The organism is Cytobacillus sp. FSL R5-0569 (assembly GCF_038007265.1).
Classification (GTDB): Bacteria; Bacillota; Bacilli; order Bacillales; family Cytobacillaceae; genus Cytobacillus; species Cytobacillus kochii.
Genome location: NZ_JBBOWW010000001.1, coordinates 2,595,215 through 2,652,885, shown reverse-complemented (window position 1 = coordinate 2,652,885; position 57,671 = coordinate 2,595,215). Strand labels below are relative to the sequence as shown.

Annotated in this window: 54 protein-coding genes and 1 pseudogene (2 of these 55 running past the window's edge); 38 read left to right on the top strand and 17 right to left on the bottom strand. The window is 36.1% G+C overall.

The window, feature by feature from the left end:
• From MKX78_RS13535 to MKX78_RS13495, 9 genes and pseudogenes are all read left to right on the top strand, one after another.
• Positions 1–6,404, top strand: partial view of an amino acid adenylation domain-containing protein gene (locus MKX78_RS13535; RefSeq protein ID WP_341051352.1) — the 3' portion only. The gene continues 703 nt to the left of window position 1, outside the view; only the last 6,404 of its 7,107 coding nucleotides appear in the window; its start codon lies beyond the left edge, outside the window; the stop codon is at positions 6,402–6,404.
• Positions 6,401–6,613, top strand: coding sequence for an MbtH family protein (locus MKX78_RS13530; protein ID WP_095373063.1), 213 nt, complete (start codon positions 6,401–6,403; stop codon positions 6,611–6,613). The genes MKX78_RS13535 and MKX78_RS13530 overlap by 4 nt, the downstream gene beginning before the upstream one ends.
• A complete protein-coding gene (locus tag MKX78_RS13525) occupies positions 6,613–8,001 on the top strand; it encodes a DHA2 family efflux MFS transporter permease subunit (RefSeq protein WP_307313529.1) in 1,389 nt (462 codons plus the stop codon). The genes MKX78_RS13530 and MKX78_RS13525 overlap by 1 nt, the downstream gene beginning before the upstream one ends.
• Positions 8,002–8,021: 20 nt before the next feature.
• Complete coding sequence (locus MKX78_RS13520; RefSeq protein ID WP_341051350.1) at positions 8,022–8,705, top strand: 4'-phosphopantetheinyl transferase family protein; 684 nt, start codon at positions 8,022–8,024, stop codon at positions 8,703–8,705.
• 251 nt (positions 8,706–8,956) lie between these two features.
• On the top strand, positions 8,957–10,540 hold the full coding sequence (locus tag MKX78_RS13515; RefSeq protein ID WP_341051348.1) for a PucR family transcriptional regulator: 1,584 nt from the start codon (positions 8,957–8,959) through the stop codon (positions 10,538–10,540).
• A gap of 210 nt (positions 10,541–10,750) precedes the next feature.
• Positions 10,751–12,217, top strand: coding sequence for a CoA-acylating methylmalonate-semialdehyde dehydrogenase (locus MKX78_RS13510; RefSeq protein ID WP_341051345.1), 1,467 nt, complete (start codon positions 10,751–10,753; stop codon positions 12,215–12,217).
• Positions 12,218–12,233: 16 nt separating this feature from the next.
• Positions 12,234–13,586 (top strand): aspartate aminotransferase family protein, encoded by a 1,353-nt coding sequence (locus tag MKX78_RS13505; protein ID WP_095373068.1) that lies wholly within the window; start codon positions 12,234–12,236, stop codon positions 13,584–13,586.
• A 230-nt stretch (positions 13,587–13,816) separates the two neighbouring features.
• The gene (locus tag MKX78_RS13500; RefSeq protein WP_095373069.1) at positions 13,817–14,104 is read left to right on the top strand and encodes a DUF3219 family protein; all 288 of its coding nucleotides are present in this window, start codon (positions 13,817–13,819) and stop codon (positions 14,102–14,104) included.
• A gap of 119 nt (positions 14,105–14,223) precedes the next feature.
• A pseudogene (locus MKX78_RS13495) lies at positions 14,224–15,199 on the top strand (bile acid:sodium symporter family protein).
• A gap of 158 nt (positions 15,200–15,357) precedes the next feature.
• Here the strand turns inward: MKX78_RS13495 and MKX78_RS13490 are convergent.
• Complete coding sequence (locus MKX78_RS13490) at positions 15,358–16,536, bottom strand: MFS transporter (RefSeq protein WP_233435236.1); 1,179 nt, start codon at positions 16,534–16,536, stop codon at positions 15,358–15,360.
• 253 nt (positions 16,537–16,789) lie between these two features.
• Here MKX78_RS13490 and MKX78_RS13485 point away from each other — a divergent pair, with 253 nt between their 5' ends.
• A complete protein-coding gene (locus MKX78_RS13485; protein ID WP_224938368.1) occupies positions 16,790–16,990 on the top strand; it encodes an IDEAL domain-containing protein in 201 nt (66 codons plus the stop codon).
• A 49-nt stretch (positions 16,991–17,039) separates the two neighbouring features.
• Positions 17,040–18,098 (top strand): DmpA family aminopeptidase, encoded by a 1,059-nt coding sequence (locus MKX78_RS13480; RefSeq protein WP_341052761.1) that lies wholly within the window; start codon positions 17,040–17,042, stop codon positions 18,096–18,098.
• Positions 18,099–18,380: 282 nt separating this feature from the next.
• Here the strand turns inward: MKX78_RS13480 and MKX78_RS13475 are convergent, their stop codons facing one another.
• Together MKX78_RS13475 and MKX78_RS13470 are read right to left on the bottom strand one after the other, a co-directional pair.
• Positions 18,381–19,403, bottom strand: coding sequence for a DUF1646 family protein (locus MKX78_RS13475; protein WP_341051343.1), 1,023 nt, complete (start codon positions 19,401–19,403; stop codon positions 18,381–18,383).
• A 117-nt stretch (positions 19,404–19,520) separates the two neighbouring features.
• Positions 19,521–20,048, bottom strand: a complete 528-nt coding sequence (locus tag MKX78_RS13470; RefSeq protein WP_224938366.1) for a GbsR/MarR family transcriptional regulator — start codon at positions 20,046–20,048, stop codon at positions 19,521–19,523.
• A 307-nt stretch (positions 20,049–20,355) separates the two neighbouring features.
• Between MKX78_RS13470 and MKX78_RS13465 the strand changes: the two genes are divergently transcribed.
• Genes MKX78_RS13465 through MKX78_RS13450 form a run of 4 tightly spaced genes read left to right on the top strand, consistent with a single transcriptional unit; the run spans position 20,356 to position 23,797 of the window.
• Positions 20,356–21,495 carry a betaine/proline/choline family ABC transporter ATP-binding protein gene (locus MKX78_RS13465; protein WP_281202574.1) on the top strand — a complete coding sequence of 380 codons (1,140 nt, stop codon included), beginning with the start codon at positions 20,356–20,358 and terminating at the stop codon, positions 21,493–21,495.
• Positions 21,496–21,510: 15 nt separating this feature from the next.
• Positions 21,511–22,164 carry an ABC transporter permease gene (locus tag MKX78_RS13460; protein WP_341051340.1) on the top strand — a complete coding sequence of 218 codons (654 nt, stop codon included), beginning with the start codon at positions 21,511–21,513 and terminating at the stop codon, positions 22,162–22,164.
• Between the two features lie 16 nt (positions 22,165–22,180).
• The gene (locus tag MKX78_RS13455; protein ID WP_445662673.1) at positions 22,181–23,101 is read left to right on the top strand and encodes an osmoprotectant ABC transporter substrate-binding protein; all 921 of its coding nucleotides are present in this window, start codon (positions 22,181–22,183) and stop codon (positions 23,099–23,101) included.
• Between the two features lie 12 nt (positions 23,102–23,113).
• Complete coding sequence (locus MKX78_RS13450) at positions 23,114–23,797, top strand: ABC transporter permease (RefSeq protein WP_224938363.1); 684 nt, start codon at positions 23,114–23,116, stop codon at positions 23,795–23,797.
• Between the two features lie 50 nt (positions 23,798–23,847).
• Here the strand turns inward: MKX78_RS13450 and MKX78_RS13445 are convergent, their stop codons facing one another.
• Both MKX78_RS13445 and MKX78_RS13440 read right to left on the bottom strand, forming a co-directional pair.
• Entirely contained in the window at positions 23,848–23,997 is a 150-nt protein-coding gene (locus MKX78_RS13445) for a hypothetical protein (protein ID WP_251161736.1), read from the bottom strand.
• Between the two features lie 140 nt (positions 23,998–24,137).
• Positions 24,138–24,803 (bottom strand): lysoplasmalogenase, encoded by a 666-nt coding sequence (locus MKX78_RS13440; protein WP_341051334.1) that lies wholly within the window; start codon positions 24,801–24,803, stop codon positions 24,138–24,140.
• 24 nt (positions 24,804–24,827) lie between these two features.
• On the opposite strand from MKX78_RS13440, the gene MKX78_RS13435 reads away from it, so the two are divergent.
• Positions 24,828–26,258 (top strand): aldehyde dehydrogenase, encoded by a 1,431-nt coding sequence (locus tag MKX78_RS13435; protein WP_289435175.1) that lies wholly within the window; start codon positions 24,828–24,830, stop codon positions 26,256–26,258.
• Between the two features lie 96 nt (positions 26,259–26,354).
• Here the strand turns inward: MKX78_RS13435 and trhA are convergent, their stop codons facing one another.
• The gene (gene trhA / locus MKX78_RS13430; protein WP_095373078.1) at positions 26,355–27,002 is read right to left on the bottom strand and encodes a PAQR family membrane homeostasis protein TrhA; all 648 of its coding nucleotides are present in this window, start codon (positions 27,000–27,002) and stop codon (positions 26,355–26,357) included.
• A gap of 130 nt (positions 27,003–27,132) precedes the next feature.
• Between trhA and MKX78_RS13425 the strand changes: the two genes are divergently transcribed.
• On the top strand, positions 27,133–27,705 hold the full coding sequence (locus tag MKX78_RS13425) for a DUF1836 domain-containing protein (RefSeq protein WP_281202575.1): 573 nt from the start codon (positions 27,133–27,135) through the stop codon (positions 27,703–27,705).
• A gap of 219 nt (positions 27,706–27,924) precedes the next feature.
• Here the strand turns inward: MKX78_RS13425 and MKX78_RS13420 are convergent, their stop codons facing one another.
• The 5 genes from MKX78_RS13420 to MKX78_RS13400 all read right to left on the bottom strand — a co-directional run bounded on the left by MKX78_RS13420 (position 27,925) and on the right by MKX78_RS13400 (position 33,363).
• Positions 27,925–28,932: an LLM class flavin-dependent oxidoreductase gene (locus tag MKX78_RS13420; protein ID WP_224938358.1), complete on the bottom strand. Its 1,008-nt coding sequence runs from the start codon at positions 28,930–28,932 to the stop codon at positions 27,925–27,927.
• Positions 28,933–29,150: 218 nt separating this feature from the next.
• A complete protein-coding gene (locus MKX78_RS13415) occupies positions 29,151–30,281 on the bottom strand; it encodes a CAP domain-containing protein (RefSeq protein ID WP_251161732.1) in 1,131 nt (376 codons plus the stop codon).
• A gap of 568 nt (positions 30,282–30,849) precedes the next feature.
• The gene (locus MKX78_RS13410) at positions 30,850–31,014 is read right to left on the bottom strand and encodes a hypothetical protein (protein ID WP_224938356.1); all 165 of its coding nucleotides are present in this window, start codon (positions 31,012–31,014) and stop codon (positions 30,850–30,852) included.
• A gap of 46 nt (positions 31,015–31,060) precedes the next feature.
• Entirely contained in the window at positions 31,061–32,008 is a 948-nt protein-coding gene (locus MKX78_RS13405) for a MerR family transcriptional regulator (RefSeq protein WP_224938355.1), read from the bottom strand.
• 290 nt (positions 32,009–32,298) lie between these two features.
• A complete protein-coding gene (locus tag MKX78_RS13400; RefSeq protein ID WP_341051330.1) occupies positions 32,299–33,363 on the bottom strand; it encodes an AbrB family transcriptional regulator in 1,065 nt (354 codons plus the stop codon).
• A 199-nt stretch (positions 33,364–33,562) separates the two neighbouring features.
• Here MKX78_RS13400 and MKX78_RS13395 point away from each other — a divergent pair, with 199 nt between their 5' ends.
• Positions 33,563–34,213: an AAA family ATPase gene (locus tag MKX78_RS13395; RefSeq protein WP_224938500.1), complete on the top strand. Its 651-nt coding sequence runs from the start codon at positions 33,563–33,565 to the stop codon at positions 34,211–34,213.
• A gap of 289 nt (positions 34,214–34,502) precedes the next feature.
• On the opposite strand, the gene MKX78_RS13390 is transcribed toward MKX78_RS13395, so the two are convergent.
• Entirely contained in the window at positions 34,503–35,123 is a 621-nt protein-coding gene (locus MKX78_RS13390) for a class I SAM-dependent methyltransferase (protein ID WP_341051328.1), read from the bottom strand.
• Between the two features lie 354 nt (positions 35,124–35,477).
• On the opposite strand from MKX78_RS13390, the gene MKX78_RS13385 reads away from it, so the two are divergent.
• The 8 genes from MKX78_RS13385 (at position 35,478) to MKX78_RS13350 (ending at position 43,072) form a co-directional block, all read left to right on the top strand.
• Complete coding sequence (locus tag MKX78_RS13385; RefSeq protein WP_224938352.1) at positions 35,478–35,858, top strand: XdhC family protein; 381 nt, start codon at positions 35,478–35,480, stop codon at positions 35,856–35,858.
• A complete protein-coding gene (locus tag MKX78_RS13380) occupies positions 35,833–36,630 on the top strand; it encodes an XdhC family protein (protein ID WP_341051326.1) in 798 nt (265 codons plus the stop codon). Before MKX78_RS13385 ends, MKX78_RS13380 begins: the two co-directional genes overlap by 26 nt.
• Positions 36,602–37,225: a nucleotidyltransferase family protein gene (locus MKX78_RS13375; RefSeq protein WP_341051324.1), complete on the top strand. Its 624-nt coding sequence runs from the start codon at positions 36,602–36,604 to the stop codon at positions 37,223–37,225. Before MKX78_RS13380 ends, MKX78_RS13375 begins: the two co-directional genes overlap by 29 nt.
• A gap of 196 nt (positions 37,226–37,421) precedes the next feature.
• Positions 37,422–37,871: an SRPBCC family protein gene (locus tag MKX78_RS13370; protein ID WP_224938349.1), complete on the top strand. Its 450-nt coding sequence runs from the start codon at positions 37,422–37,424 to the stop codon at positions 37,869–37,871.
• An 18-nt stretch (positions 37,872–37,889) separates the two neighbouring features.
• On the top strand, positions 37,890–38,783 hold the full coding sequence (locus MKX78_RS13365; protein WP_341051322.1) for an FAD binding domain-containing protein: 894 nt from the start codon (positions 37,890–37,892) through the stop codon (positions 38,781–38,783).
• A gap of 1 nt (position 38,784) precedes the next feature.
• Entirely contained in the window at positions 38,785–39,249 is a 465-nt protein-coding gene (locus tag MKX78_RS13360; protein ID WP_308937070.1) for a (2Fe-2S)-binding protein, read from the top strand.
• Between the two features lie 14 nt (positions 39,250–39,263).
• Positions 39,264–41,636 (top strand): xanthine dehydrogenase family protein molybdopterin-binding subunit, encoded by a 2,373-nt coding sequence (locus MKX78_RS13355; protein ID WP_341051321.1) that lies wholly within the window; start codon positions 39,264–39,266, stop codon positions 41,634–41,636.
• 161 nt (positions 41,637–41,797) lie between these two features.
• Entirely contained in the window at positions 41,798–43,072 is a 1,275-nt protein-coding gene (locus MKX78_RS13350; protein WP_224938346.1) for an MFS transporter, read from the top strand.
• Positions 43,073–43,146: 74 nt separating this feature from the next.
• On the opposite strand, the gene MKX78_RS13345 is transcribed toward MKX78_RS13350, so the two are convergent.
• Complete coding sequence (locus MKX78_RS13345; protein ID WP_341051317.1) at positions 43,147–43,575, bottom strand: terpene synthase; 429 nt, start codon at positions 43,573–43,575, stop codon at positions 43,147–43,149.
• 36 nt (positions 43,576–43,611) lie between these two features.
• Positions 43,612–44,526 carry a DMT family transporter gene (locus MKX78_RS13340; RefSeq protein ID WP_341051316.1) on the bottom strand — a complete coding sequence of 305 codons (915 nt, stop codon included), beginning with the start codon at positions 44,524–44,526 and terminating at the stop codon, positions 43,612–43,614.
• A gap of 116 nt (positions 44,527–44,642) precedes the next feature.
• Between MKX78_RS13340 and MKX78_RS13335 the strand changes: the two genes are divergently transcribed.
• The gene (locus MKX78_RS13335) at positions 44,643–45,512 is read left to right on the top strand and encodes a LysR family transcriptional regulator (protein ID WP_341051314.1); all 870 of its coding nucleotides are present in this window, start codon (positions 44,643–44,645) and stop codon (positions 45,510–45,512) included.
• 54 nt (positions 45,513–45,566) lie between these two features.
• On the opposite strand, the gene MKX78_RS13330 is transcribed toward MKX78_RS13335, so the two are convergent.
• Positions 45,567–46,007, bottom strand: a complete 441-nt coding sequence (locus MKX78_RS13330; RefSeq protein WP_251161722.1) for an OsmC family protein — start codon at positions 46,005–46,007, stop codon at positions 45,567–45,569.
• Positions 46,008–46,124: 117 nt separating this feature from the next.
• Here MKX78_RS13330 and MKX78_RS13325 point away from each other — a divergent pair, with 117 nt between their 5' ends.
• The 6 genes from MKX78_RS13325 (at position 46,125) to trhO (ending at position 50,854) form a co-directional block, all read left to right on the top strand.
• On the top strand, positions 46,125–46,880 hold the full coding sequence (locus tag MKX78_RS13325; protein ID WP_289433904.1) for an exodeoxyribonuclease III: 756 nt from the start codon (positions 46,125–46,127) through the stop codon (positions 46,878–46,880).
• 441 nt (positions 46,881–47,321) lie between these two features.
• Positions 47,322–48,050, top strand: a complete 729-nt coding sequence (locus MKX78_RS13320; RefSeq protein WP_095373096.1) for a DUF421 domain-containing protein — start codon at positions 47,322–47,324, stop codon at positions 48,048–48,050.
• On the top strand, positions 48,051–48,419 hold the full coding sequence (locus MKX78_RS13315) for a DUF4363 family protein (RefSeq protein ID WP_341051309.1): 369 nt from the start codon (positions 48,051–48,053) through the stop codon (positions 48,417–48,419).
• 47 nt (positions 48,420–48,466) lie between these two features.
• Positions 48,467–49,522 (top strand): undecaprenyldiphospho-muramoylpentapeptide beta-N-acetylglucosaminyltransferase, encoded by a 1,056-nt coding sequence (locus MKX78_RS13310; protein WP_289435173.1) that lies wholly within the window; start codon positions 48,467–48,469, stop codon positions 49,520–49,522.
• 92 nt (positions 49,523–49,614) lie between these two features.
• Entirely contained in the window at positions 49,615–49,878 is a 264-nt protein-coding gene (locus tag MKX78_RS13305) for a DUF1450 domain-containing protein (protein WP_191814296.1), read from the top strand.
• 13 nt (positions 49,879–49,891) lie between these two features.
• Positions 49,892–50,854, top strand: coding sequence for an oxygen-dependent tRNA uridine(34) hydroxylase TrhO (gene trhO, locus MKX78_RS13300; RefSeq protein ID WP_341051305.1), 963 nt, complete (start codon positions 49,892–49,894; stop codon positions 50,852–50,854).
• A 45-nt stretch (positions 50,855–50,899) separates the two neighbouring features.
• Here trhO and MKX78_RS13295 read toward each other — a convergent pair whose 3' ends face one another.
• A complete protein-coding gene (locus MKX78_RS13295; RefSeq protein WP_224938337.1) occupies positions 50,900–51,517 on the bottom strand; it encodes an NUDIX hydrolase in 618 nt (205 codons plus the stop codon).
• A 418-nt stretch (positions 51,518–51,935) separates the two neighbouring features.
• On the opposite strand from MKX78_RS13295, the gene MKX78_RS13290 reads away from it, so the two are divergent.
• Positions 51,936–52,547 carry a superoxide dismutase gene (locus tag MKX78_RS13290; RefSeq protein ID WP_095373101.1) on the top strand — a complete coding sequence of 204 codons (612 nt, stop codon included), beginning with the start codon at positions 51,936–51,938 and terminating at the stop codon, positions 52,545–52,547.
• Positions 52,548–52,977: 430 nt separating this feature from the next.
• Here MKX78_RS13290 and MKX78_RS13285 read toward each other — a convergent pair whose 3' ends face one another.
• Complete coding sequence (locus MKX78_RS13285; RefSeq protein WP_341051301.1) at positions 52,978–53,607, bottom strand: helix-turn-helix transcriptional regulator; 630 nt, start codon at positions 53,605–53,607, stop codon at positions 52,978–52,980.
• A 187-nt stretch (positions 53,608–53,794) separates the two neighbouring features.
• On the opposite strand from MKX78_RS13285, the gene MKX78_RS13280 reads away from it, so the two are divergent.
• From MKX78_RS13280 to MKX78_RS13265, 4 genes are all read left to right on the top strand, one after another.
• Entirely contained in the window at positions 53,795–54,754 is a 960-nt protein-coding gene (locus MKX78_RS13280; RefSeq protein WP_281202586.1) for an MBL fold metallo-hydrolase, read from the top strand.
• A 463-nt stretch (positions 54,755–55,217) separates the two neighbouring features.
• Entirely contained in the window at positions 55,218–55,808 is a 591-nt protein-coding gene (locus MKX78_RS13275) for a CalY family protein (protein WP_224938334.1), read from the top strand.
• A gap of 36 nt (positions 55,809–55,844) precedes the next feature.
• Positions 55,845–57,428 (top strand): M4 family metallopeptidase, encoded by a 1,584-nt coding sequence (locus tag MKX78_RS13270; protein WP_341051296.1) that lies wholly within the window; start codon positions 55,845–55,847, stop codon positions 57,426–57,428.
• Positions 57,429–57,489: 61 nt separating this feature from the next.
• Positions 57,490–57,671, top strand: the 5' portion of a protein-coding gene (locus tag MKX78_RS13265) for a hypothetical protein (protein WP_341051294.1). The gene runs 247 nt beyond the window's last position; 182 of the gene's 429 nt are visible here — the first part of the coding sequence; its start codon is at positions 57,490–57,492; the stop codon falls past the right edge of the window.

The window sequence follows — 57,671 nt, the reverse complement described above, 5'->3', positions numbered from 1 at the left end:
AGTTTCAAAAGATAAAAAACAAGGCAAAAGAATGGAAAATCGCGTGGCCACATCTCGTGATCGCAGCTATGGGGGTTTATCAATATAAGATAACGGGGGATCGCAAGAGTTTATTAACATTACCAATGATGAATCGTTCAACAGTTGCGATGAATATTCCAGCAACAACAATGAATATTCTACCCTTACTGCTATCATTTTCTATTGATTCAACTTTTATGAGTCTGGTGAAAGATGTTGTAAATGAAACGAGAGAAAATAGTAAACATCAACATTATCGTCAAGAACAATTACAAAGAGATTTAGGAACCATTGGCCAGAGTAGTTTTTTGAACTCTTTTCAAGTAAATATTATGCCGTTTACGTATCAACCGATTTTTGGCGATGTCGCTGCCACTACTTATAAATTAGCCACCGGTCCAATTGATTTAATGAATATGAATATGTTTGAGCAAGATAGAGATGGCAGTCTAAGAGTAGATATTGAAGCAAATGGTACGAAGTTTCAGCAATTGGAAGTAGAGCAACATGCAAGTAGAATTATCCATTGGCTAAAGAGGTTACCAAGTATTGATGGCGGGCAACCTATTTGGAAGATTAATTTATTATTAGATGAAGAAAACGCATTGATGCGAAAAGATTTAGGGTATGAGACAGCTGAAAGCGTTCATCCGCTTATTCAATTCAAGGAAATGGTAAAGAAATATCCTCAGCATCCAGCATTAGAATATAGTGGAGAAATATGGACATATGAAAAGCTAGATAAGATGACTTCAGCATTAGCAAGAGAAATGATTAGCACGGGGTACAATTCCCCCTTTATTGCGGGGATAGCTGTAAGCCGTTCTGCCAATATTTTGGTTGCCATATTGTCTGTTTGGAAAGCTGGCGGTGCCTATGTGCCAATGGATATCGATTATCCTGAGAGTAGACTCAACTATATGTTAAAAGATAGTCAAACACAACTGATTCTTACTGATACAGAAGGGAAGCAGAAACTACCAAAAAGCTTCCAACCGTATCTTATGAACATCGATGTTATAAAGGCTGAAAGTGAGACTTTGCTACCGCTCGTAAATAGTGGAGATCCTGCGTATATGATTTATACATCAGGTTCAACTGGTAATCCAAAAGGTGTTCTCGTATCTGCAAAGTCACTTTCTTATTTCTTATCGGCTATGAATAAGCATTTACAATTAAACCATATGGATCGCTTTTATGCTTTAACGACGATTTCGTTTGATATTTCAATTTTAGAATTGATTTTACCCATCACGGTTGGGGGCACATGTGTAATCGCTAAGAATGCGGTCATTTCTGATCCGCCAAGTATTGTCAAAGAATTGAAAGAAAAGCAGATTAGTGCGGTTCAAGCAACACCGACACATTGGCAAATGATCCTACCATTTGTAACTGAAGAATTAAAGAAAGTCAAAGTATTAGTTGGGGGAGAGAAACTTCCTTCACATACAGCAAAGCAAATGCAAACGTTATGTCGAGAAGTGCATCATGTTTACGGGCCAACTGAAACGACAATTTGGTCTACACATTATGAATTAACGTCAGTTGATGGTTTTACTTCACCCCCACTTGGAGACGCCCTTTCAGGCACAGAAATTTACATTTTGGATGAAAACCTGCAACTAGTTGCTCCGGGAAGACCAGGTGAAATCTATATTGCGGGAGAGGCTGTTACATACGGTTACTATCGTAAGCCAGCGCTCACCTCTTCAAGGTTTGTGGCTAATCCATTTACTGAAAACGGTCAAAGAATGTATCGGACAGGTGATATTGGCATAAGAGATCTTTCAGGGAAAATTCATTATGTGAAACGTAGTGATGATCAAGTAAAGGTCCGTGGTCATCGGATGGAATTAGGCGAGATCGAGCATCACTTGTTAGCACACCCTAATGTGAAAAGTTGTAAAGTGATTGTGAGGGAAGATCAACCGGGAGATCAACGTATTACTGCTTATATAATAGCGGCTGAGAGCGTGAAGAAAACAAGTGAAGATTTCAATTCATACTTAAGTGGTTTTTTGCCAGATTATATGATTCCTAGTTTCTTCATGTATTTGGACGCATTCCCATTGACGCTTAATGGAAAGTTAAATTTGCGTGAATTACCTAATCCGCTGGAAAGTAACGCAAGCTATACAGGTGACGAATGTTGGACTCCTTTGCAGAAGGATGTTTATAATATTTTCCAACAAATATTAATGTTGAATGAAATACGCGAAACCGATTCGTTCTTTGCCCTTGGTGGTCATTCATTACTTGCTTCCCAATTACTTGGTAAACTCCGTGAGGAATTCGGTCTAAGTTTATCATTCTCAGCATTTTATCAAAACCCAACGATCCAATTTATTGTTGAACAAGTGAAAGAACAAGCAGACAACAAGTTTGAAGGTAGAAAGTTAAAGCCATATAAGAGAGATCAGTATGCTCCAATGAGTCATGAACAAAAAAGATTATGGTTTATCGAACAAACTGAAAATGTGGCTTCTACTTATTATATTCCTGTGGTAGTCAAGTTGAAAGGTACACTCCGAACGGAAGCTTTATACGAATCTTTAGTTGAGGTAATGAAAAAGCATGAAGCGTTGAGAACTGTCATAGAAACAAAAGATGGTGAAGTATATCAAAGGGTATTATCAGCAGATGAAGCAACATTGAAATACTATGAAAAAACGATTAATCGAAATGAGCTCAATCATGAGATAGATGAAGCGATCAAAATGCCAATCGATTGGGAAAATGAATTAGGTTGGCATAGCTATCTATTTAGAATAAATAAAGAAGAGAATATATTATGTATTGTTTATCACCATCTATTCGCTGATGGGTGGTCGATTGCACCATTTATGGAAGATGTATCAACTGCTTATGAGACCCTTGTTAAGGGCGATCAGCCAGTTTTATCTTCATTACCTATTCAGTATGGTGATTATGCCTTCTGGCAACAGGAAATGTTAGTGCATGATATGGAGGAAAAGCTTGCCTTTTGGAAAAAACAATTAGCCCACATACCTGAGGCCATCCCATTACCATATGGGGTTGAAAGACCAGAGAAAAGAATGGTTGAAGGTGGACGATTGACTTTTGAGCTGGACAAAAACCTTTATCGACAACTCAATCAGTTAGCAAAAGGTGAAGATGTTACGTTGTTTATGGTTCTACAATCAGCATTAGCAACACTGTATCATCGTTTAGGCGCTGGTGATGATATCCCATTTGGTACACCAGTAGCTGGGAGGAATGAGCCGTCATTACAAGCAATCGTTGGCTTCTTTGTTAATACAATTGTTCTACGTACAGATGTTTCAGGCAATCCATCATTTTTACAGTTACTACATCGCGTGAAGAAACAAAATATGAGTATTTATGATCAGCAAGACACACCGTTTGATAGAGTGGTAGAGGCGATTAACCCAACCCGTTCTAATAAAGTTCATCCATTATTCCAATCAATGATTATTATGCAAAACACACCACAACCGTCATTTAAAGTGGAGGGAGTGGATGCAGAAATTCAAATTAACGGTACGAACACAGCGAAATTTGATTTAACTTTTGAATTTTGGCAAGGATTTAATCAAGATACATTGGAAGGTGCGATTGAATATAGAAAAGACCTTTATAAGCATGAACAAATCCAACATTTATTGCAACAATGGTTGACTCTCTTAAGTTCAATCATTGCTACGCCGAATCAATCTGTTGGAAAGTTACCGATTCTATTAGACACAGAAAAAAATGAGTTATTACATCTACAATCAAAGAAAGTAACAGCGAAACAAGAACATATCGTTCATAACTTTGAACAAATGGTAGAACAATACCGTAATGAAATAGCGGTAACATATGATGAGACATCAATCAGTTACCAACAACTAAATGAAAAGGCAAATCAGCTTGCTAGATTGTTAATAGATAAGGGTGTAAAAGCAAATGATTTTATCACCATTTCATTACCACGCTCCTTGGAGTTAATTACAAGTATTTTAGCGGTATTGAAAGCCGGTGCAGCCTACGTACCAATAGATCCGGATTACCCCGAAGATCGCAAACAATATATCCATCGTGATGCTGGTGCGGTTATGATGATTACTGATAAAAAACAGGTAGAACACGGGAATCAAATTGTGTTTGATCTACAATTACACCAAACATTGACATTGTATGATTCTTCTAACTTAGAAGAAGTTGAGGGGAATGAGATATATCCTAGTTCACCAGCTTATATTATTTATACATCAGGTTCTACCGGTAAGCCAAAGGGTGTGCTAGTTCCACATAGCAATGTGGTACGACTGTTTGCCTCAACGAATCGATGGTTTTCTTTTGATCATGATGATGTTTGGACACTTTTCCATTCGTATGCTTTTGATTTCTCTGTTTGGGAGATATGGGGCGCATTATTATTTGGTGGAAAACTAGTTATTGTCCCTTACGAGACGACTAGAAACCCACAAGCTTTTCTACAATTATTAGTTAAAGAACGAGTGACTGTATTAAATCAAACACCTTCTGCATTCTATCAATTAATGGAAGCTGAAAAAGAAAGAATTGATTTATCGGATATGTTGCGAATCAGATATATCATTTTTGGTGGAGAGGCGTTGGAACTACCAAGATTGGAAAGTTGGTATAACCTGCATGCGATGTCAAAAACAAAGCTTATTAACATGTACGGTATTACAGAAACAACCGTTCATGTCAGTTACTTAGAATTAACGAAAGACATAATTCGACAATCTGCTAGTAGTTTAATTGGTGAAGGTATCCCTGATTTAGGTGTGTATATATTAGATGATTACCTTCAACCTGTTCCTAAAGGTGTCATAGGAGAAATGTATGTAACTGGGGATGGACTCGCTCATGGTTATTTAAATCAACCAGCACTGACAGCGGAGAGATTTGTCGCTAATCCATATGGATCAGCAGGAAGTCGTATGTATAAAACGGGAGATTTAGCAAAATGGACTGAAGATGGTTCACTTGACTATATTGGTCGCTCTGATCATCAAGTGAAAATTCGTGGTTTCCGCATCGAGTTAGGTGAAGTGAATGCAGCACTTCTTCAGTATCCTGCAATTAAACAAGCTGTAACAACAGTACTAACGATGCATGGTGATAAGCAATTGGTTAGCTATTTCATCTCTCACAATGAGATTGATTACAAAGAACTGAGACAATTTTTACAAACGAGATTGCCTAAATATATGGTTCCGAATCACTTCGTTAGAACAGATGATATTCCATTAACGAACCACGGGAAATTAGATATGAAAGCTCTCCCGAAACCAGAGATGGAGACAATGCAGGGAGATAGGCATCTACCTAGAACTCCACAAGAAGAAATACTTACGCAGTTATTTGCAGAAACCCTACATTTAACTGAAGTAAGTATTGATGATAGTTTCTTTGATTTAGGAGGGCATTCGTTATTAGCTGTTCAATTAATGAAAAAAATAGAATCAACATTCGGCAAAGAGTTAGGCATTGGTGTGTTATTTGAAGCACCAACTGCAGCGCAACTCGCAAAAGTGATTGAAGGTGATGCAGAAGAAGGCGCTTCATTACAGTCATTATTGGGTTTACGAAAAACAGGAAGTGAGACGCCATTATTCTGTGTGCATCCAGCAGGTGGTTTAAGCTGGTGCTATGCTGGATTGATGTCGAAACTAGATAGTCGTTTTCCTATCTATGGCCTACAAGCAAAAGGGATTAAAGAGAAGAAAAATAAACCTACAAGTTTAGTTGAAATGGCGAAGGATTATATCCAAGAGATTCGTTCTGTTCAACCAAAAGGTCCGTATCGCTTACTTGGCTGGTCGTTAGGAGGCAACGTTGTTCATGCAATGGCAGTTGAATTACAAAAGCAGGGCGAGAAAATTGAGTTTTTAGTCATGATGGATTCCTATCCAGGTCATTTCATTTCTATGAATGAAGAAGAAGCAGAAGATGATGCGTTAATTGCGATGCTAGCACTTGGGGGCTATGATCCTCAAGAAGTGAAAGGTGATCAATTAACAATACAATCGGTTAAAGAATTACTTCAGGAAAAGGGGAGTGTACTTGCATCATTGGATGAAGAAACAATCGAAAATCTTAAAGAAACCTATCAAAATTCCGTTCGTATCATGTCAGAATATGACCCAGAAGTATATGAGGGAGATATGATTTTCTTCAAGTCAACAATTGTTCCAGAGTGGTTTAAAAATGATGATCCAGCGAGATGGTTACCATATGTTCATGGCAGGATGCGACAATATGATATTGCTTGCCGTCATAAAGATATGTGTCAACCAGAGCCTTTAGCAGAAATAGGCGAAGGAATCGCAAGAGAGTTAAAGTGTTTAATTGAAAACAAGCATTTAGAAGGGAGTCTACAAACATGAGTAACCCATTTGATCAAAAAGATTCTTTGTATTTTGTTTTAATGAATAATGTAGGGCAGTATTCATTATGGCCAAGTTATATTGATGTGCCTACAGGCTGGCAAGTGGTTTGGGGGGAAACTACCCTTTCAAGCTGCCATCAATATATTGAAGAGCATTGGGAAAGTCTACTTCCAAATGAAAAAGAGAAGGAAAGTCTATCACTGTAATGACAATGGATAGAAAAGTTAAATACCAAAGAAGAGCATTATGTACAGTGTATATACTAGCTATGTTTATGGCGGCATTAGACGGAACAATCGTCTATGTTGCCCTTCCTTCGATTGCTACTGAACTGGGAGTAACATCCGCTCAGTTAAGTGGATTGACTGTCTGGTATCTTGTTGGGGTTAGCATGATTTTACCTTGTGCAGGGTATTTAGGTGATCGTTTTGGAAGTAAAAAGATGTTTATGGTTAGCTCACTCGTTTTTACATTCGCTTCTTATATGTGTGCTTTAGCAGATTCAGTATCGATGTTAAACATAGCCCGGTTTCTGCAAGGATTAGGAGGCGGCTTGTTTGCCCCTATAGGCATGGCGATGATCTTTCGGACGTTTTCCATTGAAGAACGTCCGAAACTGTCGCGGTCTTTCGTCATTCCAATTGCTATAGCACCTGCCCTTGGTCCGATAATTGGTGGGTTAATCGTTACTTATTTACCATGGCAGTGGATCTTCTTAATTAATATTCCGATTGGCTTGTTCATCGTTATAATCGGTGCACTATTTTTACAGGAAAAACATGAGTATATGGGTAAAAAGCTAGATGTGAAAGGCTTATTATTAATGGTGATTGGTTTTCCATTATTTATGTATACGTTGAATCGACTAACAGCAGGAATGAGTCTGCCAATAATCGTTTTTGGGATGATTGGGCTAATAATGATTGTTACATATGTTTTTCATGCATTAAAAGCAGATCAACCATTATTGAACTTAAAATTATTGGAGGAAAAGACATTTAAACGAATAAGCATGCTCTCTTTTCTTGGAGCGGCAGGCTTACAAGGTTTCTTGTATTTGTTCCCGATTATGTATCAATATACAACTGGTGCATCACCATTAAAAAGTGGATTAACTATTTTTATTGAAGCGATTGGTTTAATGGTGGCATCAAGAGTAATGCCCCTGACATTAAAACTTCTCGGCGTTTATCGTGTGATTGTTTATGGATTCTTATTATCCAGTGTCTTTTTCCTACTCATCAGTTGGATAGGCCCTACTGGTTCTATCATCGGTTTACAAATTTGTTTATTTGGAATTGGACTGACGTTAGGACATGCCGTGATTGCCATGCAGTATACGGCATTCCATCATATTAATAAAGAAAAGATGTCACAAGCAACCACATTATTTAATGTGCAGAACCGCTTGGGTGCAGCAATGGGAATTGTGAGTATTTCTTTAATTATCAGCATGTTCTCAATCGGAAATGAGCAATTATATCAAGTGGCAATTATTTTTTGTGCTATGCTTCTACTTGCTGCGTGCTTGTTTGCGATCAATAGTCAAACCGCTATTAAGTCAACATCACCAAAAATGAAAAAAGCAAGCTAGTATAAGAAGGAGGGGAAGGTATGCTTGAAGTTTTTGCTTGTCGATTACCGCAAGTACATTCAGAGGTAACTTTACATCATTATAGCGACTATTTACCACCATTAAAAAGAACACAAATCCACCGTTATAGAAGAATAGAAGATGCATATCGTACGTTAGTAGGTTATCTATTATTAAGGAAAATACTCATGAAGAAGTTACCTAAAGTTGATCTTACAAAGCTCGAATTCAGCAAATACGGTAAACCTTTTTTGAACGCGGACCCTTTTCCCCCTTTTAGCTTGTCTCATTCAGGTGATTGGTGTGTGTGTGCCGTTGGAACTGATGGAATGGTTGGGATAGATTTAGAAAAAATAACTAAACCAAAGCCAGAGTTACACTCCCTTTTGTTTCGAGAGGAAGAAGAGTGTATGGGAGCGAAAGATTTTTTTAATCGTTGGACGATAAAAGAAAGCTATTTAAAAGCCATCGGTACTGGTTTACTTGTAGACCTCCAAGAAATAGAATTCGAAGAAAAAAATCGGAGTGAATTCGATGTCAACCATCAACAAAAACGGTATCCAGGGGGAAAAGTAAAGGTATATAACCTCCTAAAGCAATATAGCTTATCAATTTGCGCATTGTCACCCGAGGAAAAACTTCCTCATCATCTACAACTTGTCACATTTGAAGAAATTATCAAACCCAGCGTACAAACAGTATAAAGCGCTGGGTTTCATTTTATGAACCTCATTTATATGACGGAATACATAAAGAAATCTTGCTGAGTATGGAGAGCGTTTGATCAGAAGAATTGTTGCAATGCGTTTAAGAAATGTGTAAAAAGAATAAACATTTATTTTCATGGGAGTTGACCTCTTATGTTTACTGAATGTATTAAATATTTCTATTATATTTGACAATTTGTCTAGTTATCTATTAATATTCTATATATTCAGAATTTAGGAGGGCGAGAATGAAATCCTATTTAACCGTCAATGATATCTTGCAAAGGAAGCATTTCGATCAAATAGAAATAGTTGCAGGGAAAGATGGGTTAGTAGATCAAGTGAAGTGGGTTCATATTGTTGAGGTAACGAAAATAGGGAATCTTTTAAAAGGAAATGAACTAATCCTTTCAACCGCTGTTGCATGGCGAGAGAGAAAGGAATTATTTATCTCAATTGTACAACAGTTAATTAAGTCGAATGCAGCAGGCTTATGTATTGAATATGGCACTTATACGAAGGGCATACCTCATGAAATTATCTCTATGGCAAACAAAGCGAATTTCCCCATTATACTCATATTAAAGGAAGTTCCTTTCGTAGAAATCACGCAAGACATTCATACATCTTTAATTAATCAGCAATATGATATGTTAGCTAATTTAGAAAAAATCTCTCATATCTTAAATAAGAAACTTCTTTCTATTAATCATTATGATGAACTTTTGAAGGTCATTTATGAAGAATTGCAAGTGCAAATTCTATTATTATTTCAAGATGAAAGTGCGAAGTTTTATCCTGTACTACCAGAAATAAAAAGAGAAAATATCCTAAAGAAGGTACAAGCCCAACAAGAACCTTCACGTTTTGTCGTAAGAGCTACTATTGAACTTTTAGGAGAGAAATTTGCTGAACTTATCATCATTTCTTCATCTCATCACTTAACAGAATATGATCAGCTAATTGTAGACAGAACAGCTAACGCTCTAGCACAATTCTTTATTCGTGAATTATATGTAGAGGAAAAAAGAAGGTTAGAAGAAAGTGAGTGGGTAAATTCTTGGTTAGAAGGTAAGGAAACGACGCCTTCATTACTAAACCATGTATCTGCCTATTTACCGAAAGCACCTCGAGGGGCGGTTGTATGTGTCTATCAAGTGGAAATGTTAGAAAATTTAACCTATTTCAAGTTGTATTTTCGCTCCATATTAGAACAAAAAGGTTTTTCTTTCTTAGCCGTTGAGAAGCACAAAGCAATTGTATTTATATTATTTAATGAAAGAGGATTAACTGATTGGAAGAGGAGAGTAGTACAAGCAATTGAAAAAATGAAGCAATTATTTTCGGATATGCAATCAGACACGACTTTTAATTTTGGAATTGGAAAATATGTTTCTGATTTGAATGCTGTGCATGAGAGTTATCAAACGGCATTAGAAACAATCCAAGTGAATCAACAATTTTATCATCGTTCGTATTCAAGTATGTTTTATGATGACTTACATATATTTCGTATTATCTCAGTTGCCAGTAGACATATGAATTTACAAGGAATGATCGAAGAATATTTAGGACCGATTGTTGAATATGATACTGCACATCAATCAAAGTTAATGGAAACATTAAAAATGTACTTAATTTGTAATGGCTCAAAAAAAGATACGGCACAGAAATTGTATATTGTTAGACAAACTTTATATCATCGGTTGGAAAAAATTGAGCAGTTATTAGGCTCCGATTTTATGAGTCATGAGAAAAGATTGGCATTGGAATTTATGCTATTAAGCTATGATTTTATCCAGCGACCAATCGATTTAAAACAAATAAAGTAAAAAAGAATGAACCGTCTCTATAGTAGTCGGTTTATTTTGCTTGTTACGATTTCCTTTGAGGCACTGATTTCAAGATTTACCCTATTCTTTCATATAGACCGTTTGTTTATGAATGACCGTTATCCTTTTTACAGTATGTCTAATGAAAAAGGGATAATAAATAAGAGATAATGAAATCAGAATAATCAATCTTTAATAGGAGGTTTGATGATGAGCGTAATTGAACAGGAAACGAAAACTTTACAGAATTTTATTAATGGCCAATGGGTACCTTCACAATCTACAGAAACAATGGAGGTGCCTAACCCAGCAACTGGGGAAATTATTGCAAAGGTACCTATATCCACGAAATCAGATGTTGATCAAGCAGTAAAGGCAGCAGCAAATGCTTTTCAAACTTGGAAAAAAACACCGGTTCCAAAAAGAGCGAGAATTCTCTATAAATATCATCATTTGTTAACGGAAAACCATGAAAGATTAGCAAAATTAATCGTAGAAGAGAATGGTAAAGCATATAAAGAAGCATATGGGGAAGTGCAAAGGGGAATTGAATGTGTGGAATTTGCCGCTGGAGCCCCAACACTAATGATGGGAGAAACTTTGTCGACGATTGCAGAAGACATCGATTCACAAATGTTTCGTTACCCACATGGAGTTGTCGCTGGTATCACACCATTTAATTTCCCAATGATGGTTCCTTTGTGGATGTTTCCACTTGCCATTGCATGTGGCAATACTTTTGTTCTTAAGCCATCAGAGCGAACGCCTATTTTATCTAATGAGTTGACGAAGTTGTTTATGGAAGCTGGTGCACCAGCTGGCGTCTTAAATGTTGTCCACGGTGCGCATGATGTAGTTAATGGCTTACTGGAACATCCCCTCGTCAAAGCAATTTCATTTGTTGGTTCTCAACCGGTTGCGAAATATGTCTATGAAAAAGCGGCTTCTTACGGTAAAAGAGTGCAAGCATTATCAGGAGCGAAGAATCATCATATTGTTATGCCAGATGCGGATATGGAGAAAGCGATTAGCCATATTATAAGCTCTACATTTGGCAGTGCCGGTCAGCGTTGTATGGCTTGTAGTGCGGTTGTTGTGGTAGGTGATGGATCTGAGTTTGTTGAAAAGCTTTCTCAAGCAGCAGATGAATTAATTATTGGTGAAGGCTCTAATGAAGAAGTCCTGCTAACACCAGTTATAAGAGATTCTCATCGTCAGAAAGTTTTAGGATATATTGAGAAAGGCATTGAAGAAGGAGCAGAGCTGTTACGTGATGGTAGAGCTGTTATGACTGAAATGAAAAACGGCACATTTTTAGGTCCGACAATTTTTGATCAAGTCACACCTGATATGACCATTGCGAAGGATGAGATATTTGCCCCAGTCCTAAGTTTATTGCGAGCGAAAGATTTAGATGAGGGATTAGCTTATATTAGTCAATCAAGATATGGAAATGGTGCAACGATTTATACGAAAGATGCGCGTGCTGTTCGTCAGTTCAGAGAAGAAGCGGATGCAGGTATGTTAGGGATCAATATTGGTGTCCCAGCAACAATGGCCTTTTTTCCTTTCTCTGGGTGGAAGGATTCGTTTTATGGTGATTTGCATGTAAACGGGAAAGATGGCGTTAATTTTTATACCCGGAAGAAGATGATTACCTCACGTTTTGATTATTAATAAGGAGGAAAAGTGCATGGCTGAAATTAAGGAAGAGAAAGGGTTGCTTAAGAAAGATGCAGAGGTTGTTTGGCACGCGATGAAACCATTTAGCCCTAATAGCACAATTATAGCGGAAAAAGCAGATGGTGCTTGGGTTACTGATCATGAAGGTAATCGCTATTTAGATGCAATGGCAGGTTTATGGTGTGTAAATGCAGGCTATGGTAGAAAAGAGCTCGCAGAAGCAGCATACGAACAATTAAAAGAGATGAGTTATTTTCCTTTATCACAAAGCCATACACCAGCGATAAAATTAGCTGAAAAACTAAATGAAATGCTCGGTGGCGGCTATGTATTCTTCTTTTCAAATAGTGGCTCAGAGGCGAATGAAACCGCATTTAAAATCGTTAGACAGTATTATAAACAAAAGGGAGAACATGAACGCTACAAGATTATTTCTAGGTATCGTGGGTATCATGGGAATACGATGGCAACACTTGCAGCAACAGGGCAGGCGCAAAGAAAATATAAATATGAACCGCTCGCACCTGGCTTTATTCATGTCGCACCACCTGATATGTATCGCCAACCGGAAGATGAAACCTTGGCATCTACCAAGCTTCAATCAGTACAGGATATAGATAAAGTAATGACATGGGAGCTAAGCGAGACCGTTGCAGCTGTCATAATGGAACCAATTATTACAGGTGGCGGGGTTATTATGCCACCAGAAAACTATATGAAAGGAGTAAAAGAGGTTTGTGAGAAGCACGGGGCATTGCTTATTAGTGATGAAGTTATTAATGGCTTTGGTCGCACGGGTGAACCGTTTGGATTTATGAATTATGAGGTCTCACCAGATATTATTACGATGGCAAAAGGGATAACAAGTGCGTATTTACCATTGTCAGCTACCGCAGTGAAAAAAGAAATCTATGATTATTTCAAAGGAACAGAAGAATATGATTACTTTCGCCATGTGAATACTTTTGGAGGAAACCCTGCTGCTTGCGCTTTAGCATTGAAAAACCTAGAGATTATGGAAGATGAGAAGCTGTACGAACGGTCGAAAACAGCTGGGGATGCGCTAAAGAGGACATTACTGCAAAAGCTGCAACATCACCCTTATGTAGGGGATGTGAGAGGAAAAGGTTTATTAATAGGTATTGAGTTAGTAGAGGATAAGGCGACGAAGGAACCGCTAGCTGTGGAGTATGTGAATAAGATCATTTCCGGATGTAAGGAGAAAGGTGTACTAATAGGTAAAAACGGAGCAACTGTTGCTGGATATAATAATATTATTACACTTGCCCCACCGTTAAATATAACTGATAGTGATATCACTTTTTTAATTGATACATTAACAGAGCAAATGAACCAACTTTAAATATATGCTGCACTGGCTTGCCATTGATTGCAACCAGTGCTTTTTTCCATAGATGTATGTATGAACGGTGTTAAGAAGTCATTAGCTAGTTTTTTTATTTGTTATGAGAATATATTTCTCACCATTCATTTTTCTATGTAGGTTGTATCATTGGTATTTAATAAGCAAATCAATATAACATCCACTCATTATTTGCTAGAATAAAATTTGTAAGGAAGGAGCAGACGATAATGGTTCAAGAGATACAATTAAACAATTATACATTACCTATTAATCAATATAAGGAAACCTCAGTAAATGGTTTAAAACAAATTGCCATTGACTTTAAAGTAACGAGTGAGAACTATCATGATATTGCTGTGCTTTTATATGAAGAAAATTTTGATGTGCAAGTTCCGGCGAATAATTTTAGAATGAAGGCCGCAATAACTCAATATTATACATCAGTAACAAATCTGTATCGTGAAGGTGAAATTGGCGACTATCATGTAACCTTACGGGAAGTTTTAGGTGAATAATCAAGAATAACGTAATATTGTGCTCATAAAGGCATAATATTACGTTTTTATTTTATCGAAAAATTCATTGCTAAAAAGTGTTAAAATATATATGTATAAAAAAGAGAAAGGAGTGAGGGATGATATTAACGAAAATAAACAGTCAGCTAGATAAAATGATGCCCTTGATTACTCCTACTAGTGTCATATTGGGTATATGCTTTGCTATCTATTTAAAAAATCTAGATAGTCTTATCCCATGGATCTTTGCATTTATGACATTCGCAGGTAGTTTGAAAGCAAATTTTACATCGATGAAAGAAGCCATCACTCATCCTTTGCCACTATTTATTGTCTTATTTGTTCTACATATTTTTATGCCATTATGGGCCTTTACTGTTGGTCATATTACTTTTCCAAATGATACTTATACAATTACTGGTCTAATTTTAATGATGGCAATACCTACAGGAATCTCAAGCCTGATATGGGTTTCCATTTACAAAGGCAGTATTCCATTGACTTTAACGATTATTCTCGTTGATACGTTATTATCACCAATACTTGTGCCACTTACACTAAAGCTCTTTAGTAGGAGCAAAAGTGGAAATGGATGTCATAAGCATGGTGAGTGGGTTAATCATGATGATTGTCATTCCATCTATTTTGGCAATGATTGTTAATTCGATCGTAAAAGAGAAGGTTTCAAACATACTTAGTGCAAGACTTGCTCCATTTTCTAAAATAGGTATGGCGACTGTTGTAATGATTAATAGTGCCGTTGTTTCATCCTACTTGACTGCCTTCGATTTACGTTTACTAGCATTAGTTGTCACCGTCTTCTTTATAGCCTTTACAGGATACTTAGTAGCTTTTTTAATTGCTAGAAAAATAGTAGGGAAAAATAGAGAAGCGGTGATTGCGATTACTTTTAATGGTGGTATGCGAAACATTAGTGCAGGCTCTGTATTAGCAGTTGCCTATTTCCCACCGCCAGTGGCCGTGCCTGTTGTTATTGGCATGCTATTTCAACAAATATTAGCAGCTTTATTTGGGATGATTATAAATAAGGTTGAAGAAAAGGATCGACTGAATGTGAGGAAAGAGGCCGTGTGAAGATAAAAGAGACAGTCCTATGAAGGTGGTCTAATCTCGAAGCTTGGAGATAATAGTTTTTGGTATAAGTCATAATTAAAAACCCGAAAAACATTTTAATCACAATGAAAAAATGTCTTTTCGGGCTTTCTATTAGGCTTATTTTTTTTACAAGATTGTTAGCGGTTCTTTCTCATTTGTAATAACATACCAATATAGATGAATAGAGAAACAACAACTGAAATGGCAGCAACGATATAGATAGAGCTATATCCTAAGTAAAAAGCGATTTGCCCAAACATAATTGATCCAATACCGATTCCTAAATCAAAAAAAGAAAAGAACGTGGCATTAGCCATTCCTCTACGATTGACCGGTGCTTCTTTAACAGACCAAGCTTGCAAAGCTGGTTGGATCGTACCGAAACCTAAACCATATAATATGGCTGCAGTAAATAGAATCGCATTACTCGGTAACCATGCGAGTAGAAGCATGGCAGCAATAATAAGGAGCACACCTGGAATAAATACAGCTTGATGCCCTCTTTTATCATAAATTCTACCTGCAAAAGTACGGCTGATGAGCAGAGCTAAAGCATAGAGAAAGAAATACCATTCAATTCCATCAATACCTTTTTGTAATGAATAGATAGGTAGAAATGTAGCAATCCCTCCAAATGTAACGGTTACAAAGAAGATTAATATGGAAGGGGGCAGAGCGGATTTCTCGTAAACATCAAACTTTTTCTTTTCTACTACGCTAGCAGTATGATCTACTTGTTTATATTTTATGAATGATGAAAGGATGAAAGCAGCGAGTCCTAATAAAGAACAGATTAGAAATAAGGAAGTAAAGCTAATATTACCAATGAGTGCTAATCCTAAAGTAGGACCAAAGGCAAGAGCGAGATTACCTGATAGTCCAAAGTAACCCATCCCTTCGCCACGTCTTTTCTGTGGAATAAGATCTGTTGCGATTGTCCCTGAAGCTGTTGTAGAGAATCCCCATCCTAAACCCTGAACTAATCTGAGTATAAGGAGAAAGGCAATACTCGTAATAAAGCCAATGACTCCAACGGAAAGAACAAATACAGCTAGTCCAATAAGAAAGACAAACCGCCTGCCTTTTGATTCTAACGCATGTCCCGCAAAAGGACGCATAATAAGGGATGAAAAGGTAAATATCCCGATGACTAACCCGATTAATTGGTCATTGCCACCAAGTTCTTCGACAAACAAAGGCAATGTTGGTAATGTCATTTGAAAACCTAAAAATACAAAGAAGTTTGCAAAACAAATTAATGTAAAATCCTTAGTCCAAATTCTTTCTTTTTGTAATGAATTTGTTGATTGATCCAAAACCCCACCTCATTTATAAATATATATACCAATAGATATATTTTGATTCCCTAAATATCCATTATAGTAAAGAAAATTATATTTGCAAGGAAGTGAATAAACATATTTTAAAAAGGTTTAAATCAAGATAATACGGGGTAATATTTATATTAACAACAATTAGTAATAGAGTATAAGATAAATTTCATTTAAGGTTTGAATTATCAGAAATTTTTTGTTATAATAGAAAAAAGGTCAAGGGGTTGATTTCAAAATGGAAAAGTACACGCTTAACTCAACAGTCCAAACCGATGAAAACCAATACTCAGTCGTAGCGGAACAAGTGTTAAATAAGGCTATACTTGACTTCAGAATGAAAAAGCTCCGCCAAGAAATTGATAACGCTCTTGAAGAAAGAAACGAAGAGAGATTTATTGAATTAACTGATGAATTAAATAAGTTAACGAATGAATAAAAAAAAGCAACCTTCTTCAAGGAAGGTTGCTTTTTTGGTACAGAAAGAAATGGAGAGAAAAGCATTGAAAATACGAGAAAGAGGAATAATCATTGGTAGTATACCGACAGGGGAAAATAATTGCTTGATTGATGTCCCCGGGGTGAGAGTCGGTCATAAAACCATTGATGAAAAGACGGAAACAGGATATGCCTGTACAGGTGTCACTGCCATTTTGCCACATGGTGGTAATTTATTTAAAGAAAAAGTAGTGGCCACATCGTATGTTATTAATGGTTTTGGTAAAACCACTGGGTTGGTACAAGTAAATGAATTAGGACAGATAGAATCACCCATTATGTTAACCAATACATTTTCAGTCCCGGCCGTTACACAAGGTACCCTGCAATATATGTTACAAGAAAATAAAGACATTGGAGATACAACAGGGACGATTAACATTGTCACCGGAGAGTGTAATGATGGTTTACTAAATTCAATAAGAGAAATGGTTGTTACGCCTAAAGATACTATAGAAGCCATCTTGCACGCTTCAACAAATCCAGTGGAAGAAGGTGCAGTTGGTGCAGGAAAGGGAATGGTATGTTTTGGCTATAAAGGAGGGATTGGTACTTCTTCTAGAAAATTGTCAGTAAATGACGGGGAATTCTTTCATGTAGGTTGTCTTGTCTTAAGTAATTTTGGAGGAAAACCTGAATTCCCTTTTGATCGTTATTTTAAAAACAACCTACATTATCCTTTAGAGTTAGATAAAGCAACTGACGGATCAATTATGATTGTATTAGCAACAGATGCTCCGTTAAGTGATAGGCAATTACACCGAGTTGCTAAAAGATGTGGAATTGGACTGGGTAGGACGGGTAGCCATTATAGTCATGGTAGTGGAGATATCGTTATTGCTTTTTCTACTGCAAATACAATAAAGCACAAACAATCATCTTATTTGCATACGATGAAAACTTTAAGAGAAGATCATTCGATTATGAATGAGCTGTTTGCAGCAGCAGCAGAAGTAACAGAAGAAGCAATTATGAACTCATTATCCCAAGCTGAAACGACCGTTGGAAGAAATGAAACGGTTGTACATTCCTTATTTGATTTAGCTTAAATAAGGAGTGAATATAAAAGGTGGATTTGACATTATTCATACTTATACAAATGAAAAAGGAATACATAAAATAATCCTCGAAAAAAATTTAGTCAAATAATACAGCAATCAAAAATGGCAGACCATTATTGATTAAGCGGAGACATTTTCGATTCAATTTGTCTCCGCTATTACTCTATTATGTGAAGTTTTGTTTATATAAATAATCAGTGTAAATAAGATAGCCTACAGCTGGTCAATCGTTTATGTCAAAGAAAGTCTCTATTTTCTATAGGAGATTAATTATTGAATAAACAATAGCACCATAAAAAAAGCAAGCATGAATACTAGTCCTATAGGTAAACCGATTTTCGCCCATTCTTTACTCGTAATATTTAATTTACCGGCTGCAATAATATTCGGGATATTGCCCGGAACAAGCATCCCACCGCTTATTAAAAGGCCGAGTAATATCGCTTGTATGGTTTGATTACTCATAGAAGGGCTAATTTCCGCAGCAGCTAATGTCGCATTATCAAGTACTGCAGATAATGTATTAATCCAGTACAGAGCAGAAGGCGAGAGGTTTATCAAATATTGGCTAATTAATGGTTCAAATCCTGCACCTAAAAATGTTAACCCCATTACGAAGAAATAAATTTTTAAAGAACGAATACTTATTTCACCGTAGCCTTCTTCCTCGTTTTGCACCATTTTGCTGAATTTATCTGTTTGCCTGGGTGGTTTAACTAAAATAGCGGCTAGTAAACCGAAGAATAACAAGGCAATTAGAATCTCTTTACCAACTAAATTGATAAGGAAAAAGAAATCCTCATTTAATTTACTAATAGCGATTGTTGAAAGTGGTTCACCAATCGGTGTTAAAGATGCACCTAGACCAATAGAAAAACAGGAAAGAACAACAAATATGATTAATGACTGTCTATGTAGTGGAAGTGAAGAAGCAATAAGGACAAGAATGAGTGCGGCAATAATTGCAGTTATAACACTTGAAATCAGTCCTAAAAAGATTACTGTGAAAAAAATAAAAAACCAAAAGGGCACACGTTCACTAACATAGACGATTGAATTTTGCAGTCCGCGTCGAAACCACTTGAATAACACACCTGCTATAAAAACCGCTATTGCGATATTAATTGGTGCGATTGCTGCCTTAAAAAATAATGCTTCCGTATAGACTTGGCTAATAAAAACAGCTAAAACGCCCATAAAGAAAAGAAATATTTCTAAATTTTCTTCGACTACCTTTGAACTAAAGGGCAGAAATAACACAAGTAAAAAAATGATGATCAGTCCAGTTAACATATAACAATCCCCATTTAATTGTTTTTCCTAACCTTAGGAACGGTTGGATATGTTATATATATGAAAAGATAGGACAAACTTTACAATAAATATTAAAGAACGGTTATAGCTAATTCTTTAGTATGGCTTCGGTACATGTTTAAATACTTCCCCACTTTCAAAAAACTCTACAAGATTAGCTAGCCATTTGTAGTATTCCATCCATTCCTTTGCTTCTGCTAATAATTCATTTATCTTTAATTCATCTTCGACGGTAAGTTCCTTTTTTGATGTGATAAGATGAAGCTCTTCTTTTATTTTCTTTTCAAATTGTTTGTTCTTTTGTATCGCTTTTTGCCAATTGGAAGTGAATAGTGATACGAACGTTTGGTAATAGTCTTGTTCAACGTTGTATAAGTCTTTACGGATGCCTTTCTCAAATACTTTTTCCGCTATATTTAACTCCACCATTTCTCTTACTACTTGACTCATTCGTGTTTTGCTCATGCCCGTTGCTTCCGATAACTCGCTAAGTGTCATCGGTTTTCTGTTCATATAAATAATCCCTAACACTCTACCAACCGTTGAGGAAACACCATACGTATTCATATTATCCGCTATTTTATCGATGAAAATAGATTCAATTTGATCAAAACTTTCGCTCAATCCAATCACCCTTTCAATATAAGGATCATTTAGTTAATGACAATGTACCATATTTGAAAAAAATTTACATAATCACACCTTTGGGAGTAATTCGTATGATTACGTAGCTATTATAAGATATAACGAGTAAAAACATTATACAATATTTATTTTAACTATTTTTTATAAAATATGTACACTTTGTAAACTTTTTATTTCATGAAGTTTATAATATACTACGTTATGTAAGTAAAAAGTCTGACAAGAGGATTCATATTACGGAGAACTGGGTATTGTTTGTGGTAGAGAAAAAATGGGGGTGTTATAAATGCTGAAATTTGAGCATGTATCAAAAAAGTATAAAGGCGGTAAAACAGCCGTTTCTAATTTAAATTTAGAATTTAAGAAGGGTGAATTTATTGTATTTATCGGCCCAAGTGGTTGTGGGAAGACAACAACAATGAAAATGATCAACCGCTTAATCGAACCAACAGAAGGCAAAATCTTCATTAATGATGAAGACATTATGGAGAAAGATCCGGTTAAGCTGAGAAGAGAAATCGGTTATGTCATCCAACAAATTGGTCTATTTCCACATATGACTATTCAAGAAAACATTTCACTTGTGCTTAAACTTTTAAAATGGCCAGAAGAAAAAAGAAAAAAACGGGCAGAAGAGCTTCTTTCTCTCGTTGATATGACTCCTGATTATTTAGAGAGATATCCACATGAATTGAGTGGAGGACAACAGCAACGTATAGGTGTCTTGAGAGCGTTAGCCGCTGATCAACCGTTAATCTTAATGGATGAACCATTTGGTGCACTCGATCCAATTACGAGAGATGCCCTACAAGATGAATTTAAAAACTTGCAGAAGAAATTAGACAAAACAATCGTTTTTGTTACGCATGATATGGACGAAGCGCTTAAACTAGCAGACAGAATTGTCATTTTACGTGATGGACAGCTTGTACAATGTGGGACTCCTGACGAAATTTTACGTGAACCTGCCGATGAATTTGTTGAAGAATTTATTGGAAAAGAAAGATTAGTGCAAGCAAAACCAAACATTACAACAGTGGAGCAAATAATGAATGCGCATCCTGTAACCATTACAAGTGATGAGCAATTATCTAATGCGATAACTGTTATGAAAACAAATCGTGTAGACTCACTATTGGTTATTGATCAAGAAGGAGTTTTAGAAGGATATATTGATGTGGAAGCCATTGATCAAAACAGGAAAAAAGCAAAAGACGTAGCCGATATTTTAATCCCTGATACATTTTCTGTGTATAAAGATGCGCTTGTACGTGATACGATCAGGCAAATATTAAAGAAAGGGCTTAAATATGTGCCGGTTGTAGATGAGCAAAGACATCTTGTCGGTATTGTGACTAGAACAAGTTTAGTCGATATCGTTTATGACTCTATTTGGGGAGACGAAGAGCTAGAACGTGCACAGTAGAAGGGGGAGATATAAATGAGTGCCATCATAGACTTTTTAAATAATAACGGTTCGGATTTATTGATCAAAACTTGGGAGCATTTATATATATCAGTCATTGCTGCAGCTCTTGGTGTCATTGTAGCTGTTCCTTTAGGTATACTTCTTACAAGATTCGATAAAGCGGCATCACCCGTAATGGGAGTACTTGGTATGATTCAAACAATTCCGAGTTTCGCAATTTTAGCGTTTTTTATTCCTGTTCTTGGAATAGGTAAAATCCCCGCCATTATTGCTTTATTTTTCTATTCAGTCCTGCCTATCTTAAGAAACACATATACAGGTGTGAAAGATGTTAATAAAAGCTTATTAGAAGCTGGTCGTGGGATGGGCATGACTGGATGGGAAAGAATTCGATATGTTGAACTACCACTGTCCATCCCTGTTATTATGGCGGGTATTCGTGTATCGACAGTATATTTAATTGGGTGGGCTACATTAGCTGCGTTTATTGGTGCAGGCGGTTTAGGTGATTTTATTTTTAGCGGGTTAAATTTATATCAAACTGAGTTTATCATTGCAGGTGCGATTCCTGTCACCATACTCGCATTAATAGTCGATATAATACTTGGAAAATTAGAATTTAAGGTTACGCCTAAATCAATGCGTGACAAAGAAAAAACAGCATAAGGTGGTGATTAGTTTGATAAAAAGCAAAAAAATTTTCATGACGATGATGTTAACGATGACTCTTTTATTATCAGGCTGTTCACTTCCTGGTTTAAGCGGATCTAGTGAAGATTCTATTTCAGTAGGGACTGTGGTCACCTCTGAATCACAAATTGTCGGTCAAATCATTAAACAGTTAATTGAAGAAGAAACCGATCTCAGTGTAAACATGGTCAATAATCTTGGGTCTTCTATTGTGCTTCACCAGGCAATGGTGAGTAATGATGTAGATATATCAGCTACTCGCTATACAGGCACGGATATTGCAGGACCATTAGGAATGGAGCCAGTACTTGACCCTGATAAGGCAATGGAAGTTGTCCAAGAAGACTTTGACGAGAGATTTAATCAAAAATGGTATGATTCATTTGGGTTTGAGAACTCGTATGCTTTTACCGTAACTGATGAATTAGCAAAAGCAGAGGATTTAGAAACGGTCTCTGATTTAGAGGCATTAGCAAATGAAATAAATTTCGGTGTAGATACTTCATGGTTGAATCGTGAAGGAGATGGATATGATGGTTTTGTTGAAACATATGGCTTTGATTTTTCGAATGTGTATCCTATGCAAATTGGACTTGTTTACCAAGCAGCGGCATCGGGCGAAATGGATGTCGTTTTAGCTTACACGACGGATGGACGTATAAAAGCCTTTAATTTAAAAGTATTAGAAGATGATAAGAACTTCTTCCCTCCATATGATTCATCTACTGTTGCGAGTAAAGAAATTTTAAAGAAATACCCTGAACTTGATCCATTATTAGAGAGATTAGTTGGAGAAATCAGTACAGAAAAAATGCAAGAATTAAATTATGCAGCAGATGGGGAATTAAGAGAACCCGCAATCATTGCTGAAGAGTTTTTAGAAGAAAATAATTATTTCCGTGATAAGGAATAGGGGGTGGCATAAATGGATGTGTTTTCTGACTTAATTACTTATTTTACAAATAACGGTTCTTATGTATGGGAACAGTTCTTTAGACATTTTCTAATGTCAGCCTACGGGGTTTTATTCGCAGCGATCGTGGGTATTCCGGTTGGCATCTTAATAGCAAGATATTCACGTTTAAGTAGTGTAGTTCTCTCGTTAGCCAATGTAATTCAAACGATTCCTGCACTCGCTATGCTCGCAGTTTTAATGCTTGTGATGGGCCTTGGAACAAATACAGTCGTTTTTGCACTATTCCTTTACTCCTTATTGCCAATTATTAAGAATACTTACACAGGAATTAGGAATGTAGATCATACTTTAATAGAGTCAGGTAAAGCAATGGGTATGACAAAATGGCAAATATTAAGAATGGTAGAAATACCACTTTCTCTTTCTGTCATTATGGCAGGGTTACGAACAGCACTAGTCATTACAATTGGTATTGCAACAATAGGTACTTTTATTGGTGCTGGGGGACTTGGTGATATTATTATGCGTGGAACAAATGCGCAAGACGGAACGGCAATCATTTTAGCTGGAGCTATTCCAACAGCATTTATGGCAGTAATTGCAGATGTTCTAATGGGCTGGTTGGAAAGAAGCTTAATGCCAGTGAAGAAGAAGAAACAGGATAGTAATGAGCAAGAAGAGGTTACGGCATAAAAAATGATGGTGATTCATCATTAAAATGAATCACCATCATTTTTTTATTCTTAATTTCCGTAACCATTTAACCCCGTCCCGAACGTATCAAATTCTGGTTTTCTTTCAATTCTTTCAGCAGCCGTCTCAACTGTCTCTATTTCATTTTCATGATTTTCGCCATTATCTTGTGAATGAAAAGAATGTTGTTTCTTGTTCATACTGGTATCCTCCTTTTACAATGTAAGATAGATTATAACTAGTTAAGCCTAAACGGGAGAGTGAAATAAATTTGCTTATTGTTATTTTATGCTAATGCCCAATTTAGGTTATTTCTTTATTTTAACATAAATTTGAAAAATTATCCTTTTGTTGCTATGGTTGAATTTGGTTTCTGTATCTTCACTGTATGAAACAAGCTAAAAGCAATTAAAAATTGTGCTAAATAATAGGTAATCATAATAATACTTCCGGAAAAAGGAATGGAAGAAATAAATTTATTCCATGCTAATACACTATCAGAAATGACAAAGAGTAAACTTCCAATGATGGCATATAATTGCCCTGACATAATAGCAGACCAAAACATCAATGATATGACCGCGATATAGAGGATGACTGGTATAATCAATTCATTTTCATTGCGGTTGTGAAGTGCTTTCACAAATTCCGAACTCATGAAGATGCCATAGGCAAGAATAGGAATAAAAGAAAGAAACCTAGCTAAAGAGTATTCCCAAATCTTAAAAAAGCCAATCGTATAGAATATATGACCGATTAAAAATGCGGTCAATCCAACCACAAACCAAATGAGTAGACCGTCACCGAACATACAAAAAATAAGACCTGAAAAAATAAAATAGTAGTGAATAGGTTTAGTTTCTTGCCGATTGCGATAGGTGTATAGAATAATAAGAATCATCGGTACTAATTTGAAAAAGATTTTTAGGATTGTCGGTTCCTCAGGTATAAAAAATATATAAAGAACAGCAAATAGAAGAATCATATATGGCAGTTTTTTTCGCATAGGATTCACCTCATTTTTTAGTATATATTCAAGAGAGTAAAACCATTTTCCTGCAGGAGGTATATAAAATTGAAAGTAGAAAGAGGGAAGAGCATGGAAAAGAATATTTTAGCACAGCAAAAAGCATTCTTTCATACGGGTAAAACAAAAGCACTTACATACCGATTGGACGCATTATATACATTAAGAAGTTTAATTAAGAAGAACGAAAACAGCATAGCGGAGGCTTTGCAAAAAGACTTACGGAAATCATTTTTTGACTCCTTTTTAACAGAGATTGCTGTTTTACTAGAGGAAATAAAATTTACAATTAAACATGTGAAAAAGTGGTCGAGACCTGCAAAAGTAAAATCATCTTTAACTACATTCGGTTCAAAAAGCATGATTTATCCTGAGCCATATGGTAATACATTAATCATTGCACCATGGAACTATCCTTTTCAATTAGCGATTGCGCCATTAATTGGTGCAATCGCTGCAGGCAATACAGCAGTCATCAAACCTTCCGAATTAACACCTCACACTTCTCGTTTAATTGCTCATCTTATTGAGGAGCATTTTCCAGCTGAATATATTACGGTTGTGGAAGGTGGCGTGGAAGTTAGTGAAAATTTGTTAGAAGAATCTTGGGATCATATTTTCTTTACTGGGAGTGTAGCAGTTGGTCGACACATTATGAAAGCAGCCGCTAATCATTTAACACCTGTTACGTTAGAGCTGGGAGGAAAAAGTCCAGCAATTATTCATCATGATGCCCAAATAAACCATGCAGCCAAAAGGTTAGTATGGGGGAAATTCTTAAATGCTGGACAAACATGTGTAGCACCCGATTTTGTTTATGTCCATCAAGAGATTCATGACAAGTTTCTTAAGGAAGTTACAGCTCAGATAGAAAGTCTCTATGGAGAGAATGCAATCGAAAATACGGCTTACACAAAGATTGTCAATGAGAAGCATTTTAAGAGGCTTGCTACATTTTTAACTAATGGTCAATCTTTTTATGGGGGGAGAGTGGATGAATCAAATCATCTGATCGAACCGACCATCTTAACTGAAATTAATTGGCAAGATCCAATTATGCAAGATGAAATTTTTGGACCGATTCTTCCAGTATTGAGTTATAAGGAATTAGATGATGTCATAAGCAAAATAAATGAACAGCCGAAACCGCTGGCACTTTACCTTTTCTCAGATGATAAAAAAGTCCAGCAAAAAATCTTGCAATCAATTTCCTTTGGTGGTGGTTGTATCAATGATACAGTCATGCATTTAAGTTCCCCACATTTACCATTTGGTGGTGTAGGCAATAGTGGAATTGGATCTTATCACGGACGGGCAAGTTTTGATGCATTTACGCATTATAAAAGCGTCTTAAAGCAAACAACAAAAGTGGATTTTCCATTTCGGTATCCGAGTGAAAAATCATTAAAGCTATTGAAAAAGCTAATTAAATAATGAATAGAGAAGGGCTAAATGAGCAGAATAGACATCTATCTCACTTAGCCCTTCATTTTATACACGAACATAATATTCCTATGACCATTCAATTAATTAAAGAACGTAGCCATATACGCTAATAAAGTGACAAAGCGTTCCTAATAAGATAAAGATATGAAAGATTTCATGAAACCCCATATGTTTAAATTCCATGAATTTAGGTTTGACCGCATAAATAACGCCACCGATTGTGTAAAATACGCCCCCTTGAATTAACCATACGAGTCCTGCTGTACTCAATGCTTTACTTAATGGGAGGAAGGCGATGATGATAACCCAACCAAGAAGAATATATAAAAAAGTGGATAACCATCTAGGACAACTAAACCAGACCATTTTAAATAATACACCAAGAATGGATGTCGTTATAACGAAAGCAAATAAACTTATTCCTAATACGCCATCAAGTGCGATTAAACAGAAAGGTGCATAAGAACCAGCAATTAACACGAAAATCATGGAATGGTCAACTTTTCTCAAGAAAGCAATAACTGTATGTTTTGCTCTTACCCCATGATAAGTGGAGGAAGCGAGATAAAGTAACATCATACTAATACCGAAAAAAGTAACAGAGAATATGGCAATGTTTGTTCCGTTATGTAATGATGCTTTGATGATTAACGCCAGTAAACCTATAAATGACAATATTGCGCCAACGAAATGAGTTAAGCTATTGATGGGTTCTCTTATAAACGACATGATAACACCCCTAATAATATTATAAGTAGTTTTTAATACTACATATAATATTACTACTAACTATAATATATAGTCAACATTTACATTTCTATTGATAGGATGTATGATAGGAAGAAAAATAATGAGGGATAAAATGATGGAAAAACAAGAAAGAATCAGACAAGGAAAGCCGATTCGCATGGAAGACATTCCGTCTATCGCTTTATATATGGATCAAGTCATACAACTGTTTGAACAAAACTACCATTCTTATAAACGAAATGAAGATGAGAAAATCTTAACAAAAACAATGATTAATAATTATGCCAAAGGAAAACTATTACCACCCATTAAAAATAAGCGCTACAGCAAAGAACATATATTAACGATGAGCCTTATTTATCAACTAAAAGGCATTTTATCGATTCAGGACATTAAATCAACGTTAGAAAGTCTGAACGAGGAAGTGCAAAAAGAAGAGGTGAATATAGAAGACGTTTATGATATGTATGTTGACATGATAAATGAGAATGAAGAACAATTTAATGAAAATGTTGACTGGATGGAGAAATCGATGGCTCAAAATTATAATGAAAAAATCTCCCAACCGAACAATGAAATGAAAGAGGTATTAATGATTAACTCATTGGTCCATATGAGCAATCTTTATCGCCGGTTAGCTGAAGCAAAAATTGATTCACTTTCTAGGGAAGAAAATAGGAAGTGAATCAGATTCTCACCCCATATACATATTTAAATATTGAAGCTGTACCAACATGAATAATAAGCTAAAGATGATAAAAGAGGGATGAGGAAGGGTGCTCCGTACCATAACTAAAGCCAAGCAACGCAGATTTCTAAGTACGACCCTGTATGAAAGAGAACAATGGGGTCGAAAGCAAACATGTAAACTAGTTTTCATGTTTGCTTTCGATGATCAAAGTTCTTAAGCGTTTATTTCCTTCATTACATTCGCCACATGCTGATAAGATGCTTTTCTTTTATCATGGTCATAGATTTGAGCATTGACGATGATCTCATTGGCGCCAGTTTCGCCAAGGAATATTTCAAGCTTTTCTTTCACTTTCTCAGGACCACCAATAATGGAAGAACCTAATTGTTGTTGTAATAATTGTTTCTCAATAGGTGTCCAAACTTCGTCCATATTCTCAACAGGAGGTAACATCCTTCCACGTTTATTACGCATCATGCCTAAGAAAGATTGGTAAAGAGAACTTGCTAGGTATTGTCCTTCTTCGTTTGATTCCCCTGCAATGATATTCACCCCAACCATTACATAAGGTTCTTTTAATACATCAGATGGTTTAAAGCTCCGGTGGTATAGATCAATTGCTGGTAGTGTATTGTCCGGTGAAAAATGGCTAGCAAAAGAGAATGGCAAACCTAACTGACCAGCAAGTTGCGCACTATAACCACTTGAACCGAGTAACCATATTGGAATATTCAAGCCTTCTCCTGGAACCGCTCTAACTGGTAATGGTTGTTCTGAGCGGGAAGGATCAAAGTAAGTTCTTAATTCTTCCACTTGTTGAGGGAAATCTTCGGCATCTGTTCGTCTTGTCCTTCTTAATGCCGCCGCAGTAAGTTGGTCAGTACCTGGCGCACGACCTAGGCCTAAATCAATTCTTCCTGGGTAAAGTGATTCGAGTGTACCGAATTGTTCAGCAATCACTAAAGAAGAGTGATTTGGTAACATAATGCCCCCAGATCCTACTCTAATTGTATTGGTAGCGCGGGCAATATCACTTATAACAATAGATGTGGCTGAACTAGCAATCCCCGGCATATTATGGTGTTCAGCCAGCCAATATCTCGTATAACCTAAGTTTTCTGCATGTTTGGCTAAATCGCGCGAGTTCGCTAATGACTCACTAGGTGATCCACCTTCAAGGACTGGTGCTAAATCTAAAACAGAATATTTTATCGTTGACATCGTTTTCAGCTACTTTCTTTTTAGTATCTGTACATATTGTAGCAACTTCTATTATATGAATGAAATTATCTGCTTTAAAAATGAATGATTCGGTTATTAAAATGTTATCTGATATGATCATTAAAGCAAAGCTCATTTAACCGTTTGTCTTAAGAGTAAATAGTTATATTAAATGGTTTGTAGTATGAAAAAGAGCATGTCAGAGCAGTTCTGCATGCTTATCTTTTCGTATAAAAATTTTCTGTGAAATAAGGCTGGTTATCGTCATTAAATGCCACGCCAACACCAAGAAGCTGGTAATCTTCTTTAAGAATGTTTTTCCTATGTCCAGCAGAATTCATTAAGCCTTCATGGGCAAAAATACTACTAAATTGGCCATAGGCTAAGTTTTCGCCTGCTGTTCGGAACAGAATATCATCCGCATTCATCCGGTCAAACGGCGATTCACCTTTTAAGTTATCGTGACCGAAATAATTATTAACAGCCATATCAGCACTATGATCTCTAGCTGTTTGTCTCACGGGATCATCCCAAGTTAGTGTAGGTAAATGATAATTAACTCTTTCAGCATTTGTTAAATCAAATAACTGGAATTCAAAACCTTCCTTTAAAGCTGCACTTTTTTCACCATAGAATCCAACTTTATTAAGTTCAAGCTCTTTAGCAATTAATTGAATGGCAGTTACTTGGTTATTTTCATGAATATCATAGAAAACCGTTAAATAACTATCATCGACCTCATAAAGTGCATAATTACTGTCGGTTGCATATTGATAATTGGTTATACCTTTACGAATCGCGCTAATCGGTTCCCCGAATATCTCTGTTACTTCCTCTTTTGTCATATTCATTTGAAAGCCGTTTTTAGAAGTAATTAAATCTTGATTCGTATAGATGCCATTAATTAATTCATTTTCATCATAAGAAATCATGATGAAGTGATGATAATTATCATGATAAGCATGCCATTTACTACCGTATTCATTTGATGTAATTCTTTGTGGGGATCCTAATGTATTCTCAACTTCCGCTTTCTTCTCACCGATTTCAAAATTATAGACTGAAATTGTTTGGCTATCAGGTTCAGATAATGCGGGCTTCTCGACTGATTCCTCTTCTGCCGGAGGAGAGTCATTAGGTGAAGGCTGGATCCATTGTTCAAAATTGATAATCATTTGATTAAAAGCAGTAACAGCATCTTCTGTAAAGCCTTGAACATCTTTTTCTTCAATAGTTGATTGAATTTCTTTCAAGTGTTCGCTGGTTTTATCCCCTAGAGCTTCACGAATTGACGGCCAACTTATATAAATAAGTAAACATATTAAGAAAAATATACTAATCTTTTTCAAAATAGAATTCCTTTCTAACCTTGATACTACTCTTTATTGCCTAAATTATAGTCTCGTTAAACATAGGTAACAACTCATTTGACTTATCCATAATTACCCACTAAGGATATATTTCCTATTATTTACAGAATAACATAATCTGTTTATGAAAATATAGTTTTGTTTTAAAGAAAAATATTTGGGCTTTCTCATAGTAGGAGGAGTCATTGAAATGGAGAGATAATACACCGAATAAACTGGGAATGGGACCGCTTTTAAGAAGATTAACAGAGAAAGGGGTAAGACATAACTAAATGACCTAACCTCAAAGATGAACAATAACAAATGAAGAACTATAAAAAATCAGTTGCAAAAAAAGTCTGTCCTCTTGCACTACAGCCACTCACTTTCCTTCTATTTCTAGTCGGAGTCGAGTGTCTTCCGCTCCATTCCACTATTCTATAGGATATAAATCACACAAAAAAACCGAATGATTAGAAGTTGTATGCTCATAATCATTCGGATATATCCTTAGCTAGAATACAATACTTCTCTTCCAGCTTCTTTTAGAGGGTATTATCAGGTGTATTTAGTCTTTAAGCATTTGCATTTTGTGTTCAAATTTTTCAAGTTTTCTTTTTAACATCTCCATTTTCGATTCCAGTTCATCTAGACGAAAATCTACACGATGATGATCATTGTCCATTGTAACTAATAATTCATCCACATGATGCGCTTTTTGCTGATTTTTCATTTGATAAAAACCCCTTTATATTGAGGGGATACTCGCCCCTACGAATTTATTTTTTCCACTTTTGCCACCATTTCTTTTCTTGCTTACTCGCTGCGGCATCTCGGAAAGACAGCATCATATCTTGAAATGCGTCTTCTCGCTCACGTAATCGATGTAAATATTCTTCATGTTCTTTTCTCATTGTTTCGACATAAATATCACGATCTGCATTCATACTCTCTTTTAATTCATTTATTTCATTGCTAAATTCTGTACCTGTTAATTCTTGCGAGCTAGAAATATAATGAATCATTGTTTTGAACTCTTCAGAGGATGCTTCTGAGGATTCGGTTATTTTGTTCGTGATATAGTGCATCTGGTCTGTCGTTCGCTTCGACTGTTTCGCAACTCTTTTTGACAAGGTTTCGAGCGCTCCGGAGCTTTGTTTTGAAGCATGCTTCCATTCGTCAGTCATTTCTTGAATTTCTGCTTTCGTCTTCTCGTTGGATTTATAGATGGAGTCTGAAATGGTTTTAACTGTATGAAGCGAATTTTTGGAAAGCTCCATTTTCATTTCTTCTACAACTTCTTTTTTAAAGTTCGTTTTTAATTCTTGCTTGATCTCTTGTAATAAATGGTCCTGGAATTGTGTCATGACCATAGATAGCTGTTCGATATTGAGAGGATGATGATCTTGCTCAGTTGTTGCTTCATGTAGGATAGGATTCAATGATGTTTCTAAGGGGTTCTCTTGTTGGTCTGCTATTGACTCTGAATCAAGATGTTGCTTAAGTAGTCTGCGAATCATTTTTTGACTTAAATTTTGATTACGCATCTTTTTGACGGTATCTAGTAAGCTAATTTCTTCATCTGTATAATATCTTGCCCCATTTTTTGATCGGGGAATGACTAATATATCCTTTAAATCTTTTTCCCACTGTCTTAATGTTCCCGGCGGAATATTTAACTGTTTAGATACTTCATTAATGGTATATGCTTGCATAATTTGATTCATGAATAACTCCCTTTCATCATAGTGTAATTTTTCATGTTTCGGAAGGGGATTCCGAACTACATAATAAATTCCGTATAATTAGCTATTCCGCATCGTAGCCCGTCTTTTCCTGCCTGCTGACAAAAGATATCAAAACAAGACGTTATTCCACAAATGTAGGCACTTTATAACGAAATTGACTATTTCGACAATGAATTTTGTAGATAAAAAATAGATTTACGAAGGAATAGGTAAATGGTCCTGAGGTGAGGATAGATCATTTAGGATAGGCAAAAAGGGTCACCAACTGGTTACCCTTTTACTCTCTTATATCGTAAAAATAGATATTTTAAACAAGGAGGTACAATAAAGAAGATGAAAAATACCCGAAAGAGTTGATAGCCGGTTACAACAGCCAACTGTGCGTCGACTTCATGGGCAATAATAGCCATTTGATCCATTCCACCAGGTGATAAACTTAAGAAGCTTGTAGCAAGGGAAAACTCATAAAAATGACTAAGAAGAAAGCTGAGAATCATTGAGATGACGATTAATAAAGCGCTGCTAAATACACCTAAACTTAATAATTTCCATTTGTTTTCAAGCTTTTCTGGATGCATCATGAGACCAATGTTAATACCAATAAAAACTTGTGCAATCTCAAGTAAGCTGTTAGGTAAAGCAGGACCATTAATATTAAGCAGTGTCATGAGGCTTGTTGCAATAATAGGTCCGAGAAGAAATGGGGTTGGTGCGTTCCATTTTTTAAAAATAATAGCTAAAATAAATGATAGAATCATAAATGGAATAATGTCAGGTAATAACTGCTGCCAGCTAGCTGTATGTTCATAATCCGGTAAAATATTCCTGCCATTATGGAAGGACGGACCAAATATGAGAAAAGGAACAAAAAAGATAATAAGTATTAATCTTACTACTTGTAAGAAAGTAACAACAGTCACATTCATTCCTTTTGTTTCTTCAGCTAATACGAGCATTTGTGACAAACCGCCAGGAATACTACCAAGCAATATCGATGGATAATGGATACCGGTTAATTTTGCAATGAAGAATGAAGTAATTAAACTGAACCCAATAATGAGTACTGTTAAAAATAACATGGAGGGTAGTTGGTGCAAGATGAACACCATCGCCTCTTTTGTTAATGAAAGGCCCATACTGTATCCAATTATAAAGATCCCGATGTTTCTAAAATATTTTGGCCAGTACAACGTCGTCTTTGATAGTATAGAATAAAGCATAATACTTGTTATGGATCCTAATAGCCAGCTTACAGGGATATGAAGTAGGGTGAAAATGCCCCCACCTGCTACGGCAATAGTAACTGCTAGCAATAGTGAATAGCTTTTGTTCATGTGCAGACCTTCTTTTTCTTATGAGAAATTTCGATTCTGGAAAGATATGTTTATCATACCATAGACAATAACATATTTTTAGTAAATGCTTAGGTGAGACATCCTAAAAACAGGAGGAGAGACCTTGCTAAGAAAAATAAAGAAAATAAGTAGTAGTCATGAAAATACCTATCCTTTATCCATTCCCACGATTGCATCAATGGATGAAATTCAATTTAAGTCACCTGTAACGTTCTTTGTAGGTGATAATGGTTCTGGCAAGTCAACCTTATTAGAAGCCATTGCCCACCAATGCGGTTTTAATGTGGCTGGAGGGAGTAGAAGTAATAGTTATGAATTACATGCCTCCGAATCTTCCTTAGCTCCCCACATTAGGCTTTCTTGGATGCCGAAGTTAACAAATGGCTTTTTCTTAAGAGCCGAATCTTTTTATCAGTTTTCTTCACATATTGATGAATTAGAACGGGAATGCCCAACAGGATATAGTGGTTATGGTGGCAAGTCGTTACATGCACAATCACATGGAGAATCGTTTCTATCACTCTTTCTGAATCGTTTTGATGGAGAGGGTATTTATTTGTTAGATGAACCTGAAGCGGCATTATCGCCTGCAAGGCAGCTTGCTTTTCTTAGAATCATGCATGATATTGTCTCAGCAGAAGAGAGCCAATTAATTATTGCCACCCATTCTCCGATACTACTTGGCTTCCCTGGAGCAACGATTCTAAATTTCGATGAAGGTAGCATTGCGGAAACAACGTATGAAGAAACAGATCATTACCAAATAACGAAATACTTCTTGGAAAATAGAGAGCGATATTTACATGAAATATTTAAAGAAGAAGACTAATCAATACCTTGCTGTATAAACAAGGTACTGATTAGTCTTTTATGATCTTAAAGTTCATCAAAGATCAGTCATCGTGTTTTATAAGATTACCCATCTTGTCTTTAGAAGAACCCAGCAATTATGACCACCGCAAACAAACATGGAAAATAAAAGACATGCGAGAGTTATAAGGAACACACTACTAAGAGTCATGCTTATGCTTAAGAGAATGAAATCTGGGTCTACCTACATGCAGGGTAGGCCCAGATTTATTCTAATAATGACTTTAATCCATAGACTTGTAAGGGATTTACACTTGTACTATTGTTATATATCGTTCATAAGTGATAGGTAATCCTTTAACGGTTTGATGTTTCTTGAAAATGTTAGTGATTTCTTGTATGTCGGAGCTAACTACTTGATAGATTTCTTCTTTTTGTCCAAAGCAACGATAGTGGATGAGATCAAGCGGTGAATGTAAATATTCAATCGTATGATACGGGTGAATTTCAAATTTCTTGAAAGGAGCCTTTGTAAAGATCTTTGTGAGATGTTGTTGAATGGGTATGTTATGTTGGTTGTTTGGAAAAAGTTTAGGAAACCAGTTTGATAACTCTTTTCCCTCATTTTCACCAGGGTGCAACCCTAAAATGAGCCCTCCTTCTTTTACGTAAAGAGGTAATTGATGATAAATAGATGTTGGCCCTTTGCGGATAATGGCAATATCAAAGAATGCTCGTTTAAAAGGAAGTACATGTTTTGAATCAGCAACAATAAATGATGTATTTTCGGGCTTTGTCTTCATTGCCGTCTGAATAAATTGCATAGAAGAATCGGCCCCAATCATTTGCTTGGCATATAAAGCATATTTTTTTGTGAATCTTCCATCCCCGCAGCCAAAATCAAGGGTAACTTTATCTTGTGTATGCAAACAGACAAGTTGATCAAAGATATTCTCTGCTATAGGTGAATCAATAGTAGATTGCCATGGGTATATGTATGCATTTCCGTTCTTGCTTATTTGCCTATACCATTCGGGAGAGTGAGGAGAAAGCTAATAATTGGATAATGTAGGATTTTTCAAATGAATACCTCCATATGTATGTTGGGTAATAAAAAGTCAAAAATTTCAAATAGTAATCTATTGTAAATTTTCTAAAAATTTAATTGACATAGTCAAGAAGTAACGATTATATTATTCTATATCGGAAACTTCGTTTTATAGGTAAAACATTCCAATTTTCTTTTGTACTATTAAATATATACGCATTGGAGGGTGATGTCGATGACTAATGAACAGCTGGAAGTGATGAGGGCAATACAAAAACTAAAAGCCAAGAAGCTTCCTTGTGCGCTAGCAACAGTTATTAAAGTAAAAGGATCAGCTTATCGAAAAGAAGGGGCAAAAATGCTAATCGATGCGGATGGAGTTACTGTTGGATTAATATCGGGGGGCTGTTTAGAAGCAGATGTAGCAGAAATAGCCAAGGAAGTAATAAAGACAAAAGCTCCAATAATTAAAACGTATCATTTAGATGAAGACGAGGTATGGGGGTTAGGTCTTGGCTGTCCAGGAACGGTTCATATCTATATTGAACCTATAATATATACAACACAGAATATTGAGGAGGTGGATGAATGTGCAAAAGAAATTGGCGCCTTTTGACGCTTGGCTAGATGCGATTGACCAACAACAAGCTGCTGTTTTAATGACCATTACGGAAGCTAGTTTGTCACAAAAAAATTATCGGATTTGCTATCTGGAAAATCAATCCCCTATTGGATCTTTCCATGACCAAGCATTGGAATTGGCTGCTTTATCCATTGCTAAAGAAAAGTTAGGGCAATCCAACCCGCAATCAGAAAGTTTAATGATACAAGATGAGAATGAATTAGATGTAGACATATTCTTCGATGTATTTGTTCCATCACCTACTTTGATGGTGTTTGGTGCAGGACATGATGCGATACCTGTTGTTAAATATGCAGCAGAATGCGGGATGAAAACGGTTGTCATTGATCAAAGAAGCCTTTATAACAATGAAGAAAGGTTTCCTCATGCCGAAAGAATAATAGCTAGACCAGAGGATTTCACAGCATGTATTCGTGTAACAAATCGTACATATATTGTCGTTATGAATCATCATATTGAGAAAGATAAGCAGACATTAAAATTTGCCCTGTCTTCACTGGCTCCTTATATAGGCGTCTTAGGACCGAAATCACGACGTATCAAAATCCTCGATCAGCTTTATTTGGAAGGTTGTCACTTCACGTATACAGACTTACAAAGAATGCATAGTCCAATTGGTCTTGATATAGGAGCCGTATCCTCTGAGGAGATTGCTATTAGTATTGTTGCTGAAGTGATAGCAGTTAGAACAAGACATAAAGGAGGCTTTCTACAAGGTGCGGAATTTATCCACCAATCATCATAAACGTCCAATGAAAGCAATTATTCTCGCAGCAGGGTTATCTACGCGAATGGGGCGGACGAAGCAGTTGCTGCCATTTAAAGGGACAACTATGCTTCATTATGTCATTGAACAAGTATTAAAGTTACATTGTAAAGAAGTGATAGCAGTTATTGGTCATGATGCAGTTACCATTATGGAAAGAATCAAGATAAACAATCCTTCCTTTTCTTGGGCTTATAATTCGGATTATGCCAATGGTCAATCGTCTTCACTGTACAAAGGACTTACCCAAGTTGCCTTTTCAAAGGAAGATGCACTTGTTTTTTTAGGAGACGCCCCCTTTATAGAAAAGGAAACTAGTGAAATGATTATTCAAAGAGGGCAACAGTTAGCGAGAGAGAAGAAACATCCAATATCTATAAGGCCATCATATGATCAAACGCCTGGCCATCCTGTCTATTTTGCAAACATCAACAATACAATGATTCATTCGATTCAACAACAAAGTGGGAAGAACTTTATTCAGACCATCCCATATAAGGAAGAAATTGCAGTGAATGACCGCGGTATTCTATTAGATATAGACACAATAAAAGAGTATGAAAAGCTAAAATAATATATTGGTTTTACATTCAAAACAAAAAATAGCCTTATTTATCTAAAACAATCTTATTTACATATTTATGTTTTATATAAAAAACGATATTTAGTTAACGAAACAAAAACATCCGCATTTTATTGACAAAATTTTTCGAAAAAATTAATATTATTACTATTAGCACAATTCAAAAAATTATAAAGGGGAGAAAATAATGATCTTATCAGGTCAAGTGAAAATGAAAAAAAATTATAAAGATGTTTGGGATGCTCTTCACAACCCTCAAATATTAGAAAAAGCTATTCCAGGATGCAAAAGCCTAGTGTTAAAAGAGGACGGAACCTATGATGTTGAAATGAAATTGGGCATTGCTTCAGTTAAAGGGGATTACAAAGGAAATGTAAAACTTGAAGATATCGAAGCACCTGTACACTATCAATTAATAGCAGAAGGGAGTGGAAAGCCAGGATTTGTTAAAGCAAAAATGGATTGCTATATTACTGCAGTTGATGAAGAAAAGTGTGAAGTTAAATGGGAATGTGATGCTGAAGTTGGCGGCATGATTGCAGGTGTAGGAAGCAGAGTAATGAGCGGTGTGGCAAAATTTATTGCTGGAAACTTTTTTAAAGATGTGGAGAAACAAATCACTTTACAAAAGGCGTAACGAAAGGGTGGCACGAGCATGAAACCATCAAAATTTAAATATTTAAAACCGTCAAGTGTTAATGAGGCACTAACCTATCTAGAAGAATACGCAGATGATTGTAAAATCATTTCTGGAGGGCAAAGTTTAATACCTGTACTGAATATGAGGCTATCTACCCCTGAGTTTTTAATCGATCTGAGCGGTATAAAAGAGTTAAATTATATTCGTGAAGAGGATGGATATATCGCCATTGGTGCACTGACAAGGCATGTGGAAGTGGAAAATTCACTATTAATTAAAGAAAAATGTCCATTGCTTATTGACGCAATTAAGTGGGTAGGTCATAAACAAATTCGCAATCGTGGGACAATTGGTGGCAGTATAGCTCACGGTGATCCTTCGGCAGAATTACCGTGTGTATTGACGACATTAAGAGGTGAGATTGTTATTGCTTCAGTGAATGAAGAGGAAGTTGTCGGTCCTGAAGATTTTTTTCTCACTTATCTCCTGACTTCATTACAAACAAATCAATTAGTGAAAGAAATCCGCTTTCCAATTATGACACAAGGAGAGAGAGTGGGGCATTCTTTTGTAGAAGTGGCGAGGAGACATGGAGATTTTGGCTTAGCAATCGCTGCAGCAGTAATTGAACTAGATAATCAAGGACTTATTCAAAAGGCACAACTAGCTGTAGGTGGTGTCAATCCTGTTCCTCTTATAATAGAAGAAGCTGAGGAATTATTAATAGGAAAGAAAGTAACGGAAGCTTTGTTAAAAGAAATCGCTGAATTAACGAGTGAGTGTGTGGACCCAGAAGGAGATTTGCACGGAAGTGCTGATTATCGCAGGGAACTTATTGGGACCCTATTAAAACGTGCAATAGAAGAAGCAATAGCAAGAGCATGGGAAGGAGAAGAGAAGGTTGGATAAAGTGAATATTTCTTTAAATGTAAATGGAGAAAAAGTGGAAAGAGATATAGAACCTAGGCTCTTATTAACAGACTTCTTAAGAGAAGAATTATTTTTAACAGGCACACATGTCGGTTGCGAGCATGGGGTATGCGGGGCATGTACAATACTTTTAAACGGTGAAGCGGTTCGAGGTTGTTTAATGCTAGCTGTTCAAGCAGATGGGGCAACAATTGAAACGGTTGAATCACTTGCTGGTGAAGATGGTCAATTAAATCCTCTTCAACAAGCATTTACGGATTGCCATTCCCTCCAATGTGGATTTTGCACACCAGGGTTCTTAATGACACTAACGCAATTTACGAAAGAAAATCCCAATCCGACAGAAGAAGAAATTCGAGAAGCCATCTCAGGGAATCTTTGCCGTTGTACAGGCTATGCCAATATTGTTAAAGCAGTAAAGCAAGTTACACATCAAACGGTATAAAAGGAGGGAGAAACATGCATAAATATATCGGAAAAAGCATGCACAGAAAGGAAGATTATCGCCTTTTAACTGGAACGGGCATGTTTGTAGGCGATATTAGTTTAACCAATATGGCAGAGGCAGTATTTGTAAGAAGCCCTCATGCACATGCGAAGATTGTGGACATAAATATAGAGGCTGCAAAAGCAATAGAGGGTGTTTATGGGATATTTACTGCAAAAGATATTGAAGACATCAAACCATTGACGCAATTTGAATCACATTGTTTTTTGCCACCCAATTTAGTTGAGGCTATATCGCCAACAATCAACTTTAACTATGAAGATATTTTGGCTAAGAAGAAAGTTACATACGTTGGCCAATCTGTAGCAATAGTTGTGGCGAAAAATCGTTACATCGCCGAAGATGCAGCTGATCTAGTTGAAGTAACGTATGAGCCGCTACAACCCCTTGTTGACCCATATGAGGCACGAAAAGAGGGTGCACCTCTCATACAAGAACATTTAGAAAATAATATTCAGTCCCATTTTCATGTGACAACAGGCAATGTTGAGCAAGCATTTGCCGAGGCGGACTATATAATAAATGAAAAAATTCGCACCCCACGACTCGGATCAAATCCGTTAGAAACAAGAGGAGTAGTGGCGAAATTTGATACAAGAAATCAAGAGCTGAGAGTTTGGTCGTCTTCGCAAATGCCTTATGAAATCAGATCTACTTTAGCACATTGTTTGTCATTACCCGATTTAAGTATTCGTGTTACAGCACCTGATGTTGGAGGGGGATTTGGACCAAAAGGAGGTGTTCACCCAGAAGAGATTGTTATTCCTTACTTGGCTAAAAAATTGCAGAGGCCGATAAAATGGGTAGAGGACCGAATGGAGCATTTAACAAGTGCAAGGCAATCTAGGGATCAAATCCATGATGTGAAAGTTTCATTTAAACAGGATGGAACGATTACGGCAATTAAGGATTTTTTTGTGATTGATAGTGGTGCTGTTAATTTCTTCGCCTTAACTTGTGCTTATAATAGTGCCTATCATTTAAGAGGAGCTTATAAAATCCCTAATTATGATAGTGAATGTGAAGTCATCTTAACGAACAAAACACCTAATGTCCCATTTAGGGGGGCAGGTAGACCTGAAGTAGTCTTTGTAATGGATCGAATTATCGATATCGTCGCAAGAAAATTAAAAGTAGATCCAATCGAAATTATGAAGAAAAATATGATCCAAGCTGAAGACATGCCTTATGATCAAGGAATTCTTGTAAAAGATGGTCATCAGCTTATTTATGATAGTGGCGATTATCCTGATGCATTACGCAAGGCAGTTGATTTAGTTGACTATGATGCTTTTAGAAAAGAACAAGAAGAGAAGAAGAAAGAAGGTAAGCTAGTTGGTATCGGCATCTCTTCTTACGTAGAAGGTACGGGCGCAGGACCTTATGAAGGGGCACATATCTCTATTGACCCTTCTGGTCATGTAACAGCTTATTTAGGCTGTACCCCTCAAGGTCAAGGGCATGAAACAGTATTTTCGCAAATTGCAGCAGACGGATTGGGTGTAAACCCGCAAAATATTACTGTTCGAGTTGGAGAAACAACTGTGTTGCCAATGGGTCAAGGAACTTACGCAAGCCGAAGCGCAGTAAATGCAGGTTCAGCTATTTATGAGGCAGCATTAAAAATGAGAGAGAAAGTGTTAAAAATCGCTGCACATTTGCTGAAAACGGATGAAGATTTAGTCATTGATGAAGGGAAAATATATGCAGAGACTTCTCCTGAAAAGTTTGTCACCTATCAAGATGTTGGGCGAGCGGCGCTGCCTGCTAAATTAGGGAATTTACCAGAAGGCATGGAAGCAAGCTTAGAAGTAACACATTATTTTGCCCCTCCAACGGTTACATTTGCTGCTTCGATTCATATGGCACAAGTGGAGGTTGATAAAGAAACAGGTTTTGTAGATTTACAGAAATATAGTGTTGTACATGATTGTGGTACTGTTATTAATCCGATGATTGTTGATGGTCAAGTGCAAGGCGGTATTGCACAAGGAATTGGTTCAGCTCTTTACGAAGAAATCGTCTATGACCAAACAGGGCAATTGCTTACCGGTACTTATATGGATTATTTATTACCAACATCGATGGAAGTACCAACGGTGGCAAAAGCACACCAGGAATTCAAATCAACAAGAAATCGCCTAGGGATAAAAGGTGTAGGTGAGGGGGGTGCCATCGCGCCACCAGCTGCAATAGCAAATGCAATTGTAGATGCACTTCATCCATTAGAAATTAAAACAAATGATTTACCTATCAGTCCAAATAAGTTAAGAACATGGATTAAGGAAGCAGAGGCATCTTTTCAAGCACTACAAACAAATTAAAGGAAAAAAACAGGTATCTTCCAAAGGATTTTGTGGGAAATCCCTTTGATTGCAAGATACCTGTTCTATCTTAAAGATTACTAGGACAGCCATCAATAAGAGTGTATTTATTATATCACTCTTCTACTAACATGCCAATTTTCACAAGGAGTGATTCAACTATGCAAAAGGCAAATGTACTTCACGAAGAAAACATGACAAAGGCAACAAATGCTAGGTGGATTTATATTTCACTACCATTAATGCTACTGTTCACGGTTTCAATGATCGATAAATCTAATATTAATATACTATTTGCAGAAAGACAGTTTTTACAAGATTTAGCTATTAGTGATAATGTGATCAAGGGAACATTAAGCTCTGTCTTTTTAATTACATACGCATTAGGGCAGTTTTTCTGGGGATTTGTAGTCGACCGTATCGGCGCGTTTAAGAGTGGGATGATTGGTATAGCCATTTGGGGTATAGCGATGATTATCGGTGGAGTAGCTACATCGGTTACGGCATTATTATGGTCAAGAGCATTACTAGGGGTAGGTGAAGGTGTTTTATACCCCATTGCACTTACCTTAACTGCTAAGTGGTTTCCGCAACAAGAACAAGGGAAAGCTCAGTCTTTTTGGTTTACAGGGAATGCAATCGGACCAGTTATTGGTATTCCAGCGATCGCATTAATTGCCGCCTCTTTTGGATGGAGAGAAAGTTATTTCGCACTAGCGATTATTTCTTTTATTTGTTTGGCCATATTTATTTTTATGATTAGAAACAAACCATCTGAACATTATGCAACTAATGCTGCAGAAGTGAACTATATAGAAAAGGGACAAGGAGTGAAAAAGACTGCTAACATCGATACAGGAAGTGTTAAATCTGTTTTAACTAGTCCTCTGTTCTGGATATTAACAACAGTATATGCTTGCGTTTCAATCGGTTTTTTTGGATTTTCTACATTTTTGCCAAGCTATTTAACAGAAGCAAAGGGGATTGATTTTGTTAATTCAGCTATGATTAATGCAGCGGGTTATGCTCTTGCCATCATCGTTCAATTAGTATGTGGCTATCTTTCTGATAGATGGATGAAACGGGCTATATTTGTCGCCGTAGCAAGTGTCATCATCATAGGCTGCTTCGTAGGCTTCTTATACACTACGAATACTACAGTCGTTATTCTACTTACAATTATTCTATTAAGTGTATTATACATGCCAGCACCGATAACCATGACGATGCTCCATGAAGTCGCTTCATCCCAAGTGATGGGGAGAATAAGCGGTACATTCGGATGTGTATCTTATTTAGTAGCAGCTGCTGGGCCAATGGTTGTTGGCTTTTTCAGTACAACAACAGGCTCTTTTACAGGCGGTTTTATGGCGTTAATTAGTTTTATCGTTCTTTCGCTTTTATTATGTGTGTATTTGATGAAAAAAGGTTATTGATATAGATTTTAAAGAAATTAAAAAAGTAGAGTCGTTCTGAACGAAGAGAACGGGCTCTATTTTTTTTAGAAACCTTAATCTTGTGATAAATAAATCCAATTTTTTTCATCAAATTCTTCTATTATATAATTTGAACCAATACTTTGTAGGATTTTATTAAAGGATTTTATATCGTCTTCGTTCTCATACAAATCTTCTTGAATATATTCCTTCATAATAAAATTTGTTAAGTGAGTATTGTTAACGAAGTCCGAAAAATATGATCGTAGTGTTTCCGAATCCTCTTCGTTTAACTTTTCATCATTAATAATAGAAATTCTGAAAACATTTAGTATCTCAATATCTTCATCTTCCATATAACATAGCGGCTCTAGTTTTTTATCATCATTTGTAAATGGTTTTCTAGTATCTTCAATGATTACATAAGATAAGAAATGTTCTTGCGTCCATACATGAAAGATTTCTAAATCACGTAATTTTAAGACTCTACGAAGTGATAACATAAACTTCCTCCTTTCCATATTAAGTTAATGGCTGTACTAAAGTAGAATTTTTTCTGTTTTTTGTTCCATTGTTTGCCCAGTTTTTACCTTAACAGGCACTCGATAGCTTCCTAATGTCGCAACAATCACACCACAAATAATTAAAAAAGCACCTATGATATCTCGAATGGTAAATGCTTCACCAAGAATAATAACAGCTAGACCGGCAGCGAATAGAGGTTCTAGCGAAAACATTAAACTCGTTTGTGTTGGTGATGTATGTTTTTGTGCTACTGCTTGGGAAATAAAGCCAAAGGCACTACATAGGATCGCTAGTCCAAGTATACTCATCCAAGCAACTGTGTTTTGGGGTAGGATTGGTGATTCAAAAAAGCTACTTAAAACAAGAGCGAGTATACCAGCAAAGCCGAGTTGCATGATACCAACTGTAATAGGTTCATGATTCTTAGTGACTCTTCCAATAATCAAAATATGAATAGCGTATGCGAGAGCGGAAAGCATACATAAAATATCGCCGTAATTGAATGATAATGATTGTGTAATTGTCATGATGATAATACCAACAAATGTAATGATGATGCCAATTCTAACTGGCACGATTGGTAACCTTCTTTGCAGAATACTTTGGATCACCGGAACGAATATGACCGTCATACTTAATAAAAATCCGGCATTAGAAGCATCTGTCATCGTCAAGCCAACAGTAACTAAAGAGAACACAAGTAATAATAAGAAGCCTAATAGAAAACTGTAAAATAAAAGTTCCATATTAACATGCCGTAAAGAACGATAAAAAAAGGTAGCGGCAATTACAAAGGCAATTAAACATCTTAATGCGACAAGGTTAAATGGTTCAATCGACGCGATTCCCATCTTCATAAAAATATAAGATAATCCCCAGAAAAAATTCACCACCACTAAAAGAATCGTTGCTTTCGTATGCATACTCATAACCATTTCTCCATTCTCATGATTTTCTACATGTATTATAATGAATCTATTAACATTAATAAAACGAATCTTTTTCATTGTTTATATGAAATAATTTCATGAAAAGGAGTAGCGAGATGAGTTTAGTTAAATATGAGATTTATAGCAAGGTTTCTGAGCTTCAAAGTTTTACGAAAGCAGCAGAAGTACTAGGGATGACACAATCTGCAGTCAGTCATGCGATGGCTAATTTAGAAAAGGAATTAGGTTTCACGCTTTTTCATCGTTCAAGAGGTGGGCTAACATTGACGAATGAAGGAAGAAGCATGGTTGTAAGTATTCGTAAGGTGTTACACTATGACGAACAAGTACAACAAGAGGCAGCAAAAATAACGGGTTTGATGAAAGGAACAGTAAAAGTAGGTACATTTACGAGTGTTTCATCTACTTGGTTACCCGAAATCATTAAATCAATGGAGCAAAGTTATCCTTATATCCGTATTGAATTAATTGAAGGAGATTATGAAGCGATTGACCGTTGGATTCTTAATGGAAAATTAGACTGTGGCTTTATTAATGTCGATAGCTCCAGTCATTTTGATGTTATTCCGTTAAAAAAGGACCGTTTGCGTTGTATTGTGTCAACAGATCATCCTTTTTCAACAAGAAGTGAGATAAGCGTACAAGAGTTAAAGGATATTGCTTTTATCATGCCGACATATGGGGGGTACCATGAAGTAAAAGATTTATTTGCTAAAGCGGAGATCCAACCAAATATTCGCTTTGAATTAATGGCGGAAGATTCAATTAAGTCAATGGTTGCTCATAATTTTGGTGTAAGCATATTGCCAGAATTATTATTAGAAACCATTCCTAAAAATTGTGTGGTAATGCCATTAAAGGAAGAAAGCTATCGCATATTAGGATTAGCGATGAAGTTTAATCTGTCACCAGCAGCCAAAAGATTTGTAGAGATCACGGAGAGATGGTTGGCGTCGTTTTATTAAATCCTCACGCCTCTAGTGAAAACCTGTAAGAGACGTGGATTGAAAACGATACTTTTATTTAATGGTTACTTCTAGTTCAATATCTACATTGCCTTGTATGGCGCGCGAAATCATGCAGGATGCTTCTGCTTTTTTAGCTAATTTCAGAGCAAGATCTCTGTCACGTTCATTATCACGGTTAGTAAGTACGATGGTTGGTTTATGAATGATTTTCTTGTAAGTTAAGACGCCATTCGTTTCGTTAACAATTGCAGTTGATTCCATCGATAAATCATTTTTCTCTACTTTACTTCTTTCCATCATGGCAGCTAAGGTAATGATATAACAAGTGGCAGCAGCACCTAGAAGCATTTCATCTGGGTTAGTCCCTACTCCTGGACCGTTCATTTCAGGTGGAATAGATACTTTTGTACGCAGTTGTCCACTTTCGATTGTTCCGACGCTATTTCGTAATCCTGGAAAGTGTGCTTTTAAATGAAATTGATGATCGGCCATTAGTATTCCTCCTTCAAACTATACGTAAAAACTATAGCAAATCACAAGGCTTTTATCAAAGACAAACTTCCTATAGAATAAGAAGGGACAGATAGAGAAAAAGGGGAGTTTAGCAACATGAAATTTGTGTCATGGAATGTAAATGGTTTGCGTGCTTGTGTGAAGAAAGGCTTTCTCGACTTTTTTGCAGAAGTGGATGCGGATGTGTTTTGTATACAAGAATCAAAGCTTCAAGCGGGTCAAATAGAATTAGATTTAAATGGCTATCATCAATATTGGAATTATGCTGTTAAGAAGGGCTATTCAGGAACCGCTATTTTTACTAAAGAAAAACCTCTATTTGTAAAATATGGCGTAGGGGAAAACGAAGAACAAGAAGAAGGTAGAATTATTACGTTAGAATTTGAAACGTTTTACCTTGTAAATGTATATACACCGAATTCAAAAAGAGATCTTTCCCGATTAGACTATCGTTTACAATGGGAAGATGATTTAAAAACATATTTGCTTTCGTTAGAAGCGGAAAAACCTGTGATTTATACAGGGGACTTAAATGTTGCACACCAAACAATTGATTTGAAGAATGCAAAGTCCAATATTGGAAATTCAGGATTTACTGATGAAGAACGTGGGAAAATGACAAGTCTCCTTGAATCAGGGTTTGTCGATTCTTTCAGATACCTTTATCCAGAAAAGACGGATGTCTATACATGGTGGTCGTACATGGCCAAAGTGAGAGAGCGGAATATTGGCTGGCGAATTGATTATTTTATCGTGTCGGAAAAATTAAAAGCACAAATCAAAGATGCCGGTGCACACTGTCAAACAATGGGTAGTGACCATTGTCCGATTTTCTTAGAATTAGATATATAAGGAAAAATGAAGTGAAGTCTAATAAGGCTTCATTTTTTTGTGTTGTGCATATTAATCGACAAAGGAAAAACCATTATCTAGGTTATTTAAGGTTTAAGTTAAGAGAATCAGTTGCATAGAAGAATGATGAATCAGACTCGTTAAGAAATGACGGAAGATAAACATTATATTTTACAGCAAACCTTGGTTGGAGATGATAACATACAGAACCGAGCAATCTATTGTGGAACTAACAAAATAAAATTAAATAGATGTTAACTAAGCAAACAAACTTGTGAAAATGATGCGAGAATCTTTTTCCTTTAAATAAGAACCCTTGTATCTATACAAAAAAAATTCATTTGTAAAAAATCTATTTACTCCCCTCAAACTTCAAAGGTTTTCTGGATACTTTTTCTAGTTCTGCTCATACTAAAGGCAATGATTGTAGGAGTGAAGTCAATGAATGAGACATCGGTCGTTATTGTAAGGTCGATTATTGCTTTTGGTACATTACTTATATTTACACGATTTTTAGGTAAACAAACAGTGAGTCAAATCACATTCTTTGATTACATTTTAGGTATCTCGATTGGTTCTATGGCCGCAAATCTTTCAGCAGACATCGCGACAGATGCTTGGCCATATTGGGTGGGGCTGTTTACATGGACGGTTCTTGTATTATGTCTGCAAAAAGTAACAATGAAGTGGCGACAAGCATCAATCTATTTCGATGGGGAGCCTGTCATCGTTATTATGGATGGGGAAATTATGGATGAAGTTATGAAGAAACTGCGTTACCGTATCTCTGATCTCCAAGAACAACTAAGAGAAAAAGGGATATTTGATTTAAAAGAGGTAGATTATGCAATTGTAGAAAAAGATGGGCAAATATCCGTGTTAAAAAAAGCGGATTATTTACCAGTTACCCCAAGAGATTTACAGTTAAAGTCTACATATAAAGGAATAGGGACGGAATTAATTTATGATGGTGTGCTTGTCCGCAATAATTTGCAGCAATTGCAAAAATCTGAGGAATGGCTGATGAAAGAATTAAAAAATCGTGGATATACAAAAATTAGTGATATCTTTCTAGCGATTATTGATAGCAACGGGATGCTCTTTATTGACGCTTATCATGATAAAATGAAAAAACCCGTAGATATAACAGATTTTAAAGGATTGAAGTAAATGAAAGAGTTTATTCTTTATAAATTGATTCCATTACTTATATTGGCTATTTTTATTTTTACAATGAAGTCTGGAGATTTTCTTAAACAACCACTTGTTGATGGCGATGATGTAATAGGGACGCTTTCTTTAGTTGAACAATCAATTCACGAAGGCGATTGGAAAAGTGCAAAAAAACAAATCAATAGAGCCAAAGAAGGGTTTTTAACTGTTCAGATGCGAGTGCAGTTTTCTGTAGAGAAAAATGAACTGAATCAAATAGGCACAAGTTTAAACCGAGCAATTGGCTTTATTGATGTTCATGATAAGGGAGGAGCTCAGGCTGAAATAGAAGAAATCAAATTTGCATGGGAGGGGTTAGGAAAATAAAATAACAGTAAGACCTTTAAATAAGAGAAAGAGGAGAATGATTGATGTTGGCTAAGAAAAAAGTAGTTTTAACAGGAGGGGGATCAGCGGGGCATGTTACCCCTAATCTCGCCCTTATTACAGAATTACAGAAAGAAGTCGATTTTTTTTACATAGGTTCGAAAACAGGCATTGAAAAGGAGTTAATCGCAAAGACCGAGGTCCCTTATTTTTCAATTTCCAGTGGGAAATTAAGAAGATATATAGACTTAGAGAATGTAAGGGATATCTTTCGCGTCATGAAAGGTGTAATTGACGCAAGGAGAATCTTAAAACAGATAAAACCTGATTTGCTTTTTTCAAAGGGTGGATTTGTCTCAGTCCCCGTAATAATTGCTGCTAAAATGCTAAAAATACCAGCATTTATCCATGAGAGTGATTTAACACCCGGATTAGCAAATAAAATTGCCCAACGGTTTGCTGAAAAAGTGTTTACTTCGTTTGAAGAAGCGAAAGCTTATTTTCCGCGAGAAAAAGTGTTTGCCATTGGCTCACCAATACGGCCAGAAATATTTAACGGCGATAAAAACACGGCCCTAAAGTTGCTTCATTTTTCTAGTGTAAAGCCAATTATTACTGTTATGGGTGGTAGTTTAGGTGCCAAAAAGATAAACGAACAAGTTCGCAAGGAGTTACCAAATCTATTAGGTAACTATCAAGTTGTGCATATTTGTGGAAAAGGTCAAGTTGATGAAAGTTTACTAGGGAAAGCAGGTTATAAACAATTTGAATATATTCATGAGGAATTACCACATATCCTTGCCGCTACTCATTGTGTAATCACAAGGGGTGGATCCAATGCGTTATTTGAATTCTTAGCACTAAATATGCCCATGCTAATCATTCCCCTATCTAAAAAACAAAGTAGAGGTGATCAATTGTTAAATGCTGAGTCTTTTGCACAAAAAGGATTCGCTAAAGTAATCGAGGAAGAAGCAATTGGTTCCTTATTACAAACGTTAAGACAAATGGAATTGGATAGAGCAGAAATGATTGCTAGTATGAGCAAATCTCCTTTGACGAACGGTTTAAAAGTTATAGTGAATGAGATTAGGGAAAGGTAATTGTTGCAAATCTATTTGAAAATGTTTGTCAAAGCATGGTATAGTATTCTACGGATAAATAGGAAATAGACATCTAAAAAAGGATGTTGTAAATGGGATTATTTAATAAAATTTTTTCAAAAAAAGAACAAGTTACGATAGAATTTTGTGAAAAGAACCTCGATCGTTTTTATACTGATGAAGACTTTGCACTTTTTGGCCCTTTTCTTTCTAGTAAAGAGGTATCTTACAAACAATATGAATGCCAATCACATTGTAAGCAATGCAAGAAAAGTCCATATGCAATAGTTAATGGCGAGTTTATACAATGTGAAACACCCAGTGAACTATTATCGCAAATGAAAGAACAGAAATAAGCAGGTGGAAGAAATGACAGAAGAAAATAATCAATACCGCGTCTTACTCTATTATAAATATGTAACAATCGAACACCCTGAAGCCTTTAGTAAACATCATTTAAAAGCATGTCGTGAGCTCGGATTAAAAGGAAGAATCCTTGTTGCCAAAGAAGGTATAAACGGTACGGTTTCAGGCACAGTGGAACAAACAAATGCGTATATAGATATGATGAAAAACGACAACCGCTTCAGTGATATGGTCTTTAAAATTGATGAAACGAATGGACATGCATTCAAGAAAATGCATGTCAGACCTCGTAAAGAAATAGTGACATTAAAACTTGAGGATGATCTCAATCCTAATGAGATCACAGGCAAATATTTAGAGCCAAAAGCATTCTTTGAAGCAATGCAAGCAGAGGATACTGTTGTTATTGATGCAAGAAATGATTATGAATATGATATCGGCCACTTTAGAGGGGCGATTAGACCGGATGTTGAAGCATTTCGTGATTTACCTGATTGGATACGTGAACATAAAGACCAACTTTCTGGGAAGAAGATTTTAACATATTGTACAGGTGGCATACGTTGTGAAAAATTCTCTGGTTGGTTAGTAAGAGAAGGTTTTGAAGATGTGAATCAGCTACATGGTGGCATTGTCACATATGGTAAGGACCCAGAAGTTCAAGGAGAACTATGGGACGGTCAATGTTATGTATTTGATGAAAGAATCAGTGTGCCAATTAATCAGAAAGAACATACCATTGTCGGAAAAGACTATTTCACTGGTGAATCTTGTGAACGTTATGTCAATTGTGCTAATCCTGAATGTGATAAACGTTTTATGACGACAGAAGAAAACGAATATAAATATTTACGGAGCTGTTCGGATGAGTGCCGCACACATCCTGATAATTTATACGTGAAAGAAAAGGGTTTAACAGATGAAGAGTGGCAAGAGCGATTACAGAAGATAACAATTGACGCATAAGAAAAAGGCTCATAACCAAAAATGGGAATGGGCTTTTTTCTTTGATTAATCGATGATGGGGAATTTATGAGGATCTTTAAGGTAGCCAAATGCCATTTTGATTTGTTCTTCCGTATTTCGATTAAGGGATAGTGGAGGTAAGTTGTTTTCAGGAAAAAAATCAATCGCTTCGGTTTCTATTCCGCAGGTAGCTTGTCCGCCCGTAATCTCACATAAAATAAATATTTTATAATAATGGAAGATTTGTTTGGGATGCGGGTGCTTATTCATATCCAACAAGGCAATGAGCTTCTTCGCAACACAAATAAAACCTGATTCTTCTTGAATTTCTTTTATAACATTCTCACTTGCAGATAAGCCAACATCACAAAAACCACCTGGTAAGGACCATTTGTTATCAACATTTTCTTTCACTAGCAATATTTTGTTTTTCCTGAAAACAACGCCTCGTACGTCAATTTTCGGTGTTTGATAGCCTGATTCATTACTTAATACGGCCACAATTTCGTCTGTTGATTGTCCTGAGTACTCACCTATGATCTCAGCACTCAGTTCTTTTAACTGCTCATACCTTTCAATATCATAGATATCTTTTGAAAAAGCTAAGCCTGATTGTGCAATCGCTTGGATTTTCCTCGCCCATGTTAACCACTGGTCGCTCATTATCTCATCCCCTTTGATAAGCTTTACACAATGTTTATCAATCATCCAATTCGGTATTTGCTTGTAGTTGAAACTCCGTCGTTTGGTAAGCTTTAGATGTTTTCGGAAATCCCTGATTCTGATGAACCTAACATAGATTGGCATTCATGATGAGAAAGTGTACGCTCATTAAATGTTAAACATCTTGTTTAACGCAGCGTTACAATTTAATGTGTTGGCTAACGTACCATCGAAATAAATGGAGGACTGCTTTCATAAAGTCACCCTCTCACTCATTTTATCCCAAGTTTAACAAAATAAGGTGGAAATAAGGAGTTTTATTTTCTAGTTACTTTTTATACTTATTAGTTGAAAAAGTAGATAAGGTATTCTAAAATATAGAGTGTAAATAGATTTTACATATTAGGAGGAATTCAAAATGGCTAAACACGAATTACCAGCATTACCTTATGCAAATGATGCGCTTGAACCACATATCGATGCGCAAACAATGGAAATCCACCATGATCGTCACCATGCAACATATGTAAACAACTTAAATGCTGCATTAGAAGGACATGACGAGTTAGCTAGCAAATCTATTGAAGAACTAATTGCTAACTTAGACGCTGTTCCTGAAGATATTCGTACAGCTGTACGTAATAACGGTGGCGGACATGCAAACCACAGCTTGTTCTGGACACTTCTTTCTCCAAACGGTGGCGGTGCACCAACTGGTGACGTTGCTGGTGCAATTGAAGAAGCCTTTGGTAGCTATGATGCATTCAAAGACCAATTCGCTAAAGCTGCAGCTGGACGCTTCGGTTCTGGTTGGGCATGGTTAGTATCTGAAAATGGTCAATTATCTATTACAAGCACACCAAACCAAGATAGCCCAGTAATGGAAGGTAAAACACCAATCCTTGGTCTTGACGTTTGGGAGCATGCTTACTACTTAAAATATCAAAACAAACGCCCAGATTATGTTCAAGCATTCTTCAATGTTGTGAATTGGGATGAAGTAAACAAATTATTCGCAGCATCAAAATAAGGATGTTGATCAGGGACCCAAAATTTGATTTTGGGTCTTTTTTATATGCAAAATGAGAGGGAAGAAATAGTTAAGAATTTACTGATGTAAAAGTAAATACCAAAAACACCAAACACCTGAGGAATATAGAAAAAGAATAGCAAATAAAAAAATATGCATAAAACACCTATGAAAACAGTTAAGAGGAGTGGACAAACAGAAAATTTATTCCATATTGTGTAAATGTAAGTGAAGGGAATATACAAATAATTGCAAGATATGAGGGATATTGAAGGGCTTAAAAAGTGATAAATGTACACTGTTGTTCTTATAGGGATGTATCACAATAAAAGATAAATACATAAAAGAAACTAAGTTAAAAGTAAAGCCTAGAAATCGAAACTGGGTGAATATAAAAGAAAAACTATTACTCTAGCAAGTAATAGTTGAATCAATTAAATTTAATTTTAAATTGACAATGATCATGGCCTTCTGTTTTGCATCTTACACGATGCACTTGATTTGTGTTTAATGCTTGCTTGAACAATTGGGTTTCACAATGACAAGCTGTTTTATACGATTGGGCAATGGAAAGAATGGGACAATTAAATTCTGTAAGCTCATATTCGTCTGTTCCTGTTTTCAACAAGTATGCCATATAGCCTTTTTCATTTTGTATGTTTAATAATGTTTGCATTTTCATATCAGGGGCTTGTTCTTGTAATCTATGTTCGTACTCTTCCACTAGTCGCTTTTCTCGTTTAATAAATAAGTTTTCAATCGCTTCACTGCCATATAATTCTTCAATATCAAAGAGAAATTCAAGTGATAGACCTTCATAATTTTTTGGAAAATAATGTTCGCCTTTACTTGTTAAATAGTAGAACTGAGTCGGTCTACCTAAGGCTTGTTTCGTTTCTTTGGACGCGATTAAACCGCTATTCTCTAATCCGGTTAAATGTTTTCTCACCGCCATATGGCTAATATTCAGGCGCTCCTTAAGGTCGTTGACAGACATGGAAGACTCTTTTTTTAATAAAAATAACACTTTATCTTTTGTTGATTCAGCATGAAATTCCATTCTATCACCTCAAGTATAGTCAATATTCGCGTGGCAATGGCCGGTTTGACAATCATACTTATTATACTATATTGTATAAAAAAACTTAAGAGATAATCATTGCCAGCGGAATTTTTAGAGAAATAAGACATTTCGATTGAGTGCTCATTCAAACATTTGAGATAAATAGTTTAGTAGGGGGAATAAAATGATTTATCCAATAACCATACCGACAAAAAGTGATTTGCGTTCTTTTAATTTTTTTCTCGTAGAAGGTAGTAAAGGATTAACTTTAATAGATGCTGGAATTAATCATGAAGCATGTTGGCAGCAATTTCTTCAACTATTACAGCGCCATCAATTTCTGTTGGAAGATATCAATGAAATCATCCTTACTCATTCACACGAGGATCATACAGGCTTGATTACTAGAATTATTGAAAAACACAACATCCCCGTTTATGTTCATGCTGAAGCGATTCCTCGGTTAAAGAGGGAAAAGTCATTTTTTGAAAAAAGAATTTCCTTTTATGAAATATTATATCGTGAAATGGGTTGTGGCAAGGAAGGTGAAAAAAGAGTACAGCAGCTCAAGAATATCGTCATAGAAAAACAAAACGAGGGATTGCATGCTGATTATAGAACGTTAAGTGAAAATGATTATATTATTAATAGAAAAGTAATTGAAACACCAGGACATGCTCCTGATCATATCGCTTTAATAGATGAAAGAAACAATGTGATGTTAGGTGGTGACCACCTTATCGCCCATATATCAAGTAATGCTTTAATTGAACCTTATATGAATGGTGAAAGAAGAAAGACGGTCCTTGAGTATGTGGAGTCACTGCAAAAATGTTTAACCTATGATATTGACTATTGTTATAGTGGGCATGGTGAACAAATAACGAATCCACATCTACTTATACATAAAAGGTTGAAAGGGATAGAAAGAAAAGCTGAAAAATTCCTATCCTATGTTTCTGAAGCAGAAAAAACAGCGAGTGAAATTGCCCGGTATTTTTACCCGGACAAATATTATACGCAGTTCAGCCTTGTTATGTCAGAGGTAATTGGTCACTTAGATTATTTGGAAGAAAAGAACAAAGTAGAGAAGGGAATGGAAAATGGAGTTTGGCGGTATAAAACCGTTAAGCACATTAAGTAGAAAGTTTTTATAGGGGAAATGGATTTTCTCATATGGAACATTTTATGAGGTCCAATCCCCCTTTAGCTCTGTTCTCTTAATATTAAATAACTCCATATACAACTCTCTCTGTCAATGATAGATTAATATCGTAACTGCATAGTTAATCTCAATTTCTGGTGTTGGATTAGACAAATACCTAAATACAATAGGTAGGAGACGGGCAAAGGGGATAACAAGCTTTGCATATGATTGGGTTGCTAATAGTAAGCTTGAAAAATCACTTTTTCCGCCTAAAATAATGGTAATAAATACCTCATTTTTACTAAAAATGTGAAAAATGAAGGAATATGACTATATTTAAATAGGGCATAGGAAACTTAATTCCAACCATTGATTCCTTTATGTTTGACGTAAGCTTTTCTTATAAGTCTAAGCAAATGAAGAAAAGTCTAAATAAAGGGTTGAAAGGAGCAGATTTACTATGGGAGTGAAAAGAAAGCTTGCATCTGGGATGATGTCAGCAGCACTTGGATTGGCTCTGGTTGGAGGAGGAACATTTGCCTATTTTTCCGATGAAGTAACGACGAATCATGTATTTGCTGCTGGCACACTAGACTTATCAATTAATCCTGAGGTTGTGTTTCAAGTTGAGAACATCAAACCGGGTGACACAGTCACGAGAGAGCTTGTTTTAAGTAATAGTGGTTCGTTGCCAATTGAATCCGTTCACCTGCTCACAAATTACCAAGTATCGGATGAATTATCTGATAATACAGAAGATTTCGGCAAACATATTCGTGTAAACTTTTTGTGGAATTGGGAGAAAGAGTCAGAACCTATTTTCGAGACAACTTTGTATGAATTAAAGAATATGGACCCTGATATTGTTCAAAGAGACCTATGGGATCCTTTATGGAAACAGAATAGTGGCCTAGCTCCAGGAGAAACAAATGAGATATGGGTACAATTCGAATTTGTTGAAAACGGTGAAGATCAAAACCAATTCCAAGGGGATCAGTTAGATCTAGAATGGGTATTTAATGCTTCACAAACAGCTGGTGAGGAGAAGTAGAGTAAATGAAAATAAGCAATGGGGAGGCGTTTTTGCATGTCGATAAAAACGAAAGTATTATCAACAGCATTCATTTTAGGGATGCTAGCGAGTCCTATTCAAGGGCAAGTTTATGCAAATGAATCACAAACCAAACTGTATAGCGAATCATCTCAGCTTACTGAGCATATGAAGGTAAGTGAGACTGTTGAGCCTAAACAAATACTTGAAAGCTATCTACTTTCTAAAAGTAAGCAATTCAATTTATCTAATAAACAAATGAGCGAAAATTTCACAATAAAAGATTATGAATTTATTAAAAATGAAAACTTTCATCACTATCGTTTGCAACAATTATATAAAGGTATTCCTATATATGGAGCAGAACAAACTTTTAATATTAGAAAAGATACTGATAAAGTTACTTTTTATGGTGAAGTCGTTTCAGACATCGATATTGACCTAAAAGCTACAACCGACCAAATAAGTGAAAAAAAGGCTATTTCCATTGCAACAGCAGGAATAGAAGCATCAATTGGCGAAGTAAACCAATATGATAGTGAAATAACAGCAGAAAAATACATTTACAAGTTTAATGATAACTATTATCCTGTTTATCTTGTGAAAGCTTCCACCACCTCTCCGGAAGTAGGGTATTGGCATTACTTTGTAAATATAGAGACTGGGCAGATTATTGATTCCTTTAATGCAGCAAATGAAATAACGGCATTTGGTTATGGTGTATTCGGAGATAAACAAATGTTTAAGGCATCTTACATTGATGGTTTGTTTAAAATGTATGACCAAACAAGAGGTGATGGGGTCATTACATACGATTATGATAATAATATTAATGAAGATATTGTTAGTAGAAGTAAGTTATTTACCGATGGTGCTGCAGTTGATGCTCATGCCAATTCTCAAAAGACATACGACTACTACCAAAAAACCTTTGATCGCAACTCTGTAGATGATCAAGGGCAAAGATTACTCTCCCGTGTCCATGTTGGGGATAATTGGAACAATGCTTCTTGGAATGGTGTATATATGTCTTATGGAGATGGTGATGGTATTAGATTTCATCCGCTAGCTGGTGGTCTCGATGTGGCTGCACATGAAATGTCTCACGGTGTCATTCAACATACAGCAGGGTTAATTTACCGCAATGAATCAGGTGCGTTGAATGAATCATTTGCTGATATATTCGGTGCTATGGTCGATCGAGATGATTGGATTATCGGTGAAGATATTATGGCGAATGGGGCGATTGGATTACGCTCTATGGAAGACCCAGCTAGTTTAATTGAGAATAGAACACAACAACCTTATCCAGATCATTGGGATAGAAGGTATACAGGCTCTCTTGATAATGGTGGTGTCCATATTAATAGTAGTATTAATAATAAAGCTGCTTACCTTGTCTCTGAAGGGGGAGAGCATTACGGAGTGGAAGTAACTGGTGTTGGCCGAGAAAAAACAGAACAAATTTATTATCGGGCCTTATCGGTTTATTTAACACCAAGTTCAACATTTGCCATGATGAGACAAGCTGCCATCGATGCTGCAGAAGATCTCTATGGTGAAGATTCAGCGGCAGTTACTGCAGTTGAACAAGCTTATAACGCTGTTGGCGTTCAGTAATTAAAACATGCTGGGGAAATGATCTTTGTTCCCCAGCCCTTGAAAGAAAAGGGGATATAACATGAAGCGCAATGGAAAAATTGTTTTATTACTCTCTGTTCTGTCTATCTATTCTCTCATTTTGACTTTCCATTCAGTTTTAATAGGACAAACAAAAGCAAGTTATACATATTCAACCTCCGTTGATGTAAATGTAGAGAGTAAAGTCTGGTCATCTAATGCAGAAGTAGGCGATAGTGAGAA

Excerpts from the sequence above, each read along its gene's own strand:
- MKX78_RS13355 (WP_341051321.1), top strand. The coding sequence starts at position 39,264 with ATGCATAAATATATCGGAAAAAGCATGCACAGAAAGGAAGATTATCGC.
- MKX78_RS13465 (WP_281202574.1), top strand. The coding sequence starts at position 20,356 with ATGCTGAAATTTGAGCATGTATCAAAAAAGTATAAAGGCGGTAAAACA.
- MKX78_RS13315 (WP_341051309.1), top strand. The coding sequence starts at position 48,051 with ATGAAAGAGTTTATTCTTTATAAATTGATTCCATTACTTATATTGGCT.
- MKX78_RS13405 (WP_224938355.1), bottom strand. The coding sequence starts at position 32,008 with ATGAATCAAATTATGCAAGCATATACCATTAATGAAGTATCTAAACAG.
- MKX78_RS13480 (WP_341052761.1), top strand. The coding sequence starts at position 17,040 with ATGGAGAGAAAAGCATTGAAAATACGAGAAAGAGGAATAATCATTGGT.
- MKX78_RS13330 (WP_251161722.1), bottom strand. The coding sequence starts at position 46,007 with ATGGCCGATCATCAATTTCATTTAAAAGCACACTTTCCAGGATTACGA.
- MKX78_RS13385 (WP_224938352.1), top strand. The coding sequence starts at position 35,478 with ATGACTAATGAACAGCTGGAAGTGATGAGGGCAATACAAAAACTAAAA.
- MKX78_RS13475 (WP_341051343.1), bottom strand. The coding sequence starts at position 19,403 with ATGTTAACTGGACTGATCATCATTTTTTTACTTGTGTTATTTCTGCCC.
- MKX78_RS13285 (WP_341051301.1), bottom strand. The coding sequence starts at position 53,607 with ATGGAATTTCATGCTGAATCAACAAAAGATAAAGTGTTATTTTTATTA.
- MKX78_RS13420 (WP_224938358.1), bottom strand. The coding sequence starts at position 28,932 with ATGTCAACGATAAAATATTCTGTTTTAGATTTAGCACCAGTCCTTGAA.
- MKX78_RS13485 (WP_224938368.1), top strand. The coding sequence starts at position 16,790 with ATGGAAAAGTACACGCTTAACTCAACAGTCCAAACCGATGAAAACCAA.
- MKX78_RS13445 (WP_251161736.1), bottom strand. The coding sequence starts at position 23,997 with ATGAACAAGAAACAACATTCTTTTCATTCACAAGATAATGGCGAAAAT.
- MKX78_RS13345 (WP_341051317.1), bottom strand. The coding sequence starts at position 43,575 with ATGTTATCACTTCGTAGAGTCTTAAAATTACGTGATTTAGAAATCTTT.
- MKX78_RS13510 (WP_341051345.1), top strand. The coding sequence starts at position 10,751 with ATGAGCGTAATTGAACAGGAAACGAAAACTTTACAGAATTTTATTAAT.
- MKX78_RS13305 (WP_191814296.1), top strand. The coding sequence starts at position 49,615 with ATGGGATTATTTAATAAAATTTTTTCAAAAAAAGAACAAGTTACGATA.
- MKX78_RS13500 (WP_095373069.1), top strand. The coding sequence starts at position 13,817 with ATGGTTCAAGAGATACAATTAAACAATTATACATTACCTATTAATCAA.
- MKX78_RS13440 (WP_341051334.1), bottom strand. The coding sequence starts at position 24,803 with ATGCGAAAAAAACTGCCATATATGATTCTTCTATTTGCTGTTCTTTAT.
- MKX78_RS13530 (WP_095373063.1), top strand. The coding sequence starts at position 6,401 with ATGAGTAACCCATTTGATCAAAAAGATTCTTTGTATTTTGTTTTAATG.
- MKX78_RS13290 (WP_095373101.1), top strand. The coding sequence starts at position 51,936 with ATGGCTAAACACGAATTACCAGCATTACCTTATGCAAATGATGCGCTT.
- trhO (WP_341051305.1), top strand. The coding sequence starts at position 49,892 with ATGACAGAAGAAAATAATCAATACCGCGTCTTACTCTATTATAAATAT.
- MKX78_RS13280 (WP_281202586.1), top strand. The coding sequence starts at position 53,795 with ATGATTTATCCAATAACCATACCGACAAAAAGTGATTTGCGTTCTTTT.
- MKX78_RS13320 (WP_095373096.1), top strand. The coding sequence starts at position 47,322 with ATGAATGAGACATCGGTCGTTATTGTAAGGTCGATTATTGCTTTTGGT.
- MKX78_RS13410 (WP_224938356.1), bottom strand. The coding sequence starts at position 31,014 with ATGAAAAATCAGCAAAAAGCGCATCATGTGGATGAATTATTAGTTACA.
- MKX78_RS13295 (WP_224938337.1), bottom strand. The coding sequence starts at position 51,517 with ATGAGCGACCAGTGGTTAACATGGGCGAGGAAAATCCAAGCGATTGCA.
- MKX78_RS13350 (WP_224938346.1), top strand. The coding sequence starts at position 41,798 with ATGCAAAAGGCAAATGTACTTCACGAAGAAAACATGACAAAGGCAACA.
- MKX78_RS13520 (WP_341051350.1), top strand. The coding sequence starts at position 8,022 with ATGCTTGAAGTTTTTGCTTGTCGATTACCGCAAGTACATTCAGAGGTA.
- MKX78_RS13335 (WP_341051314.1), top strand. The coding sequence starts at position 44,643 with ATGAGTTTAGTTAAATATGAGATTTATAGCAAGGTTTCTGAGCTTCAA.
- MKX78_RS13450 (WP_224938363.1), top strand. The coding sequence starts at position 23,114 with ATGGATGTGTTTTCTGACTTAATTACTTATTTTACAAATAACGGTTCT.
- MKX78_RS13525 (WP_307313529.1), top strand. The coding sequence starts at position 6,613 with ATGACAATGGATAGAAAAGTTAAATACCAAAGAAGAGCATTATGTACA.
- MKX78_RS13340 (WP_341051316.1), bottom strand. The coding sequence starts at position 44,526 with ATGAGTATGCATACGAAAGCAACGATTCTTTTAGTGGTGGTGAATTTT.
- MKX78_RS13515 (WP_341051348.1), top strand. The coding sequence starts at position 8,957 with ATGAAATCCTATTTAACCGTCAATGATATCTTGCAAAGGAAGCATTTC.
- MKX78_RS13275 (WP_224938334.1), top strand. The coding sequence starts at position 55,218 with ATGGGAGTGAAAAGAAAGCTTGCATCTGGGATGATGTCAGCAGCACTT.
- MKX78_RS13270 (WP_341051296.1), top strand. The coding sequence starts at position 55,845 with ATGTCGATAAAAACGAAAGTATTATCAACAGCATTCATTTTAGGGATG.
- MKX78_RS13400 (WP_341051330.1), bottom strand. The coding sequence starts at position 33,363 with ATGAACAAAAGCTATTCACTATTGCTAGCAGTTACTATTGCCGTAGCA.
- MKX78_RS13425 (WP_281202575.1), top strand. The coding sequence starts at position 27,133 with ATGATGGAAAAACAAGAAAGAATCAGACAAGGAAAGCCGATTCGCATG.
- MKX78_RS13370 (WP_224938349.1), top strand. The coding sequence starts at position 37,422 with ATGATCTTATCAGGTCAAGTGAAAATGAAAAAAAATTATAAAGATGTT.
- MKX78_RS13395 (WP_224938500.1), top strand. The coding sequence starts at position 33,563 with ATGGATGAAATTCAATTTAAGTCACCTGTAACGTTCTTTGTAGGTGAT.
- MKX78_RS13325 (WP_289433904.1), top strand. The coding sequence starts at position 46,125 with ATGAAATTTGTGTCATGGAATGTAAATGGTTTGCGTGCTTGTGTGAAG.
- MKX78_RS13505 (WP_095373068.1), top strand. The coding sequence starts at position 12,234 with ATGGCTGAAATTAAGGAAGAGAAAGGGTTGCTTAAGAAAGATGCAGAG.
- MKX78_RS13460 (WP_341051340.1), top strand. The coding sequence starts at position 21,511 with ATGAGTGCCATCATAGACTTTTTAAATAATAACGGTTCGGATTTATTG.
- MKX78_RS13365 (WP_341051322.1), top strand. The coding sequence starts at position 37,890 with ATGAAACCATCAAAATTTAAATATTTAAAACCGTCAAGTGTTAATGAG.